47 protein-coding genes (1 of these 47 running past the window's edge) are annotated in these 57,671 nt (G+C 71.7%); 19 read left to right on the top strand and 28 right to left on the bottom strand.

All coding sequences use genetic code 11. The annotated features are described in order from the left end of the window. From EES43_RS00230 to EES43_RS00220, 4 genes are all read left to right on the top strand, one after another. A protein-coding gene (locus EES43_RS00230) for a LamG domain-containing protein (protein WP_241192299.1) crosses the window boundary here: on the top strand, positions 1 to 985 show its 3' portion. It extends 6,404 nt beyond the left edge of the window; only the last 985 of its 7,389 coding nucleotides appear in the window; the start codon falls outside the window, past its left edge; it ends in the stop codon at positions 983 to 985. 387 nt (positions 986 to 1,372) lie between these two features. Then, the gene (locus EES43_RS30420) at positions 1,373 to 1,537 is read left to right on the top strand and encodes a hypothetical protein (RefSeq protein WP_164493081.1); all 165 of its coding nucleotides are present in this window, start codon (positions 1,373 to 1,375) and stop codon (positions 1,535 to 1,537) included. 70 nt (positions 1,538 to 1,607) lie between these two features. Beyond that, complete coding sequence (locus EES43_RS00225) at positions 1,608 to 2,828, top strand: SPFH domain-containing protein (RefSeq protein ID WP_124266736.1); 1,221 nt, start codon at positions 1,608 to 1,610, stop codon at positions 2,826 to 2,828. Positions 2,829 to 2,885: 57 nt separating this feature from the next. Beyond that, positions 2,886 to 3,335 (top strand): hypothetical protein, encoded by a 450-nt coding sequence (locus EES43_RS00220; protein ID WP_124266735.1) that lies wholly within the window; start codon positions 2,886 to 2,888, stop codon positions 3,333 to 3,335. Between the two features lie 153 nt (positions 3,336 to 3,488). Here the strand turns inward: EES43_RS00220 and EES43_RS00215 are convergent, their stop codons facing one another. After that, positions 3,489 to 3,998: an ATP-binding protein gene (locus tag EES43_RS00215; protein ID WP_124266734.1), complete on the bottom strand. Its 510-nt coding sequence runs from the start codon at positions 3,996 to 3,998 to the stop codon at positions 3,489 to 3,491. 175 nt (positions 3,999 to 4,173) lie between these two features. On the opposite strand from EES43_RS00215, the gene EES43_RS00210 reads away from it, so the two are divergent. Together EES43_RS00210 and EES43_RS00205 are read left to right on the top strand one after the other, a co-directional pair. Further along, positions 4,174 to 4,407, top strand: coding sequence for a DUF397 domain-containing protein (locus EES43_RS00210; protein WP_124266733.1), 234 nt, complete (start codon positions 4,174 to 4,176; stop codon positions 4,405 to 4,407). 91 nt (positions 4,408 to 4,498) lie between these two features. Then, positions 4,499 to 5,431, top strand: a complete 933-nt coding sequence (locus tag EES43_RS00205) for a helix-turn-helix domain-containing protein (RefSeq protein ID WP_124266732.1) — start codon at positions 4,499 to 4,501, stop codon at positions 5,429 to 5,431. A gap of 16 nt (positions 5,432 to 5,447) precedes the next feature. Here the strand turns inward: EES43_RS00205 and EES43_RS00200 are convergent, their stop codons facing one another. From EES43_RS00200 to EES43_RS00185, 4 genes are all read right to left on the bottom strand, one after another. Continuing rightward, complete coding sequence (locus EES43_RS00200; RefSeq protein ID WP_124266731.1) at positions 5,448 to 6,269, bottom strand: SAM-dependent methyltransferase; 822 nt, start codon at positions 6,267 to 6,269, stop codon at positions 5,448 to 5,450. 158 nt (positions 6,270 to 6,427) lie between these two features. Beyond that, positions 6,428 to 6,916 (bottom strand): hypothetical protein, encoded by a 489-nt coding sequence (locus EES43_RS30415; protein WP_164493080.1) that lies wholly within the window; start codon positions 6,914 to 6,916, stop codon positions 6,428 to 6,430. Between the two features lie 16 nt (positions 6,917 to 6,932). Next, positions 6,933 to 7,991 (bottom strand): helix-turn-helix domain-containing protein, encoded by a 1,059-nt coding sequence (locus tag EES43_RS30410; protein ID WP_164493079.1) that lies wholly within the window; start codon positions 7,989 to 7,991, stop codon positions 6,933 to 6,935. Positions 7,992 to 8,838: 847 nt separating this feature from the next. Then, positions 8,839 to 10,767 (bottom strand): HtaA domain-containing protein, encoded by a 1,929-nt coding sequence (locus tag EES43_RS00185; protein WP_124266729.1) that lies wholly within the window; start codon positions 10,765 to 10,767, stop codon positions 8,839 to 8,841. Between the two features lie 269 nt (positions 10,768 to 11,036). On the opposite strand from EES43_RS00185, the gene EES43_RS00180 reads away from it, so the two are divergent. Together EES43_RS00180 and EES43_RS00175 are read left to right on the top strand one after the other, a co-directional pair. Continuing rightward, a complete protein-coding gene (locus EES43_RS00180; RefSeq protein ID WP_206429969.1) occupies positions 11,037 to 12,257 on the top strand; it encodes an alpha/beta hydrolase family protein in 1,221 nt (406 codons plus the stop codon). Positions 12,258 to 12,346: 89 nt separating this feature from the next. Then, positions 12,347 to 12,934, top strand: a complete 588-nt coding sequence (locus EES43_RS00175) for a hypothetical protein (protein WP_124266728.1) — start codon at positions 12,347 to 12,349, stop codon at positions 12,932 to 12,934. A 105-nt stretch (positions 12,935 to 13,039) separates the two neighbouring features. On the opposite strand, the gene EES43_RS00170 is transcribed toward EES43_RS00175, so the two are convergent. From EES43_RS00170 to EES43_RS00155, 4 genes are all read right to left on the bottom strand, one after another. Next, entirely contained in the window at positions 13,040 to 14,260 is a 1,221-nt protein-coding gene (locus EES43_RS00170) for a S8 family peptidase (protein ID WP_124266727.1), read from the bottom strand. A gap of 117 nt (positions 14,261 to 14,377) precedes the next feature. Next, positions 14,378 to 15,133: a dienelactone hydrolase family protein gene (locus tag EES43_RS00165; protein ID WP_124266726.1), complete on the bottom strand. Its 756-nt coding sequence runs from the start codon at positions 15,131 to 15,133 to the stop codon at positions 14,378 to 14,380. Between the two features lie 148 nt (positions 15,134 to 15,281). Beyond that, positions 15,282 to 15,815 (bottom strand): hypothetical protein, encoded by a 534-nt coding sequence (locus EES43_RS00160; RefSeq protein WP_124266725.1) that lies wholly within the window; start codon positions 15,813 to 15,815, stop codon positions 15,282 to 15,284. Between the two features lie 189 nt (positions 15,816 to 16,004). Next, on the bottom strand, positions 16,005 to 16,559 hold the full coding sequence (locus EES43_RS00155) for a PadR family transcriptional regulator (RefSeq protein ID WP_124266724.1): 555 nt from the start codon (positions 16,557 to 16,559) through the stop codon (positions 16,005 to 16,007). Between the two features lie 91 nt (positions 16,560 to 16,650). On the opposite strand from EES43_RS00155, the gene EES43_RS00150 reads away from it, so the two are divergent. Next, a complete protein-coding gene (locus EES43_RS00150) occupies positions 16,651 to 18,054 on the top strand; it encodes a carotenoid oxygenase family protein (RefSeq protein ID WP_124266723.1) in 1,404 nt (467 codons plus the stop codon). 65 nt (positions 18,055 to 18,119) lie between these two features. Here EES43_RS00150 and EES43_RS00145 read toward each other — a convergent pair whose 3' ends face one another. The 7 genes from EES43_RS00145 to EES43_RS00115 form a co-directional block, all read right to left on the bottom strand. After that, positions 18,120 to 19,385 carry an MFS transporter gene (locus EES43_RS00145; protein WP_124266722.1) on the bottom strand — a complete coding sequence of 422 codons (1,266 nt, stop codon included), beginning with the start codon at positions 19,383 to 19,385 and terminating at the stop codon, positions 18,120 to 18,122. Between the two features lie 675 nt (positions 19,386 to 20,060). Next, a complete protein-coding gene (locus EES43_RS00140) occupies positions 20,061 to 20,693 on the bottom strand; it encodes an MBL fold metallo-hydrolase (protein ID WP_124266721.1) in 633 nt (210 codons plus the stop codon). Then, entirely contained in the window at positions 20,690 to 21,775 is a 1,086-nt protein-coding gene (locus EES43_RS00135; RefSeq protein ID WP_124266720.1) for an S-(hydroxymethyl)mycothiol dehydrogenase, read from the bottom strand. Before EES43_RS00135 ends, EES43_RS00140 begins: the two co-directional genes overlap by 4 nt. A gap of 141 nt (positions 21,776 to 21,916) precedes the next feature. Next, positions 21,917 to 23,074 (bottom strand): acyl-CoA dehydrogenase family protein, encoded by a 1,158-nt coding sequence (locus tag EES43_RS00130; RefSeq protein WP_124266719.1) that lies wholly within the window; start codon positions 23,072 to 23,074, stop codon positions 21,917 to 21,919. 79 nt (positions 23,075 to 23,153) lie between these two features. Next, on the bottom strand, positions 23,154 to 24,746 hold the full coding sequence (locus tag EES43_RS00125; protein ID WP_124266718.1) for a 5-guanidino-2-oxopentanoate decarboxylase: 1,593 nt from the start codon (positions 24,744 to 24,746) through the stop codon (positions 23,154 to 23,156). Then, the gene (locus EES43_RS00120) at positions 24,743 to 25,549 is read right to left on the bottom strand and encodes an SDR family oxidoreductase (protein ID WP_124266717.1); all 807 of its coding nucleotides are present in this window, start codon (positions 25,547 to 25,549) and stop codon (positions 24,743 to 24,745) included. Before EES43_RS00120 ends, EES43_RS00125 begins: the two co-directional genes overlap by 4 nt. Then, complete coding sequence (locus tag EES43_RS00115) at positions 25,546 to 27,639, bottom strand: acetate--CoA ligase family protein (protein ID WP_124266716.1); 2,094 nt, start codon at positions 27,637 to 27,639, stop codon at positions 25,546 to 25,548. Before EES43_RS00115 ends, EES43_RS00120 begins: the two co-directional genes overlap by 4 nt. A gap of 360 nt (positions 27,640 to 27,999) precedes the next feature. Between EES43_RS00115 and EES43_RS00110 the strand changes: the two genes are divergently transcribed. The 6 genes from EES43_RS00110 to EES43_RS00085 all read left to right on the top strand — a co-directional run bounded on the left by EES43_RS00110 (position 28,000) and on the right by EES43_RS00085 (position 34,444). Further along, on the top strand, positions 28,000 to 28,614 hold the full coding sequence (locus tag EES43_RS00110; protein ID WP_241192298.1) for a TetR/AcrR family transcriptional regulator: 615 nt from the start codon (positions 28,000 to 28,002) through the stop codon (positions 28,612 to 28,614). Positions 28,615 to 28,884: 270 nt separating this feature from the next. Next, the gene (gene solA, locus EES43_RS00105) at positions 28,885 to 30,066 is read left to right on the top strand and encodes an N-methyl-L-tryptophan oxidase (protein ID WP_124266715.1); all 1,182 of its coding nucleotides are present in this window, start codon (positions 28,885 to 28,887) and stop codon (positions 30,064 to 30,066) included. A gap of 121 nt (positions 30,067 to 30,187) precedes the next feature. After that, a complete protein-coding gene (locus tag EES43_RS00100) occupies positions 30,188 to 31,444 on the top strand; it encodes a Glu/Leu/Phe/Val dehydrogenase dimerization domain-containing protein (protein ID WP_124266714.1) in 1,257 nt (418 codons plus the stop codon). Further along, entirely contained in the window at positions 31,428 to 32,555 is a 1,128-nt protein-coding gene (locus EES43_RS00095; protein ID WP_124266713.1) for an FAD-dependent oxidoreductase, read from the top strand. Before EES43_RS00100 ends, EES43_RS00095 begins: the two co-directional genes overlap by 17 nt. A gap of 77 nt (positions 32,556 to 32,632) precedes the next feature. Next, positions 32,633 to 33,271 (top strand): TetR/AcrR family transcriptional regulator, encoded by a 639-nt coding sequence (locus tag EES43_RS00090; protein ID WP_241192297.1) that lies wholly within the window; start codon positions 32,633 to 32,635, stop codon positions 33,269 to 33,271. 186 nt (positions 33,272 to 33,457) lie between these two features. After that, complete coding sequence (locus EES43_RS00085) at positions 33,458 to 34,444, top strand: DMT family transporter (protein WP_124266712.1); 987 nt, start codon at positions 33,458 to 33,460, stop codon at positions 34,442 to 34,444. Positions 34,445 to 34,566: 122 nt separating this feature from the next. Here the strand turns inward: EES43_RS00085 and EES43_RS00080 are convergent, their stop codons facing one another. The 8 genes from EES43_RS00080 to EES43_RS00045 form a co-directional block, all read right to left on the bottom strand. Next, positions 34,567 to 35,802, bottom strand: coding sequence for a metal-dependent hydrolase family protein (locus tag EES43_RS00080; protein ID WP_124266711.1), 1,236 nt, complete (start codon positions 35,800 to 35,802; stop codon positions 34,567 to 34,569). Positions 35,803 to 35,986: 184 nt separating this feature from the next. After that, positions 35,987 to 37,561 carry a phytoene desaturase family protein gene (locus tag EES43_RS00075; protein ID WP_124266710.1) on the bottom strand — a complete coding sequence of 525 codons (1,575 nt, stop codon included), beginning with the start codon at positions 37,559 to 37,561 and terminating at the stop codon, positions 35,987 to 35,989. 301 nt (positions 37,562 to 37,862) lie between these two features. Further along, positions 37,863 to 38,711 carry an ABC transporter ATP-binding protein gene (locus EES43_RS00070; protein ID WP_124266709.1) on the bottom strand — a complete coding sequence of 283 codons (849 nt, stop codon included), beginning with the start codon at positions 38,709 to 38,711 and terminating at the stop codon, positions 37,863 to 37,865. Next, positions 38,708 to 39,706, bottom strand: a complete 999-nt coding sequence (locus tag EES43_RS00065; RefSeq protein ID WP_124266708.1) for an ABC transporter ATP-binding protein — start codon at positions 39,704 to 39,706, stop codon at positions 38,708 to 38,710. The genes EES43_RS00070 and EES43_RS00065 overlap by 4 nt, the downstream gene beginning before the upstream one ends. Then, a complete protein-coding gene (locus tag EES43_RS00060) occupies positions 39,703 to 40,623 on the bottom strand; it encodes an ABC transporter permease (protein ID WP_241192296.1) in 921 nt (306 codons plus the stop codon). Before EES43_RS00060 ends, EES43_RS00065 begins: the two co-directional genes overlap by 4 nt. Then, positions 40,608 to 41,534 (bottom strand): ABC transporter permease, encoded by a 927-nt coding sequence (locus EES43_RS00055; RefSeq protein ID WP_124266707.1) that lies wholly within the window; start codon positions 41,532 to 41,534, stop codon positions 40,608 to 40,610. The genes EES43_RS00060 and EES43_RS00055 overlap by 16 nt, the downstream gene beginning before the upstream one ends. Then, on the bottom strand, positions 41,531 to 43,210 hold the full coding sequence (locus EES43_RS00050) for an ABC transporter substrate-binding protein (RefSeq protein ID WP_164493078.1): 1,680 nt from the start codon (positions 43,208 to 43,210) through the stop codon (positions 41,531 to 41,533). The genes EES43_RS00055 and EES43_RS00050 overlap by 4 nt, the downstream gene beginning before the upstream one ends. Positions 43,211 to 43,407: 197 nt before the next feature. Continuing rightward, positions 43,408 to 44,919 carry an aldehyde dehydrogenase family protein gene (locus EES43_RS00045; protein ID WP_124266705.1) on the bottom strand — a complete coding sequence of 504 codons (1,512 nt, stop codon included), beginning with the start codon at positions 44,917 to 44,919 and terminating at the stop codon, positions 43,408 to 43,410. A 340-nt stretch (positions 44,920 to 45,259) separates the two neighbouring features. On the opposite strand from EES43_RS00045, the gene EES43_RS31805 reads away from it, so the two are divergent. Both EES43_RS31805 and EES43_RS00035 read left to right on the top strand, forming a co-directional pair. After that, a complete protein-coding gene (locus EES43_RS31805; protein ID WP_206429968.1) occupies positions 45,260 to 45,682 on the top strand; it encodes a P-loop NTPase family protein in 423 nt (140 codons plus the stop codon). Positions 45,683 to 45,861: 179 nt separating this feature from the next. Continuing rightward, entirely contained in the window at positions 45,862 to 46,698 is an 837-nt protein-coding gene (locus tag EES43_RS00035; protein WP_124266704.1) for a transporter substrate-binding domain-containing protein, read from the top strand. Positions 46,699 to 46,770: 72 nt separating this feature from the next. Here EES43_RS00035 and EES43_RS00030 read toward each other — a convergent pair whose 3' ends face one another. Beyond that, entirely contained in the window at positions 46,771 to 48,234 is a 1,464-nt protein-coding gene (locus tag EES43_RS00030; protein WP_124266703.1) for an FAD-dependent monooxygenase, read from the bottom strand. 64 nt (positions 48,235 to 48,298) lie between these two features. Between EES43_RS00030 and EES43_RS00025 the strand changes: the two genes are divergently transcribed. After that, a complete protein-coding gene (locus tag EES43_RS00025; protein WP_124266702.1) occupies positions 48,299 to 48,928 on the top strand; it encodes a TetR family transcriptional regulator in 630 nt (209 codons plus the stop codon). 298 nt (positions 48,929 to 49,226) lie between these two features. Here EES43_RS00025 and EES43_RS00020 read toward each other — a convergent pair whose 3' ends face one another. Then, a complete protein-coding gene (locus EES43_RS00020; protein ID WP_124266701.1) occupies positions 49,227 to 52,523 on the bottom strand; it encodes a family 78 glycoside hydrolase catalytic domain in 3,297 nt (1,098 codons plus the stop codon). Between the two features lie 1,997 nt (positions 52,524 to 54,520). Continuing rightward, positions 54,521 to 55,024 (bottom strand): DUF4232 domain-containing protein, encoded by a 504-nt coding sequence (locus EES43_RS00015; protein ID WP_124266700.1) that lies wholly within the window; start codon positions 55,022 to 55,024, stop codon positions 54,521 to 54,523. 996 nt (positions 55,025 to 56,020) lie between these two features. Between EES43_RS00015 and EES43_RS00010 the strand changes: the two genes are divergently transcribed. Beyond that, positions 56,021 to 56,410, top strand: a complete 390-nt coding sequence (locus EES43_RS00010) for a hypothetical protein (protein ID WP_124266699.1) — start codon at positions 56,021 to 56,023, stop codon at positions 56,408 to 56,410. Positions 56,411 to 56,429: 19 nt separating this feature from the next. On the opposite strand, the gene EES43_RS00005 is transcribed toward EES43_RS00010, so the two are convergent. Then, positions 56,430 to 57,548 (bottom strand): IS630 family transposase, encoded by a 1,119-nt coding sequence (locus EES43_RS00005; protein WP_124266698.1) that lies wholly within the window; start codon positions 57,546 to 57,548, stop codon positions 56,430 to 56,432. Between the last annotated feature and the right edge of the window lie 123 nt (positions 57,549 to 57,671).

The raw sequence follows: 57,671 nt of genomic DNA, 5'->3' as shown, positions 1-57,671 counted from the left end.
AGCGTACGCGCTCAAGCGCCGTATCCTGCGCGAACACCAGGAACTGGAGAGCTTCTACACCAACGTCTCCACCAGCACCGGCGACAGCGACCCCACCGCGGACCGCGCCAAGCGCCTCCTGGAGTCCTTCTCCGGCCCCCTGCCCCCGGCCCCGGACAAGAACCCGCCTGACCAGGCCACCAGTGCCTTCGCCAACCGCAACATCGCCAACACCTACGTCTGGACCGCCGACGGCGGCTTCTTCGCCGAGACCACCGGCACCGTCGACGTCGTCACCCAGACCACCGGCGGCTCCTACAGCCTCTCCGGCTCCGTCACCCTGGGCCTGGAGATCGGCTTCGGAGTCGCCGGAGTCGGCGCCGGCTTCCAACTCGACGCCTCCGTCGGCGGCGGCATGACCACCACCCGCCACCGCTCCAAGGAGTCCACCCGCACCCACAGTCTCGACGTCGAGTGCCACCCCAACCGCGACCTCCAGCAGTACGACCCTGTCGGCAAACCCCAGTACGACGCCAAGGGCAAACCCCTCCTCGCCCCCGGCAAGGTCGACGCCTACCGCTTCATGACCTTCTACCTCGGCCAGGACACCACCCACTTCGACGACTTCTACAACAAGGTCGCCGACCCCACCTGGCTCGCCAACAGCAACGACGCCGCCGCAGCCGCCCTCCGGCAGGCCCGCCAGAGCGACGCCAAACCCCCCTGCTGGCGCATCCTCCACCGCGTCACCTACATCTCGCGCATCCTCCCCGCCATCCCCACCAACGCCACACCCCCACTCGACAAGGCCCTCCACGACATCGACATCCCCAGCAACTACGAACTCATCCGCCGCCTCGACCCCTACACATCGACCGCCACCAGCTCACTCGCCGAACTCACCAACGCCACCCGAGGCGCCCTCACCACCCACCTCCCCCAGCTGCTCCCTCACACCACCGTGATCGCCCAGTTCCTCGCCGACTACTACGGCATCACCGAGTGACCACGGTGGTGTGACGCGGTGCCGCCCGGCAGGTCTCCGGCAGGGAGCGGAGACCGATCCCCGGGCGGCACCGCACCGCGAACGGCGGTGTGGACGCGGCAGCGCCCCGATCAGCGGCCCGCCGGGCCGCCGAGAGGCGCGTACTCCACCAGTGATGAGCCGCAGCCCAGGACGCGGAGTACGGTGGAACGTGAAGGAGGCGGTCGAAAGCATTCATGCTCGTCTGCCCCTCCTGCCCGCTCCCTGAGAAAGCTCGGGCCCAGATCACCTGAGGCATTCGATCGGCGGAGACGGGCGGGTGCCTTTGCGTCCTCGCCGGCGAGAGGGATCACGTGTGCAATGGACAATTCCGCGCAGAGTCCTGTCGGTGCCATCGGAAAGGTGACTGTGGCGATTCCGCGAGACGGGGCCGGCGAGGTTCTGGTGGCCGTCCGGGGTGGATCGGAGGCTTACGCCGCCTGGTCGGCGACGCCGGTGGACGAGCAGGTCCGGGTCGTGGTGACCGATACGCTCTCGGCCCGCTCCGTGATCGTCGAACCGCTGCCCGACTGAGGCGTCCCCGACCGAGAGGTCCCCGCTCTTCTCCTCTTCTTTGTTCCACGAAGGCGCAAGGTGGTCGTTCATGTTGTTCTGGCACGTTCCCGCCCCGAATGAGGCGATGCTCATCTCCGGCTCCAAGAGACAGGAGCAGGACACGCAGTTCCGCATCGTCACCGGGCACGGGAGTTTCGTTCTTCCGGTGAAACAGAAGGCCCGCATGCTGTCACTCGCCCTCCAGGAGGCGGAGATAGCCGAGGAGTGCGTCACGCAGCAGGGAATCCGCCTCACCGTCCGCGCCGTGTGCGTCTTCAAGGTGGGCGACGACGCGGTGTCCATCGCCAACGCGGCCCGCCGCTTCCTGTCGGAGCAGGACCGGATGGAGGAGCTGGTCGGCCGCATCTTCGCCGGTCACCTCCGTTCCATCGTCGGCGGACTCACCGTGGAGCAGATCATCCGCGAACGCAGCCGCGTCGCCCAGGAAGTGATGGCCGGCAGTCACGGCGAGATGGAGAAGCTCGGCATCGTCGTGGACGCCCTGCAGATCCAGGAGATCGAGGACGCCACCGGCTACATCAGCAACCTCGCCGCCCCTCACGCGGCTGCCGTGGCCAGTCAGGCGCGCATAGCGCAGGCCAAGGCCGACCAGGAGGCGACCGAGCGCGAGCAGCAGGCCGCGGCGCTCCGGGCGGAGTACGAACGCGACACGGCGATCAAGCGGGCCGGCTTCACGGCCGAGACCGAGCAGTCCAACGCGCGGGCCGCCCAGGCGGGTCCGCTCGCCCTGGCCAGGGCCTCCCAGGAGGTCATCGAGGAGCAGACGGCGCTGGCCGAACGCCAGGCCGGTCTCGCGGCCCAGCACCTGGAGGCTGACGTACGGCGTCCGGCCGACGCCGAGGCGTACCGGCAGCGGACCCTCGCCGAGGCGGGCCGGGACCGCGCCAAGTTCGAGGCCGACGGAACCGCCTATACGGAGCGGACGCTCGCGCAGGCCCAGGCCGACGCCAACACCGCCCGCGCCGGCTCGCTCCGCGACGGGAACCAGGAGCTCATCGCGGCGAACATGGTGGTGGAGAAGCTGCCGGCGCTGGCCGAGGCGGCGGCCCGGGGCATGTCCGGGGCCAGACTCACGGTGCTCAACGGAACGGACGGGGTCAACGAGGTCGCGGCGGGCGTGGTGGGCCAGGGACTGGCCATCCTCAACTCCCTCCACCAGTCGGTGCCGCCGAAGAGCAACGGCGTCCAGCGGTCCGTGCCGCCGAAGACGGACGGCCGCCCGCTGCGCGCCGCCCCCGAGAACAAGTGACGCCCACCAGCGGCGAAGGCACGAGAACGAGGGCACGAGAAGGAGAGGCGACGGGGCATGGACGCGGAACGGGCCGGTCGCGTGGTGGAGGCCCTGCGCGCCCGTAATGTGATGGCCCATGTCGTGGAGGCCGGGGTCTACGAGTTCGGCGTCCGTGTCGTCCTCGACGTGGGCATGGAGGCTCTGTGGGACGTCGACGGAGCGGCCGGACTGGACGCGGAGATCGTCAAGGAAGGCGTGCTCGTCGGCTTCGTCCCCCATGTGCCCGGCTCGGAGAGCTTCACCGAGAGCCAGCTCGTGGACGCCATCGCGACGACCCGCTACTCCACGGAGGGCCTCCACCCGCCGCAGTCCACGTCGCCGCCCCCGGCCGACACTTCCCCGCAGGCACAGAGCCCGCCCCCCGGCGACCGCCCCACCGGCACCCCGGCCTCCTCCCGCGACCCGGCGGCGCCCGTGGCGTGGTTCCAGCGCCGGGCCCACTGGACACGGCGAGGGCGAAGCTGACCGCGTCCGCGCGCCGGTGACGGCGTCGCGGCGGCGCGCGGACGGGTGCGTCCTGCGCGAGCGGACGAGAGGCTTTGCGCATCTGTGGAGCGGAGACACGGATGGAGCCCGGTCTCGCTGCCTCGCCGCCGCTTTCCGTCGGGCGGGCCCTCGTCAGCGTGTGGGGAGGGGCAGGGGGAGGCGGGCCCAGACGGCCTTGCCGGTGGTCCCGGCGGGCCCCCACCCCCAGCTCTCGCTGAGGGCTTCGACGATGGGAAGCCCGCGATGGTCCTCGGCCAGGATGGCGGGCGGTGTCAGGCGGGGTCTGCGCTGGCCCGGGTCGTAGACGACGCACAGCAGGCTGCGCGGGCGCCGGGTGAGGGCGAGCCACACGGTCGGAGGTGTTCCGTCGGGCGAGGGGGTGCGGCGGCGGCCGTGGCGCACGGCGTTGGCGACGAGTTCCGACGCGATCTGTACGGCGTCCTCACGCACCGGGTGGAGTTCCCAGCGGCGTACCGCGTCGGCGGTGAACCTCCGGGCGTCCTTCAGGCACAGGGCGGTCGGGCCGATCCGGTGAGCGGCGAACGGGGGCGTTCCGGGTGGCAGCCGGTCGGCCGGTCCCTGCGGTCCGGCGTGCGGGCCGCGGCGGTGCCGAGGGCCCGGCTCTTGCGGCGGATGGTTCATAGGCGTTCCCCGTCAGGCGTGTGCGGTGACTCACCGCATCCTGTCCCGCTACCTGCCGCCTTCATGCTCGTTCCTGAAAGTACGGCTGAAATTTCAGCGGCCTCGGTCGTACGGATGTTCCTCTCAGTGGTCGTGGAATGCGTACGCCGGGGAGTCGACATGATCTGGAGTGGTGATGAAGATGCAGCTCAACGGTATGAGCGCGGCGGCGATTCCCGGTGCGGCCTGGCACAAGAGCGCGCGGAGCAACGCGGCTGGGAACTGTGTGGAAGTCGCCCGTCTGGAGGATGGAGAAATCGCCGTACGCAACTCCCGGTTCCCCGAGGGCCCCGCGCTGATCTACACCGCGGCGGAGATGGCGGCGTTCCTCCGGGGCGTGAAGGACGGTGATTTCGACTTCGCCCTGTAGGTTTTCGCGAGGTCCTGGCCAGTACATGATTTCCCGGTGCCCCCACTGACATACTGACCACCTGATCGGGGAGCCCAGGGGAGGTATCGGCATGACTGGCCAGCACACGGAGGACCTCTCCATACGAGGTTTCGCACCCAGACCTCACCTCGGGGCGGCGGCGCATCGCAGGGCTCTCGGGGAGCACCTGCGGCGCTGCCGCACCGGCAGCGGGCTCACCGGCAAGGAAGCGGCCCGGAACATCGGCACGTCCGCTCCGACGGTGAGCCGGCTGGAGAAGGGCGAGCGGACCGAGAACACCGGCGGTCACGCCACCGCCCTGCTGCGCCTGTGCGGCGTCACCGACCGCCGGGAACTGGCCCACGTGCTGTCGATCGCGGAACAGGGCGAGCGGCCGGACGCCTGGGAGAGCTACGGGAACGCCATCGTCCGCTGGGTGCAGCCGCTGCTCGCCCTGGAGCCGGCCGCCCAGCGGATCATGTCCTACGAACCGCAGCTCGTGCCCGGCTGGCTGCAGACGGCCGAATACGCCGAGCTCGTGGTGCGGGCCGGGTTCCCGGATCTGGATCAGCGGGAGATCGGAGCGCGGGCACGGGCGCGCGTGAACCGGCTCGGGATGTTCTGCCGGGAGCAGGATCCGCCGGCCCTCGTCGCGATCATGGACGAGGACGTGCTGCGTCGCCCGGTGGGGAGCCCGGGGGTGATGTACCGCCAGATCGAGCACCTGATCGGCCTGCTCAAGGGGGAACTGCGCCATCGCATCAACCTGCACATCGCCCCGCTGTCGATGGGGATGACCGGTGCGGTGGGGCACCCGATCGTGCATCTGCGGTTCGCCGACGCCCTGCTGTCGGATTTCGTGTACCTCGAACAGAGCGAGGGCGCGCGGTGCGTCGAGGGGGAGGGGGAGGCCGAGCGCTATCTCTCGCGGATCATGAGCCTGTCCGGCATGGCCAACCCGGCCGACCTCACGCTGACGCAGTTGGAGGACCGGCTCCAGGAGCTGGCCACCGGCCGGGGCTGACCCTCCGCCGTACGCCTCAGGGAACGAACCCCGCGCCGCCGAACTCCTCCCACTCGAAGCTGAGCTGCGGCGGCGCGGCGGGTTCGGCTTCGGGCCGCCACCGCGAGACCTCCACGAGCCCCGGCTCCAGGGGCCGCAGACCGTTGTCCCGGAAGTACCCCTCGACGTCCGCGCGGGTACGGACCCGGCCCCAGTGCCCCTGGGTCTCGCGGTCCATGAACGCGGAGACGTCCTCGCGGACCGCCGGGCTCTCGCTGACCAGTTGGCAGATGACCATGACGCTGCCGGCGGCGAGCCGGTCCCTGACCCTGCGGATCAGCTCCACGGGTTCGTCGGCGTCGGGAATGCAGTGCAGGACCGATACGAACAGCGCGGCGACCGGCTCACCGAAGTCGATGAGACGTTCCACCTGCTCACTGCCGAAGATCCGCTCGGTGTCGCGCATATCGGCCTGGAGCACCGCGGTACGGTCGTCGGTCTCCAGCAGAGCCCCGCCGACACTCCGCACGATCGGATCGGTGTCGACGTACACGACGCGCGAGGAGGCGTCCACCCGCTGCGCGATCTGATGCACGTTGTCCTGCGTCGGAAGGCCGGATCCGTGGTCGATGAACTGGCGGATGCCGTGGTCCTCGGCCAGCACGCGCACGATCCGCTGGAGAAAGGCCCGGTTGTTCAGCGCGAGTGCCTTCATGCTCGGCACCTGGCGTAAGAGGTGGTCGCACGCGGCCCGGTCGGCTGAGAAGTTGTCCTTGCCGTCCAGCAGGTGATCGTACATGCGTGCGACGCTCGGAGTCTGGACGTCGACCCCGTAAGGAAGCCGGCTCTCGGCTGTCATCGCGTCCCCCGGAGATGTTCGCGGCCGGCCCGGTCGGCCTGCCAGGGAGGACAGCGTAATGAAATTTCAGAACGCGTACGAGACCACGATCGGCTGACGGGCGGCGCACGGCGAGAAGTCGTCAGGGCCTCGGTGATGTCCGCTCTCCGGGCGCCCGCTCAGACCATGACGCCGCGAGCGCGACGTATATGACAGGAGCAGGCGCCCGGCAGGGGGTCGGCGGCGTCCCGCAGGGCGACCAGGAACTCACCGTGGCTCAGGCCCATGAGTTCGGCGGCCCGGGTGGACTCCATCCGCAGATGGCAGCGCAGCACGTGGGCGTCGGCGGCGCACGGCCGGCCGGCCGGACACCGGGGAGGCGATCCGTTCGCCGCGTCGACGCACGACGACAACAGGCGCCACGCGACCGCCGCGGGGTGGGAGCAGCCCAGCGCGCTCGACCAGTGCACCGCGAGTGCGGTGAGCGTGTCGTCGACGACCTGCTCGGCCGGTCCGTGCGATCCCAGCCGGGCCGTGGCGTAGGCGAGGTAGGCGTCCCGGTACAGGTCGCGGAAGGCGCGGAAGGCGATCACGGCGGTCCGGCCGCCGCGATCGCCGCGCACCGCGCCGGGCCGCCGCGGAACCAGAGGCTGGTGGGATGTCGTCATCTCGGCCGTCCCGCGCTCAGGTCGTCGGTTCGATGGTCAGGTCGGCGGCGTCCGTCATCAGCACGCTGTAGTGGATCCCCTCCCACAACGGCTTGAAGTCGGCGGCCTGGCCGCCCAGGGCCGTGACCAGAGCGCCCAACTGCTCCCACTCCGGAACCGCGTCCCCCCGGAGCACCTGTGCGACCAGCTCCGGGGCCACCCGCCCGTGGCTGCGCCGGTGGACCTGCTGGGGGGTGGGGCGTCCGGCGGCCAGATGCAGACCGCGCAGGGCCGCGCCGAGGGCGGCGATGTGCTCCGTCACGCTCTGCCGGGGCGGCCGGGTGATGCCGTGGGCGGCCTCGCACAGCAGCCTCAGCTCGCGCGGCTCCTGGCCCAGGATGCTGCACAGGTGGCAGACGAGATCCCACGACGGGAGGCGTTCGCCCGACAGGATCCTGGAGATGAACGACCGGGACAGCATGGTGCGGTCGGCCAGAGTGCGGATGCTGAGACCGCTCTCCCGCTGGAGGCGCGAGAGGGCTGCCGCCAGTCGCTGGCGCGCCGTGGCCGGCCCCTCGCCCTCGGGCGCCGGCTCGCGGTTCTCGTTCTGCTGGAGCGAGGAGACGGCCCGGGGAGAGGGAAGGGGCACGGCTCGCTGCGTCAGGGCCCGGTGGTCCAGGAGGCGGCGCACCCGGTCCGCGCTCCACTTCGCCCTGGCCGTCTCGGCGGTCACGTTCACGGCCCGGGCGACGTCGTCCCATTTGGCTCCCCTGGCACGGTTCGCCCCGACCTCGGCCGCCAGGAAGCAGTCCAGTTCCTGGTGCACCGCGCGGGCGCGCCGCACCAGCTCCGCGAGGTCCTCACCGGCGTAGGAGGCCTCCAGCAGGGCTCCGGCGAGGCGGTGGACCTCCAGCGCGATCTCCTGCCCCTGCGAGCGCTGCTCCGCACCGGTGGCGGTGCGCTCCCGGTCGCGCCGCTTCTGAGCCTGGCGGCGGTGGCCCTCGTCGCAGTAGGTGCGCCGCCTTCCGGGGCCGCTGGACCGGGGCAGTGGCGTCCCGCAGAAACCACACGCTCGATCCGCACGTTCTTCTGCCACCTGTTCTCCTCCGCGCTGCTCGTGCCGGTGTCGTCGTACCGCCCGGGAGGCGGCTGCGAGGACTCGAATACGCCCGCTTCCGAGGGGGATCTTTCGGGGTGCGGGCGGCTGGACGCCCGCCGGTGCCCGGACGGTCGTCGGCGGGGGCCGGGCTGTGGGGGCGGGGCTGCGGGCGATCGGGCTCCCAGCGGGACGAACGCCGCGACCCGGCCCGCCCGTGCGGGCCGGCCGTCGAGCTACCGGGTCGCGGCCGGCCGGTTGGGCCGTGCCGACGGGACGCGGGTGAAGGACCGTCGGAGCGTACGTCCGGCGAATTCCGGCGTGCCAACGCGGGCACGGGACGGTGCGAAACCGGTCGTCGTGAAGCTAGCGTCGGTTCCCGGCCGAGGCGCCACGGTGCCGGGGGTCGCCGAGTGATGGGGCATGAGCTTCCTTCGCGGGATCTCGTACGGGACGGCAGACGGAAGGAAGGCTTGGTTCTTGGGTTCTCCGACCGGCCAGGCGCCCCCTCGAACGCGACACTAGCCCGGTCGTGCGCGTCCACGCCACGAACTCGTGCCGTAATCCGATATGCCTGCCCGGCACGGCCTATCGGGTCGCTTCGGTGTTCGATCCAGGTAGGCGTGCGCTAATCGCGCCTGAGGTGTTGGTCATGCCAGCGCGGCGAATCGGACAATGCAGCTCGCGAATTGATCGAGAACGGTCGGAGTGTGGACCTTTGTTGGGTGGTGCACCCTCCTGGAATTTCGTCAGAGTTTCCCAGGGACAACCGGACGGCCGGCCACCGTGAGCGCGCGGGGCGCTCGCCGGTGACCGGCCGTCGGGACAGGTGGCGGGACCGCCTGGGTCAGCGCACGTCGACCCGGTCGCCGGAGCCGGTGACGCCCAGACGGGAGGAGGTGGCCTTGAACTCGGCCTTCCAGGTGCCGTCCTTCTTGGCGGCGAAGCCCTTGGAGAACACACCGCGGCTGTTCGTGCGGACGGTGGCGAGCTTGCTCCAGGTGCGGGAGCCGTCGGCCTTGAACAGGATGTTCACGGACTGGCCGGCGGTGTTCTTCCAGACGCCGTCCAGGCTGCGCAGAGTGCCCTTCACCGTGATGGTGCGGCCCTTGCGGACCGGCTCGGGGCCCGCGTTGAAGCCGGAGACGGCGCTGCGCAGCCTGACGTCCACGTAGTCGCTGGACCCGGTGGCGGCGGCGAGGTCGGCGGTCCCGGCGTAACGGGCGCGCCAGTGGCTGTCCTTGGCGGCGGTGACCGACGCCGAGAAGACGCCCGTGCTGCCGGTGGCGACCGTGGCGACCCGGCTCCAGGTGCGCCCGCCCGCGGCCATGCTCTCGATGACGACGGACGTCCGCGCCTGCGGGCGCCAGACGTCGTCCGTCGCGCCGACGGCCTGGAGCGTGCCGGTGACCTTGAGAGTGCTGCCCTTGCCGACCGGCTCGGGCGAGGCGTTGAAGGAGACGACGCGGGTGGGCACGGCGGACACGGTCAGCGTCGCGGGCGAGGTGGCCGTCTCGCCCGCGCCGTTGACGAACACGGCGCGGTAGCGGCCGGTGTTCAGCGCGCCCGTCGCCTTCACCGAGAGGGTGGTGGAGGTGGCCCCGGGCACGGTGCTCCACGTCGTTCCCCGGTCGGCGCTGCGCTCCCAGCGGACGGAGTCGGCGCCGAGGGCGGCGGCGGTGAAGGCGGCGGTGGCGCCCGAGCGGACGGTGCGCGACACGGGCTGGGCGGTCACCGCCGCGGCGCCGAAGCTCAGCGGCTGGGCGACGTCCTGGGCCCGCGAGGCCATCCAGGTGCGGTCGCCGCCGTCGTGCGAGTTGAAGCTGGTGAGGAAGCAGGCGGTGGTGCGGCAGTCCACGAGCGGGGCGCCGGAGGGAGTGAACGTCTCGGTCAGCTTCAGGGTCGCGGTGAACGTGCCGTCGGCGCCGACCTGGCGGACGTACGCCGCGTTGCCGAAGACGCTGGGGTAGGTGGTGCCGGGCAGGGCGATCGACTGGGCCAGGTACACCCCGCGACCGGGCTGGTAGCCCTTGCCGGTAACGGTGACCTGGGTCTCGGCGCCCAGTCCGGCGACCTGGCTGACCGTCAGGGTCGGGACGCTCACCGTGCCGCCGACCGCCAGGGGCTCCAGCGCCGTGCCCACCGGGTACATGGCCTGGCCCTGGAAGGAGAAGACCTTCGAGCCCTCGTCGGTGAGGGCGGCCGTGATGCCGCTCCAGTCGAGGGCGCCGCCGTCCAGCGCGCCCGCGGACGCCGTGAGCGAGGCGAACGGCACGCCTTCCGTGGTGACCGGCGCCTGCCCGCTGACGAGGTCGGTGGTCACGTCCATGTGGAGGGTGCCCCGGCCGTCCTTGAGGACGACCCGGGGGTTGGCGAGGGTGATGGCGGTGATGCCGTGGTCGGGCACGGAGTAGGTGACCGACCCGCCGAAGCGGACGTCGGCGGCGCGCCCCGCGGGGTCCACCGAACCGTGCTTGACGGGGTAACCGATCAGACCGGCCGCGTCCTTCGTCGCGCCGCCGTTCACGTTCACCGAGCCGCCCATGGCCGTGACGTAGCGGACCCAGGACGCCTTGAAGGCCCAGCCGGCCTGACCCGTCACCAGGATCGGGGCGGCGGCGGACGAACTGCCGCCGCCCCGTGCGAGGTCGGCGGCGGGCGCGGCGACGAAGGCTTCCGGGGCGGCGGACGCGGTGGGCGCGAGCACACCGACGCCTGCCGTGACGGCGGTCAGAGCGGCTATGGCGGCCAGCGGGCCGCGGCGGGGCATGGACATGCGCTGCATGTCTCCTTCGGGAAGGGGCACGGCACACCGAGGTGCGGAACCGTGCCCTGGTTTCAGGTGAAAGGAAGGGGGGATACCGGCTTCTCGGAGTGGGGGACCCGAAGACGACGTCATCATATTAGGTGAGGCTTACCTAATGTGCCACCGAATGGCGGCGACCGCTCGTACGCGCTTCATGCCCGCCCTCTGACCCATACGGAGCTAAAATGGTCTCATTCGGGCATTCGGTGCACCATCTGTGGGGCGATCGAGGTGACGATGTGGGCGCTGGGATCGAGCGGACCGGGCGTGGCTGGCTTTTCGAGGACGCCGACTTCGACTACGAGTCACGGATCGTTCTCGGCGCGGCGGCCTGCGGAACCGGAGACGTCGGAATCGTGCTGGCGACGTTGGACCGCATCGCCGACGGTGACGCGCAGAGCTGGTTCGACGCATGGGTCCGGACGGCGACCGTCCTCACCGAGCGGGGGGACGCCGCGCTGAAGGCCGGGCGTACGGCGACCGCGCGGTGGGCGCTGCTGGCGGCGGCGGAGTACTACGGCAAGGCGTTGGTCTTCATCGACGGCATGGCCGACCGATCCGTCCTCCTGCCGACGTTCCGCGAACACCGGGCCTGCTGGGAAAAGGTCGTGGACGCCTCGGAGGGGTGTTACGTCCGCGTACCGGTGCCGTGCGAGGGACAGAGCATGCCCGGCTATCTGCTGCGCCCGGACGCCAGTGGGGCATCGCGGCCGACCCTGGTGTTCACGAACGGGAGCGACGGCTCCCTGCCGGGCCTGCTCGGCTACGGAGCGGGTGAGGCCGTGGCGCGAGGGTGGAACGCCTATGTGTTCGACGGCCCCGGACAGCAGTCGATGCTCTTCGAACACGGCGTGCCCTTCCGCCACGACTGGGAAGCGGTCCTCACACCGGTGCTGGACACCCTCGTCGCGCGCCCCGACGTGGACGAGCGGGCGCTGACCGGATACGGCATCAGCCAGGGCGGCTACTGGATCACCAGGGCGCTCGCCTTCGAGCACCGGCTGCGGGCGGCGGTCGCCGACCCGGGCGTCGTCGACGTCTCCGCTCCCTGGACGGCGGCCCTGCCCGCACAGGCCCTGTCGCTCCTGCGGGACGGCCGCGGAGACGAGTTCAACGCCGTGATGAGCGCCCACGCGGACCCGGCGCAGGCGCGCACCCTCGCCTTCCGCGCCAAGCCCTACCGGGCGCGGGACCTGTTCGAGCTCTTCACCGAGGTGCGGAGATTCCAGGTCCGCGACGTCGTGAACGACATCGTCACTCCTGTACTCGTCCTGGATCCGGCCGACGAGCAGTTCTTCCCCGGCCAGTCGCGCGAGCTCTACGACCTCCTGCCGGGCGACAAGGCGATCGCCCCCTTCACCCAGGACCAGGGCGCCAACTTCCACTGCCAGCCCACCGGTCGGCGGCTGACCCACACCCTCATGCTCGACTACCTTGCCGACCGCCTCGCGCCTCCGTGACGCGTGCCCGGCCGGCCCGTGTCCGCGCGCCTCGTGTGCCGAGGGAGGCGGACGGCCTGTTCCGCACCCGACTCCCGAGGAACACCGCCATGAAGTCGTACGCACTCATCCTCAGCTTCCTCCCGCTGGTCGCCTTCTCCGTGCTGGCCCGCTGGCTGCCGGACGGCAGTATCGGCGTCGCCGCTCTGGTCGCCGCCTGCCTCGCGCTGATCGCTCTGCTGGTCGCCCGGCCCGCGCTTCCACCGAAGATCATCAACGTCGTGTCGCTGGTGCTCTTCGCCGTGTTCGCCGCTCTCGGGTTCTCGCTCGGCAGGCAGGACGACTCCTGGATGGCCACCTGGGGCGGGGCGGGCGTGGGCATCGTCCTCGGGCTGGTGATCCTCGCCCTGGTCCCGGTCCTTCCGTTCACCGAGCAGTTCGCCCGCGAGGAAGTGCCCCGATCGGACTGGCACTCCCCGACCTTCAAGAAGATCAACCGGGTGCTGAGCACCGCCTGGGGGCTCGCGATCGTGGCGCTGGGGCTCTCGCGCGTGGTGGCCGCCGCCCTGGACCAGTCCCACGCCGCCGAAGTCATCTTCGGGCTGGTCATTCCGATCGTGATCATCGTTCGGATGATCAAGTTCTCCGCCTCCTACCCGGACAGCGTCACCCGTGGGCAGAGCACCACACGGTCCTGATCCCCTTGCCTCCGCGGCGGTTCAGCCGCGCGGGGGCTTCCTCACGGACGGCCGCCGGGCCCGCTCCGTCAGGCGGAGCGGGCCGGGGCCGGATGTCGGAACGGGCTACGGGGTGAGCTTCAGGAGGCGGTCCGGCGAGCCGGGTCCCGGGTTGGTGACGACGCCGGGGGTCGCCCCGTAGGTCAGGGCGTCGGCGATCTGGGCCGGGGTCGCGGTGGGCTTGTTGGAGAGGTGGACGGCTGCGGCTCCGGCCACGTGGGGGGCGGCCATGGAGGTGCCCGAGGCGATCGCGGTGGCGGTGTCGCTGGTGTTCCAGCCGGCTGTGATCGAGGCTCCGGGGGCGAAGAGGTCGACTTCGGGTCCGTAGTTGGACCAGTCGGCCTTGGCGTCCGTATTGGTGGTGGCGCCGACGGTGATGGCCTCCTGGACCCGGGCGGGCGAGTAGTAGTAGGCGTCGTCGCTGTTGTTGCCCGCGGCGACCGCGTACGTCACGCCGTTGCCGATGGAGTTGCGTACGGCGGTGTCCAGCGCGTTGGAAGCGCTGCCGCCGAGGGACAGGTTGGCCACCGACGGACCGGAGCGGTTCTTGGTCGTCCAGTCGACGCCCGCGATGACGCCGGAGATGGTGCCACCGCCCTGGTTGTCCAGCACGCGCACGGAGACGACGTTCGCCTTCTTGGCAACGCCGTAGGTGGAGCCCGCGATGGTGGTGGCTACATGCGTGCCGTGGCCGTTGCCGTCGTCCGCGATGGCGTCACCGTCGATGGCGTCGAATCCGTGCGCGGCGCGACCGCTGATCTCCTGGTGCGTGGTCCGGACGCCGGTGTCGATGACGTAGACGGTGACTCCGCTGCCCGCGCCGGCGGGATAGGTGTACGTGGTGTCCAGCGGAAGCGCGGTCTGGTCGATGCGGTCCAGGCCCCACGGCGCGTCGGGCTGGGTCACGTTCGACAGGCTGACCCGCTGGTCCTGTTCGACAGCGGCGACCGCCGGGTCGGCGGCCACCCGCTCGGCCTCGGCGGCGGAGAGATTTGCGCTGTATCCGTTCAGCGCGGTGTCGAAGGTCCGCTCCACCGTGCCGCCGTACTTTTCGATCAGATCCTCACCCGTGGCCGAGGAAGCCTTGAACCCCGCGCCCCGCTCCAGGGTCACGATGTAACTGCCCGGAATCGGGGTGGAACTGTTCGTGGCGACGCTGCCGCCCTCACCGCCCTCTCCGGACGCCGCCTGAGCGGGGGCGGCGGCGAGGCCGCCCGCGCAGGCCGCGGCCAGAGCCCCGGTTATCGCGGCGGTGCGCATCTTCCTGTTCGTCGGTCGCATGCTCATGGGAGATCCTTGGGGGAGGAGGAGACGGGAGGTGGTGTTCCGCTGTTTTGCGTCTCCATCGTCCAGCCGCGTCCGGCCGGGGGACCCCCGGATAACTCCCTAGCCTGGCTCACGGCCTCAGCCGTGGGCCAGGGCCCGGCCGAGGAGCGGCAGCAGCCGGTCCCAGTGGTGCTGACGTGCGGAAGGGCTGAACGCGGCGGCGTCGGACATGGTGAAGCCGTGAACGGAGCCGGCGTAGACCTCACAGGTGTAGGGCACGCCCGCGGCTCGCAGGGCGTCGTCGACCTCGCCCATGGCCTCGGGGGACAGATCGTTCTCGGCGAGGCCGAGGTGGACCCGGGCGGTGAGCGCGGGCATGACCCGGTGCGGACTGTCGGACGCCTCGGTGACCAGACCGGCGGGGTGGAACCCGGCGACGGCGGCCACCGGGCCCAGGTGGGCGGCTGCGACGCGGACGGCCAGGGCCGCGCCCAGGCAGTAGCCGATCACGGCCACCGGCGCGGGGCCGACCTCGGGCCGGGCCGTGAGGAATCCCAGGTAGGCGTCGGCATCGCGCCGGACACGCTCGGCGGTGGCGTCGGCCGTGGACAAGGGCATCAGCCGGGCGACGATCTCCGGACGGGCCTCTTCCGAGATGTGATCGGGAAGATCGATCAGCGGGGCCGGGCCGTGCCGGTAGAAGAGGTGGGGCACGAGTACGTAGTACCCGGACTCGGCCAGTTCGCAGGCGATGTCCCGGATCGCGGGCCGGAGGCCGAAGATGTCGGTGTACAGCAGCACTCCCGGGTGCTGCCGGGCATCGTCGGGAAACGCGGCGAACGCGTCCGCCCGGCCGTCCGCCGTGGGAATCTGCAAGGTGGTGGTGGTCGGCATCGCGGTCTTCCCTCTCAGGACGGTGGGGCCCGTCGACGCGGGCCCGAGCCGTCGCTGTCACGGAGTCGCCGGGCGGGAACGGCAGCGGGCGGAAACGGCAGGCGGGGCGGCCGGTGAACGCCGGCCGCCCTCTGCGCCGACAGGGCCTCTACAGAGAGGTGAACAACTCGTCCTGGGCGAACGGTCCGTTCTGGTCGCTGGGGGAGTCCAGCACACCTGTGACGATGACCGCTCCGGCGGCGAACGGTGTGGAGTTTCCGCTGGTGACGTCGATCTCGGCGACGTGCGTGTTGCCGTCGCAGGTGGGGGTGGCCTGACCGCTGCCGAAACCGGCGAACGACTGGTTCACGATGGCGACGAGCTCTGTGTCGGCCGGGAGGCCGGAGGGGCAGGAGTAGGAGATGTCGACGCTGACGGTGACGCCGCTCAGGGTCGCGCTCGTGACCAGGAGCGTCGAGGTTCCCGGAGTACCGGTGTCGGGGGGCGTCGTCGGGCTGGTGGTCGTGATGATCGGGCCGGTCTTGATGGCATTCGCCGTCGCGGACGATCCCGCGCCGTTGGCGATGGCGATGGCGGTGGCGCCGGAATCGCCGCCGTGCTGCGTGGCCGTGGCGGGCGTGGCGGTGGCGGCGAAACCGGCGGCGGTCACTGCCAAGGCGACGAGCGAGGTGCGGATGCGCACGAGGTTTCCTTTCCGAGGAGCGGACCGGCTCCTGAACGCCCGCCCGCACACGCATGGGTACCGCAGCGACCACTTCGAGCCCAAGCGTGTCGCCGCGTGTGCCCCTCTCCCGCGTCACACGTTGGTCCGAATGACCTCTTCGGGCCGAGTAGTTGCGGTGGGGCGCGTCGTACCGCCCGGCGGAGGCGGTCAGGGTGCCGCAGGCTTTTCGACCTCGCGCCAGAAGTCGATGAGCGTCTGCTGGGACTTCAGGCCGAGTTCGAGGACCGCCCGCCGCGGTGAACCGGGCCGCAGCGCGGCGGCGATCGTGGCGTACAGGCTCAGCCGCTCGGTATGGGCCTTGATCTGCTCTTCGGCGAGCCGCACGACGGCGGCGTCCGCGTCCGCGTCGTGCCCGGGCTCCGCCTCGTCCCCGCTCAGGGGCTGGAAGTAGAGCCGCAGCGCGCCCTCGTCACGTACCTCGGACACCGTCCCCGTCGGGGTCGCCAGCCACCCCCGGAGCTCGGCCCGGCCCCTCGGCGTGATCGCGAGCGTCCGCCGCCGTCGGCCGTTCTCCTCCCTCCGCTCGGCGATCAGACCGCGCCGCACCAGGCGCCCGGCCTCGGCGTAGAGCTGGGAGCGGGGAAACGCCCAGAAGTGCCCGACGCCCTCTTGGACGAGTTGGTCCAGCCGGTACGGGTTGGCCTCGCCGTGCTCCTCCAGCAGGCCGAGTACCACATAGGAGTTGACGGACAGTGGTGACACGACGGCCTCCCGGTTCGGATGTTCCGGATCTCAATATTTCATACGGCACCGTTCGCTATGTACGTTCGCGAGTGTCGAAAGGAGCACCGGAATGACCGGCACGGCAGGAGAGAATTTTTACCTCCGCGGCAATTTCGCCCCGGTCGAAGAGGAGGTGAGCGCTGCGGATCTGCCCGTCACCGGGGTGCTGCCGCGCGAACTCAACGGCCGTTACCTGCGCATCGGCCCCAATCTGCGAACCCCCGTCGACACCGCCACTTACCATTGGTTCACCGGGCCGGGAATGGTGCACGGAATCCGGCTGCGGGACGGCAGGGCCGAGTGGTACCGCAGCCGCTTCGTCCAGGGCGGCGACGGCGCCCCCGTCGACGGCGGTCCGCCGAAGAGCAACGCCGACGGTGCGCCGAACACCAACGTCTTCTGCCATGGCGGGCGCATCCTGGCGGTCGACGAGGGCGGCCGGGCCCCCATCCAGCTCACCCCCGACCTCGGGGGCATGGCGGTGTGGGACTGCGACGGCGCACTCGGGCGCGGCTTCGCCCCGCACCCGAAGACGGACCCGGAGACCGGCGACCTCCACGCCGTCACGTACCACATGGAGTCCGCGACCGTCCGTCATCTCGTCCTGGATCGCGAGGGCACCGCCACCCACACCACCGACATAGCCGTCGACGACGTGCCACTGATGCACGACATGGCGCTGACCCGCACCCGTGTCATCGTTTTCGACCTCCCCGTCACCCCGGCCGCCGGTCTGCGCCGGGCCCGGTCGGGCAACGCGCCCACGAACCTGCCCATGATGTGGGACGAGCAGCATCCCTCCCGGATCGGCCTCCTGCCGATCGGGGCCGCCGGCGACCGGATTCAGTGGATCGACGTGCCGCGCTGCTTCGTCTTCCATGTGCTCAACGCGTACGACGACCCCGACGGCAGCGTCACCCTGGACGTCGTCCGGTACGACGCGGTCTTCCGGACCGACATGAACGGACCCGGGGACACCGTGCCGAAACTCGTCCGCTGGACCGTGAACCCGGCCACCGGCACCACCGACGAGCAGACGATCTGCTCCTACGGCGTCGAGTTCCCGCGCATCGACGCCTCGCTGACCGGCCGCCGCCACCGCTACGGATGGTTCGCCGGGGTCGGTGAGCACGGCGTCGCGATCACCGACGACGTGGAGCGCCGCTACACCCGTGACGGCTTCGAGACCGGCCCCCTCGTCAAGGTCGACACCGTCACCGGCCGCAGCGAGATCAGCCACTACGGCCCCGGCCGGGTCACCATGGAGCCGGAATTCGTACCCCGGCCCGGAGCGCAGGAGGAGGACGACGGCTGGATCATGTCCGTCGTCCATGACGGCAACACCGACAGGGCCGAACTCGTCATCCTGGACGCCGCCGACATCACCGCCGCCCCCATCGCCCGCGTCCACCTGCCGAACCGCGTTCCGTTCGGCTTCCACGGCAACTGGGTGGACGACCGTGACATCGCCTGACGGCGACGTCGGTCCTCCGCGTAGGACGGCCTGTCCTTCCGGACGGGATCGGAGCTGATCGGCGTTCAGGAGCGCCTGCTTCCGCGCGGGCGACGGTGTCGCCCGCGCGGGCGGGCGCGTCCGCCGCAGGCGAGGGACGGACGGGCGGTTAGCAGCACGGTGAGAGCGAAGGCCGCGCCCAGAGCGGGCAGCGAAGCGCTCGCGAGGGGATGGCCCGCGAGGCGTCCGGAGAGCGCGGTGCCGGCGGCCTGCCCGACACCGATCGACAGGATCAGCCACGCGTACGCCTCGCTGGTCCGGCCCCGGGGCGCGAGATCGTCGGTGGTCGCGTAGGCGCAGCCGACGACGACCGTGAGGAACGCGCCGGGAACCGCCACCGCGACGGTCAGCGACGGGGGTTCGTGAAGGGCGAGGAGCGGCGTCCACCCGGCCAGGAACGCGGCTCCCGCGGCGAGGAGTTGGCCGACGGCCGTGCCGCACCAGGTCCGACGCCCGTAGACGAGTCCGCCGATGAGACTGCCGGTCGCGAAGGCGGCGGGGACGATCCCGGACAGCAGGTCCTGTCCGTGGCGCTCCGCCAGGGTGACCGCCCAGACGTTCAGCGCGCCGATCGAGAACCCGGTACCGGTGAGGGAGAGGAGCAGCAGCACCAGACCGGGGCTCCTCAGCTGCCGCCGCATCGGTCCGGCGGCCCTCGCCGACTGCGCGAGATGCCAGCGGCGGGAAGGCGGCGCGCAGGCGACGACCGCGGTGCCGGCCATGCCGAGCGCGGCGGCGGCGGCCAGGGCCAGCGAGGCACTGTGCACGGAGGTGAGTACGGCCACGAGGAGCGGGCCGACGATGTACACGAGGCCCTGGCTGCCCGTGTCGAGGGCGAGTGCGGCGTGCCGCAGCGGAGAGGGCGGCAGCAGGCTCGGCCACAGGGCGCGGAGTCCTGCCTCCAGAGGCGGCGCGGTCAGGCCGGCGGCGGCGACGATCGCCGTGGCGAGCGCCGGTCTGCTCTGGGGGTCGGCGGCCGGCAGGGTCAGGAGGAGGAAGGAGTTGAGGAGGGCCGCGGGTAAGTGCACGGCGGTCTGCCCGTAGCCGTCCATCAGGCGGCCCTTGACCGGCTGCGAGAGCGCGGAGGCCAGTGAGTACAGCGCGCTGAGCGGTCCGCCGAAGGCGATGCCTCCTCCGGCCGCCGAGGTCCACAGCAGGATGGCCACGGGCGCCATGCCGTTGGGAAGGCGGCCGGTGAGGGTGCCGCCGAGCAGGCGTGCGACGTACGGGCTGCTCAACACGGCGGCGTACGAGGCGCGCGGGGCCGGGGCCGGGGGTGCGGTCAGGGACAACGGGGGCTTTCTCTCGGAACGACGAAGCGGAGGAGCGGCGGGGTCCGTGGAGACGCGTACGTGGCCGCGTGTCACGCGGGCCGCCGCGCCGGGCCCGACAGGGGACAGCCCTCAGGCGCGCGTGGGCGGGCGGGTCGTCGCCGGTCTGCGCTTCGGGGGAGCCGTCCTCGACCCCGGACGGCGGCGTGTCGCGCGGGCCGCTTCAGGAATTCCCGCGCCGGTGGATGACGCCACTGTGCATCTCCTCTTCCCGCTTCGCATGCGCGCGATTCCTGATGCCGGAAAGGGAATGACCGGCTGTCCGGATCGCGTGTTCGCCGGAGTGGTGGTCTCTCGGACGCGGCCGGCGACCAATTGCCGCCGGCCGCCTCGGAACCGCTGCTCAGCGGGCGGCCTCGACGTTTCGTCAGCCGTGCCGTGTCGCGAGGGTGTGCGTCATTGTGCCGTCGCCGCCCGACGCGATCAACACAGAGAGGCACCGGCGGGAGAGTTGTTGTGAATAGCGAAACACGGCGGTCAATTTATGGGCTTCTGCGTGATTTATTGACAGCGGATTCTTTGTGAAAGCAGCGGGCGGACCGATCCGGCGCTCGGGCGTCCGGGAGAACGCCGAAAAGGTCGGGACAGCCCTTGGGCCGTCGCCCGTACTCGTCCGCAGCCGCTTCCCGGTGCGGCTCAGTGGCCGCGCGCGATCCACTCCGCCAGGTGCGGGGCCTCGTCGCCGATCGTGCTGGTGTCGCCGTGGCCCGGGCGGACCACGGTCCGCGGCGGCAGCGTGAGCAGCCGGTCCCCGATCGACCCGACGATCGTCGGGAAGTCGGAGAACGACCGCCCGGTCGCCCCGGGGCCGCCCCGGAAGAGGGTGTCCCCGGTGAAGACCGTCTCCAGCTCCGGGGCGTGCAGGCACACGGCGCCGGGCGCGTGACCGGGTGTGTGCAGCACGGTCAGCTCCGTACCGGCGACCCGCAGGACCTGCCCGTCGGACAACTCCCCGTCCGGCCGCAGGTCCGGATGCGTCCGCTGCCACAGCACCCGGTCGTCCGGGTGCAGCAGGACCGGCGCTCCGGTCAGCCCGGCCAGCGCGGGCGCGGCGTTGACGTGGTCGTCGTGGGCGTGGGTGCACACGATGGCGACCACCGCGCGCCCGCCCACGGCTCCGGCGATCGCGTCGGCGTCGTGGGCCGCGTCGATGACGACGACCTCACGGTCGTCGCCCACGATCCACACGTTGTTGTCGACCTCCCAGGTGCCGCCGTCCAGCGAGAACGTCCCCGACGTGACCAGACGGTCGACGCGTACGCCGGTCACAGCAGCACCACCGAACGGAGCACGTCGCCCTCGTGCATCCGGGCGAAGGCATCCTCGACGCCCTCCAGCCCGATGGTCTCGGTGACGAAGGCGTCCAGGTCCAGCCGCCCCTGCCGGTACAGGTCGATCAGCATCGGGAAGTCCCGGGACGGCAGGCAGTCCCCGTACCAGGAGGACTTCAGCGCACCGCCGCGTCCGAACACGTCCAGGAGCGGCAGGTCCACGCGCATCTCGGGCGTCGGCACCCCGACGAGCACCACGGTGCCCGCCAGGTCACGGGCGTAGAAGGCCTGCTCGTACGTCTCCGGGCGGCCGACCGCGTCGATGACGACGTCCGCGCCGTGGCCCCCGGTCAGCGACCGGATCGCCTCCACGGCGTCCTGCGTGCGGGAGTTGACCGTGTGGGTGGCGCCGAGGCCGCGCGCGGCCTCCAGCTTCCGGTCGTCGATGTCCACGGCGATGACGCGTCCGGCGCCGGCCAGCGCCGCGCCCGCGACGGCCGCCGTGCCGACGCCGCCGCAGCCGATCACGGCCACGGAGTCGCCGCGGGTGACCGCGCCGGTGTTGATGGCCGCCCCGATGCCCGCCATCACGCCGCAGCCGAGCAGACCGGCCGCGGCGGGGGAGGCGGCCGGATCGACCTTCGTGCACTGGCCGGCCGCGACCAGGGTCTTCTCGGCGAACGCGCCGATGCCCAGGGCCGGGGACAGCTCGGTGCCGTCCGCCAGGGTCATGCGCTGCTTCGCGTTGTGGGTGTCGAAGCAGTACCAGGGACGGCCGCGGCGGCAGGCCCGGCACCGGCCGCAGACGGCGCGCCAGTTGAGCACCACGAAGTCACCGGGCGCGACCTCCGTCACGCCCTCGCCCACGGACTCGACCGTACCGGCCGCCTCGTGCCCCAGGAGGAAGGGGAAGTCGTCGCCGATCCCGCCCTCGCGGTAGTGCAGGTCGGTGTGGCAGACGCCGCACGACCGGATCTTCACCACGGCCTCGCCGGGACCGGGGTCGGGTACCACGATCGTCTCCAGCCGGACGGGCTCGCCCTTCGCCCGGGCGACCACTCCTCGTACTTCCTGTGCCATGCGCACGGCCCTTCTCGTCGTTCGTTCTCTCGTGGTTCGGGTGTCGCCGTCGAGGACTCCTCGTCCGGCCGGTCCCGGGTCCCGGAGCGCACGTCGCACGCTCCGGGGCCCGGCGTTCCGCCGCCGGACGCGTCCCGTTCGTCAGGGGAGGTGGCGCGAGATGACCAGCCGCATGATGTCGGAGGTGCCCTCCTCGATCTCCTCCAGCTTGGCGTCCCGCATCCACTGCTCCACCGGGTACTCGCGCGAGTAGCCCCAGCCGCCGAGGGTCTGCACGGCCGCCCAGGTGCAGAACATCGCGGTCGACGAGGCAGTCAGCTTCGCCATGGCGGCCAGACCGGTCACGTCCGCCCCGGCGTCCACCGCCCGGGCCGCCCGCAGCACCAGCATCCGCGCGCCCTCGATCCGGTTCGCCATGTCGGCCAGCCGGAACGCGACGGCCTGGTGCTCGATGATCGGCTTGCCGAACTGGACCCGGGTCCGTGCGTAGTCCCTGGCGTACTCGTACGCGGCCCGCGCCGCACCCACCGAGGCCGCGCCCAGGACGATGCGGGAGATGTCGAAGGTGCGCATCAGGCCGTGGAAGCCCTGGCCCTCCTCGCCGAGCCGGTTGGCCTCCGGCACGAACGCGCCGGAGAAGTACAGCTCCCGGCAGACGATCGCCCGCTGGCCCATCTTCCGCATCGGCTCACCGACGCTGAGCCCCTCGGTGTCCGCGTCCACGAGCAGGGCGGTGACGCCCTTGGAGCGCTGGGTGGGGTCGGTCTTGGCGAAGACGACGTAGAAGCGGGCCGCTCCGGCGTTGGAGATCCACGCCTTCTGGCCGTCCAGGACGTACCCGCCCTCGACGCGCCGGGCGGTGGTCCGGATGGACGCCGCGTCGGATCCCGCGTCGGGCTCGGTGGTGGCGAGCGCCGTCATCGGCGCGTCCGGGCCGGTGAGCGGCGTCAGCCAGCGCCGCTTCTGCTCCTCGGTGCCCAGCTCCAGAACCGGGTCCGCGAAGAACCCGTTGGAACACATGAGGTTGCCGATGCCGGGGTCGCCGAAGCACAGCTCCTCCTGGACGAGGCACTGGGTGAACACGTCGGTGAAGCCGCCGCCGCCGATCTCGGCGGGCAGCATGAAGTCGGTGATCCCGATCTTGGCGGCCTTGCGCCAGATGTCGACGGGGGTGACGACGTCGGCCTCGTCGACCTCGCGGCCCCGCGGGCGGATCTCGTTGCGGGCGAAGTCGCGGCACAGTCGCACGACGTCGCGCTGTTCCTCGGTGAGGGGCCACGGTTCGTCGATGGCGTTCATGGTTTCCTCCGGTGGCGGGTTGGGGCGGGGCCGTGGACCGGCGGCCGGGGCGGCGCGGGGCCGGCCGGACCGCCGTGGTTCATCGGGCGTGTTCCTCGGGCAGGTGGATGAGGGTGGGCCGGTCGGCGGCGAGCGCCTCCTCCAGGGACCGGGCCAACCGGTCGGATCCGTCGACCCGTACGCCGTGGCAGCCCATGGCCCGCGCGATGGCGGGGAAGTCCGGGCCCGGCAGGTCGACGGCGTGGACGGGGTCCTCACGGGCGGCCATCTCGTCGCGGATCTCCCCGTAGCCGCCGTTGTCCGAGACGACGACGGGCAGCGGGAGGCGCAACTGGGCCGCCGAGGCGAGTTCCTGGACGGTGAACATGATCCCGCCGTCTCCGTGCAGGGCGACCACGGGCGCGTCGGGGCGGGCCAGCTTGGCGCCGATCGCGGCCGGCAGCCCGTAGCCGAGGGTTCCCAGGCCGGTCGGGTAGAGGAACGACCGGGGGTGGTGGGCGGGCAGGTTGGACAGCGCGCCGTAGTAGCAGGCCATGGCGGAGTCCCCGACGAGGAAGCCGTCCTGGCCGAGCGCCTGGGCCAGGGCCGATACGAGACCGAGGTAGGCGGCCCCCTCGGTACGCGCCTGCGCCGCGAACGCGGACCGGGCCGCGGCGGCGCGGTCGTGGCCCGACGCGGGCGGCGCGGGCCGGAGCCGGTCCCCGATCGCCCGCAGGGCGAGAGCCGCGTCGGCGACGACGGCGACGTCGGGCCGGGCGTTGGTGATGACGGCCTGGGCGTCCACGTCGATCCGCACCAGGGGCCCGCCGGGGGTGAGCGGACCGATCCACAGGTCGGCGGGTGAGAGCTCGGTGCCGACGGCGAGCACCGCGTCGCTCTCGCGTACGAGGTCGCGCACCGCCTCGTGGTGCACCCCGGCGCCGATGGCGAGCGGGTGCCCGTCCGCGAGGACGCCCTTGCCGTTCGCGGTCGTGACGACGGGAGCGCCGAGCCGCTCGGCCACGGCGAGGAGTTCGGCGGAGGCCCCGCTGCAACCGCCGCCCGCGATGATCACGGGCCGGCGCGCATCGCCGAGCACCCGCGCGGCGGCCTCGGCCTGCTCCGCGCCCGGGGCGGCGGGCGGCACCGGGACCGGCTCGACGAGGTGGAGCGGCCCCCGCTCGTCGAGCAGGTCGAGCGGGATCTCCAGGTGCACCGGCCGCGGCCGTCCGGTCGCCATCGCGGCGTACGCCTGGGCGACGGCCAGCGGGATCTCCTCGACGCTGGTGACGCGATGGCTGTAGGCCACGACGGCGTCCAGCGCGGCGCGCTGGTCCTTGACCTCGTGCAGGTAGCCGTTGCCGCGGCCGGGGTGGCGCACCGGCAGGCCGGGCGAGACGAGCAGCACGGGCACCGAGTCGGAGTACGCCTGGGCCGCCGCCGTCGCGGCGTTGAGCAGAGCCGGCCCGGTGGTGGTCAGGCAGACGCCGGGCCGTCCGCCGGCGCGGGCCCAGCCGTCCGCGGCGAACGCGCCGCCCTGCTCGTGGCGGGGCGAGACGTGCCGGATGCCGTGCCCGGCGAGCGCGGCGTAGATCGGCAGGTTGTGGGTTCCGGGGATGCCGAAGACCGTGTCCGCGCCGTGCACCTCCAGGGCGGCGACCAGCGCCTCGCCACCCGTGACGTCGGCGCTCACGCGCTGTCCTGCTCGGTGGTGTACACGGACTTGCCGAGCCACTGGCCGCCGTCGACGACCAGGACGTCGCCGGTGACGTAGGCGGACCGGTCGCTCAGCAGGAACGCCGCGGACTCGGCCACCTCCTCCGGGGTGGTGAACCGGGCCGCCGGAACGCTGCCGAGCACGCGTTCGCGGGCGGCCGGGGTCGGCCACAGCGCCGCGGCTGCGCCCTCGGTCTCGGTCGGGCCCGGGGCGATGCAGTTGAGGCGGACGCCGCGGGCGGCCCACTCCACCGCGAGGGTCCGCGTCATGGCGAGGACGCCGGCCTTGGCCGCGGCGCTGTGGACGGTGCCCGGATGCCCGTGCCAGGCGTAGCTGGCGATGACGTTGAGGACGACCCCGCCGCTCTGCGGCAGCATGTGCCGGGCGGCGGCCCGGGTGCAGTGGAAGGTTCCGTTGAGGACGATGTCGATGACCGCCTTCCAGCCGTTCGGGGACATCTCCTCGCCCGGCAGGACGAAGTTGCCCGCGGCGTTGTTCACCAGCGCGTCGAGCCGGCCGTGCCGCGCGGCCACCTCGTCCACGGCGGCGTCCACGGCGGCGGCGTCGCGTACGTCGCACGACACCGTGTCGGCCCGTCCGCCGGCGGCCTCGATGAGTTCGACCGTCTCCAGCAGCGCGTCCTCGCGCCGCCCGAGGACGGTCACCCGGCCGCCCCCGGCCGCCCAACGCCGGGCTACGGCCCGGCCGATGCCCGATCCGCCGCCGGTGACCAGGGCCACCCGTCCGCTGAATTCGTCGGCCTGTACGTGGTGTGTCATGACTCTCCCTTGGTGTCGGGGGCGTGGTCGTCCCGGTGCGTGACGAGCAGCGCGTCGACGGCGATCGCGCCGTCGGCACCGGCCCGCAGGGGGTTGATCTCCAGTTCGGTGTCGTCTCCGGCGAGCCGGGCGACCAGGCGGGACACCGCGACCACGGCCCGGGCCAGCGACCCGGTGTCCACCGGCGGCCGTCCGCGCCACCCGGCCAGGAGCGGCGCGCAGCGCAGCGAGCGGAGCATCGCGTGCGCCTGCTCCAGGTCCACCGGCGCGCACTCGGTGACCGAGTCGCGGTGCAGTTCGGCCTCGGTGCCGCCGGCGCCCACGGTGACCATGGGCCCCAGGCGGGCGTCGCGCCGTCCGCCGAGGATGAGTTCGACCACGTCGGGCCGTACGTCCTGCTCCTCCAGGACGTAGGCTCCGTCGCCCAGCCTCGCGTGCATCTCGGTGAAGGCCGAGGCCGCGCTCGGCCCGTCCGGCAGCCCGACGCGCACGCCGCCCGCCTCGCTCTTGTGCTCCAGCCAGCCGGCCTTGAGCACGTAGGGCGGGCGCAGGAGTTCCGCGGCGTCGGCGACCTGTCCGGCGTCGGCGACCTGACGCGCTCCGGGGAACGCGATGCCCGCGTCGCTCAGCAGGCCGCGGGCCGGCCAGTATCCCGACCCGGCCGGGACCGCCGCCGCTCCGGCCGGGGGCGCGAGCGACCGGCCGGGGCTGGACCGCAGGGCCACCGCGCCGGCGAGCGCGTCGGTGGCGGCGTCGATGGTGGCGAACACGGGGACCCCGGCCTCCCGCAGGACGCGGGTCGCCGCGCCCTCGGCGCCCATGGAGTGCAGAAGCAGCGGGCGGCCCATCTCCCTTGCGGCCTCGGCCAGTTCGGCCGCGACGCGCTGCTCGGCCTCGGCGAGCGCCGGGCTGTCGAGCCCGTACCGCCCGAAGTAGCCGGACAGCACGACGCTGTCGACCTCGCCGGACCGCAGCAGGCGTACGGCCGTCTCGCGGTAGGTGCCGAGATCCCGTTCGCCCGCGCCCGCGAGGTCGACCGGGTTGGCGGTGGCGGCCCCGTCGGGCAGGAGGGCCGCGAGGTCGGCGGCCAGCGGCGCGCTCAGTTCCGGCACCCGGATGCCGCGGCGGCCGGCGCGGTCGGCCGCGAGCGCGCCCTGTCCGCCGCTGTCGCTGACGATCCCGAGCCTGGGCCCGTCGGGGAGGGCGCCGGCCAGCAGGCAGGCGGCGACGTCGACCAAGGCGGCCGGGGTGTCGACCCGCAGCGCTCCGGCGGCGCGGCAGGCGGCGTCGACGAGTTCCATGGGCGAGGTCAGCGCGCTGGTGTGGGAGCGTGCGGCACGGGCCCCGGCCTCGCTGCTGCCGACCGCGAGGAGGACGACGGGCTTGCCGGCGGCGCGCAGCGCCCTGATCGCGTCGAAGATCCGCCGCCCGTCCTGGAAGCTTTCGAGGTAGACGCCGACCGCGCGGGTCGTGTCGTGGTCGACGAGGTCCTCCAGCAGCTCGGCGGTGGTGACGTCGAGCTGGCTGCCCACCGAGACGAAGCGGGATATGCCGAGGCCGGCCCGCTGGGCGAGCAGCGCGATCTCGCTTCCCACCTGGCCGCTCTGGGAGACCACGGCGAGGTGGCCGGCAGGGAAGTCGCCCCAGGTGATCTGGAGGGCGGACTCGGCGTCGAACAGCCCGAGGCTGCTCGGGCCGATCATCCGCGCGCCGGCGGCGGCGACCCGGGCGGCGAGCCCGGACCCGTCCGGCACTCCGGCGGTGATGCCGAGCAGTCCGCGCACCCCCAGGGCGAGCGCCTGGCCCACCACGCCCGGAACCTCCCGGGCGGGCACGCAGAAGGCGACGAGTTCGGGGACGTCGGGCAGGTCGTCCAGCGAGGCGGCGGCGGGACGGCCGAAGAGTTCGCCGCCGCTGCGGGTGACCAGGTGGACGGCGCGCCGGTCGCGGCCGGCGAGTGCGCCGCGGGCGAGCCAGTACCCCCACTTGGCCGGGTTGGCGGACGCGCCGACGACGGCCACGGAGGCCGGATCCCGGAAGACGGCGAGGCCGCTGTTCCGGGCTCCGGGGGAGTGCGGGCTTTCAGTCATGGTGCTGACATCTCCTCTGGGCCGAGAGGCGGTGGTGGTGGGGCCCGGCTGCGCGCCGGCGTCCGGCGGGGTGGGACGGGAGGCCGCGGGGCCGGCCGGTGCGACGCGGGGCTTCCGACGCCGGGTGCCATTCCGGCCGACGGTCGCGGTACGGGTGCCCGCTTCCGCCGATCGCCGGTCTCTTACTGACCGGCGGTGCAGTTGCCTGCTCGGTAGCCTGTGGCGGCCGGCCGGGCTTTGTCAATGCCTTGACGACCGATTTTCCTGACTGGCGAATCAGTCAGTGGCGAGGCTCCGGAAACCGCGGGAGGCCACCGCCGCGGCGGCGGTGCGACGGCCGGCGTGACCTACTCTCTGGACGTGACCCGAAACCGCAAGGACCCCGGCCTGCGGCGCGGGGAGATACTTCGCGCCACCGTCGCCCGGATCGAGAAGCACGGCGTCCAGCCCCTGCGCATAGCCGACGTGGCGCGTGACCTCGACGTCAGCCCCGCCCTGGTGATCTACCACTTCCGGACCAAGGAGGCGCTGATCGGCGACGCCTTCACCTGGGCCGTGCAGCGGGACCTGGACCGCCTGGCCCGGCTGACCGCCGGATCCACGACCGCGTTGCGGCGCCTGACGACCGCCCTGCGCTGGTACGGGCCGACCCAGGGCTCCAAGGGCTGGACCCTGTGGATCGAGGGCTGGGCCGCCGCGCTGCGCGACCCCGGCATGCGGACCGTCGGCAGGGAACTCGACCTGCGCTGGAAGGAGGCGCTGGGCGCGATCATCCAGGACGGGGTGAGCGCGGGCGAGTTCGCGGTGGACGATCCGCGCGGGGCCGCCTGGCGGATCACCGCCCTGCTGGACGGCGTCGCCGTGCAGACCGTGGTCCACCGCGACACCCGCGACCGTGAGCAGACCGCGGTGTGGTCCCGGCAGATCGTCGCCCGCGAGCTGGGGGTGGAGCCGTCCGCCCTCGAAGACGCCTGATCAGCCGCCCCCGGTGCGGGCCCGCCGACGTGCCCGTACCGCCGGAAGTCGCGGCGTCGCACGGAGAACAGCCGCCCCCGACGCTTGACAGGCGGGAATCGGCTACTGCATCGTCGTTCAGTATTGATCCCTCGGCCGGTCCGCTCCGCGTGGCCCCGCCGGGTGCCGATCCGGCCACCGAGAGTGGTTCCCGAGCTCATCCGTCGCCGCCCTGCCCCGGCCGAACGCCGGGCACGCGCGAGGGCTGGCTCCGCGTCGAGAGGCCCATACATGAACGTGAACACAGGGACCGAGACGTTCGACGTCGTCGTCGTCGGTCTGGGAGGACTCGGCTCCGCCACCGCGTGGCGGCTCGCCGCCGCCGGACAGCGCGTGCTGGGACTGGAGCAGTTCGAGTTCGGCCACGACCGGGGGGCGTCCCACGACACCTCCCGCATCCTCCGGCACAGCTACCACCGCCCCGACTACGTACGCCTGACCAAGGAGGCGTACGACGACTGGGCCCATCTGGAACAGGAGTCGGGCCGGGCGTTCGTCACGCGGACCGGCGGGATCGACCTCTGCCCCGCGGACTCACCGCTCCCGCTGGACGACTACTGGCGCAGCCTCTCCGCCGAGGGGATCTCCTACGAGCTCCTGGACGCGGACGAGGTACGGAGCCGCTGGGGCCAGATCTCCGTGCCCGACGGCACGACCGCGCTCTACCAGGAGCGCACCTCCATCGTCCCCGCGGCCCGGTCCACCGAGGCCATGCAGCGACTGGCCGTGGCGGCCGGCGCCACCCTGCGGGACAACACCCCGGTCACCGGCCTGCGGCACGGCCTCGACGGGGTCGAGGTCGTCACCGAGCACGGGCGCTACTCCGCCGGCCAGGTCGTCCTGTGCACCGACGCGTGGGCCAACACCCTGCTCAGGCCCCTCGGGTGGGACATCCCCATCACGACGCTGGAGGAGCAGGTCACCTACTTCGAACCGACGGAACCCGCCCGCTTCACGCCGGAGGTCTTCCCCGTCTGGATCTGGCTGGACGACCCCTGCTTCTACGGCTTCCCGTCCTACGGCGAGGCCACGGTGAAGGCCGGACAGGACTGTGGAGGCCCCGAGGTCAGCCCCGAGCGGCGCTCGGGCGCCACCGACGCGGTCATGCTCGACCGACTGTCCCGGTTCATGGGCGAGCGCTTCCCGCACAGCGGGCGGGCCATCCGCTCCAAGCGCTGCCTGTACACCCTCACTCCCGACCGCGACTTCGTCCTCGGCCCGGTGCCCGGCGCGGAGCGTGTCCTGGTGGGCCTCGGCGCGGCCCACGCCTTCAAGTTCGCGCCGACCCTCGGCCGGATGCTGGCAGCCCTCGTCCAGGACCCCTCCCTGGCGCACACCGACGCGTACAGCACGTTCCGGCTCGACCGTCCCGCGCTGACCGACCCCGACCACCCGGTCAACTGGATGACCTGACCGCCGCCCGGCCCCAGCCTTCCCGCCCGCCTCCCACGGCGGCGCGCGGGAGGCGCGGGCCGCCCCTCCCCACTCCCGAGAACGCACCGTCTGCGACGCGTGCCCGCACTGGACGGAAGCCATGACAGCGAACCCGCCGAGCACCGGATCCACCCCACCGCCCCACCTCCAGGTCACCTGGACCGACCCCGTCACCGGACGCGAGGGGTACGTCGTCATAGACCGGCTGGTCAGAGGCGTCTCCAGCGGCGGTCTGCGCATGCGCGAGGGGTGCACCCTCGACGAGGTCCGCGGACTGGCCGCCGGAATGAGCCGCAAGGAAGCACTCCACTACGACCCGGCGAACCGCTACATCCCGCTGGGCGGCGCGAAGGGCGGCATCGACTGCAGCCCGCACGACCCGCAGGCCCGGGCGGTCCTCGGCCGCTACCTCGACGCCGTCCGCTCGATCCTCAAGCACCACTGGACCACCGGTGAGGACCTCGGACTGCGCCAGGACACCATCGACGACGTCCTCGCCGAACTGGGGGTGGACAGCTCCATCGAGGCCATCTACCCGCTCCTGGACGACGCCGCCGGGGCCCGCGCACGACTGGCGGACGCGTTCGCCGTCGACGTGGACGGCGTCCTGCTCGCCGACCTGGTCGGCGGGCTCGGCGTCGCGGAGTCGGCCCTCACCGCGCTCGACCACCTCGGCATCGGCCGCACCGCGGCACGCGCCGTCGTCCAGGGGTTCGGGTCGATGGGCGGCGCGACCGCGCGCTACCTCGCCCAGGCGGGCGTGCGCGTCGTCGCCCTGGCCGACGCCCGGGGCGTGGTCCACAACCCGGACGGGCTCGACGTCGAACGGCTGCTGCTCACCCGCGACGGCCTGGGCGGAATCGACCGCTCCCAGCTCCGGCCGGGCGACAGCGAGGCCGACGGGGACACGTGGCTCGACATCGACTGCGAGATCCTGGTCCCGGCGGCCGTCTCGTACTGCATCGGCGCGGCCGAACAGGGACGTGTCACCGCCCGGATCATCGCCGAGGCCGCCAACATGCCGACCCTCCCCGAGGCGGAAGCCGCCCTGCACGCGCGCGGCACGCTCGTCCTGCCGGACTTCGTGGCCAACTCGGCGACCAACGCCTGGTGGTGGTGGACCCTCTTCGGCGACATCGGGGCCGACGCCGACCAGGCGCAGCGCAAGGTCCGCGACGCCATGAGCCGGCTGACCGCCGACATGCTCACGGGCGCCGAGGAGCACGGCGTCACGCCGCGCGAGGCCGCCCTGCGCGTGGTCGACCGCAACATGGACGCCATCGAGACCCGGTTCGGACGGCCGGGCGAGCCCGCCGCCGCGTACGCGAACGGAGGCCGCCATGGCGACCCGCGCTGAACTCGTCGTGATCGGCGGCGGCCTGATGGGCGCCGCCACCGCCTGGGCCGCTTCCCGCCGCGGCCTGTCGGTGCTGCTGCTGGAGCAGTTCCCGCCCGGACACACCCGGGGCAGCTCGCACGGCAGCTCCCGTATCGTGCGGCGCGGCTACGAGGACGCCCTGTACACCCGGCTGACCGGGCGCTCCTTCGAGCTGTGGCGGGAACTGGAGCTGGACTCCGGCGCCTCCCTGCTGCGCATGCTCGGCAGCATCGACTTCGGCACCCGCCCGTACGCCGAATCCGTCGCCGCCCAGCTCGCCGCCGCGGGAGTGGCGCACGAGGTGCTCGGCGCGGACGAAGCCGAACGCCGCTGGCCCGGTATGCGCTTCGAGGGCCCGGTCGTCCACCACGGGCAGGGCGGCACGGTCGACGCCGCCGCGGCGGTCGCCGCGTTCACGGACACCGCGGTCCGCCGGGGGGCGGTCGTCCGCCACGGCAGCGCGGTGGCGTCCCTGGAGGCGGCCGGGGACGGCGCCCGGGTCGAGCTGGCCGACGGCGGCACGGTCCTCGCCGACCGCGTCGTCGTCGCGGCCGGCGGGTGGACCGGCGAACTGCTCGCCGGACACGTCGAGCTGCCGCCGCTGACCGTCACCCAGCAGGACACCTTCCACTTCCCGCGCCTGGACCCGACCGCCGCCGCCTGGCCCAGCGTGCTCCACGAGCAGGGAGCGGGCGTCTACCACCTCGCCGGCGGGCGGGACGGCGGGCCGGCCGACGACCGCAAGATCGGCGAGCACTACACCGGCCGGAGCACGACGGCCGGCGGCCGCGACGGCGTGGTCACCGCCGAATCGCGGGCGCGAGCCGTGGAGTACGTGAAACGGTGGCTCCCCGGATTGGATCCCGTGCCCCGGAGCGAGACCAGCTGCCTGTTCACCTTCACACCGAGCGAGGACTTCCTGCTCGACCGGGTCGGGCCGTTCGTCGTCTGCTCGCCCTGTTCGGGGCACGGTGCGAAATTCGCCCCGCTCATCGGCGAACTCACCGTCGGCCTGGTGACCGGCGACGCCACGGTGCCGGAGCCCTTCCGACTCGCCGCGCACCTCTCGCGCACCTCCGGGACGAACTGACGGGCAGGGCCGGTTCCGGCCGGGCGGACCCCAGGCTTCCTGACACACGAGTCAGGAAGCCGGGTAAGCTGTCCCCCGTGGCACGCAAAACGGTGGTCCTGCGGCGCGAGGAGATCCTCGACGCGACGGTGGAGCAGATCAAGCAGCGAGGCATCGCGACGACGCGTGTCGCGGACGTGGCGGCAGCGCTCGGCGTGAGCAGCGGCCTGCTCCACTACCACTTCGCGACGAAGGAACTGCTCGTCGAGGAGGCCTTCTCCCACGCGGCACAGCGGGAGATGGAATCCCTGCGGGCCGCCTTGGCCCGCAAGTCGCCCGCAATGACCCGGATGAAGGCGCTGCTGCGCCTGTACGCACCGATGGGTCAGGCCGTGGGCTGGCGGCTGTGGATCGACGGCTGGTCGGCCGGCATGAGGGACACCGGGCTCCACGACGTCATGCGAACCATGGACGAGCAGTGGAAGGCGTCCATCGCCCAGCTGGTCCAAGAGGGAATGGACAGCGGCGAGTTCCGCTGTGCGGACCCGCGCGAGGCGGCGTGGCGGATCACGCTGTTCCTGGACGGCCTCGCCGTGCAGCTCGTCGCCCGGCGCGGCGCCCTGGAGAAGGCGGAGGCCACGCGGTGGGTCCGCGAGCACGTCGCCGCGCTGCTCGGCGTCCAGCCGGCGGACCTGGCGCCGCGCCGCGCCGCCGTGCAGCCGTCCTCCGGGTCCTGAGGCGCGCCGAACGCGCTCTTCCGTCCGCGCGGGCCCGTCCGCGCCGGCGGCACGTCCTGCCCTCCGCCTTCGACGGTGAGGCTCGACCTCTTCCACGTATTGACTGACGAATCAGTCAAAAATTAGGCTGCGGGAGCCGTGCGCCACCGCCCGGCCGGCCGCCGTACCCAGCAGAGGGGGGATCCCATGACCGCCACCCGGCAGACGGAGCAGCGGCTCGGCAGCCGCGGGGGACCGGGGCAGCGCATCGCCATCATCGCGCTGACCTGCGCCACCGCCGTCTGGGGCTGGAGTTACATCACCACGGTCTGGCTGCTCCCCGAGATGGGCACGCCGAGCCTGGTCGCCGTCCGCTTCGTGCTGGCCGGCCTCATCATGGTGGCGATACGGCCCCGCGCGATCCTCTCGCTCGGCCGCCGCCACACGCTCGCCGGACTGGGCCTCGCCTTCTTCCTGGGCTCCGGCACCCTCCTCCAGGTCCAGGGCCAGCACTACATTCCCGCGTCCCAGTCCGGGTTCCTGGTCTCGCTGTTCGTGGTCCTGACCCCGCTGGTGGCTCGCGTCCTGTTCCGGACGAAGGTGACGAAGGGGGTCTGGGCCGGCGTGCTCGTCGCGACCGGCGGTCTGGCCGTGATCTCGTTCAACGGCGTCGCGCTGGGCCTCGGCAGCTGGCTGACGCTGGCCGCCGCCCTCTCGTACTCGATCCAGGTCGCGTTCCTGTCGGAGTACTCCGCGCCCGACAAGGTCTACGGTCTGGCCACCCTGCAGATCCTCGGCACCGGTGTGATCGCCTCCTGCTGGGCCGTGCCCAGCGGCATCGATCTGCCGGACACCCCGGCCGGATGGGGCTGGCTCGCCTACTCCACGCTGATGGCGACGCTCGGCATGTACGCGGTGCAGACCTGGGCGCAGTCCCGCGTCAGCGCCGCCGGAGCGGCGGTCGTGCTGGCCTGCGAACCGCTGTTCGTGGCGGTGTTCAGCCTGCTCGTCGGGGCCTCGCTGACCGGCCGGACGGTCATCGGCGGGATGCTGATCCTGGTGGCGATGTTCCTCGTCGTCTCCGCCGACCGCTCGGTCCCGCCGCCGCTGGCCGACCCGCTCGCACTCCCGGAGCCGCTCACGGCCCCCGCCGGCGAGGACGGCCCGGACGTGCCCGGGCCACGGCACCCGTAAGGGTTGTCCCGGGACGGCCTTCACCCCGTACGGTCACCTCGTTCCGTCTCCTCGTCCCGGCCCGGGACACGACGAAGGCCGGTCCGGCGCGGAGTGTCCCGCGCCGGACCGGCCCGTACAGGTCAGCGCCCCGCCGTCAGCTCGTTCCTGACGATCTGTCCGCCCTTCATGACGAAGCGGACGTCCGTGAACGCCGCCATGTCCCCGGACGTGCCGGGCACGGCGATCAGGTCGGCGTACTTCCCCGGCGCGATGGACCCGATGCGGTCCTCCCAGCCCATGCACTCGGCGCTGGTGAGCGTCGCCGCGCGCAGCGCCTCCATCGGCGACATCCCGTACGCGCACATGGTGACGAGCTGGCGGGCCTGCATACCGTGCGGGAACCCGCCGGCGTCGGTGCCGAACCCGATCTTCACCCCGGCACGCACCGCCTTGGCGAACGCCTCGCGCTGGGCGCCGGTGGCCTCGTCGTTCTTGGCCTGCGACTCCTCGTCGAACCCCGCGCCCTCAGCGTTCTCCACGAGCCAGTCGCTCCACCAGATGTCGGCGGAGAGGTACGTGCCGTGGCGGACCATCAGCTCGATGCCCTCGTCGTCGAGGTAGCAGCCGTGCTCGATGGAGCGCGCACCGGCCCGGACCGCCATCTTGATGCCCTCGGTCCCGTGCGCGTGGACGGCGACGTAGGCACCGTAGTACGACGCCTCCTCCACCGCGGCCCGCATCTGCGCCTCCGTGAGCTCCGGGGCGCCGGGGACGGTGCCTTTGGTCAGGACCGCCCCGGTGCCGATCAGTTTGATCACGTCGGCCCCGCCGTGCAGGATCTCCCGGACCCGTTCGCGCGTGTCGTCGACCCCGCGCACCCGGCCGAACCGGAACTCCTCGGGCAGCCGCACGTCGTGGGCGAGCCCCGTGATCATTCCACCGCCGGTCGAGACCGTGACGTACGCTCCGGCCACCGCCATGCGCGGGCCGAGCACCGTGCCGTTGTCGATCGCGTCCCGCAGGGCCGTGTCGACGAAGGCCCGGTAGCTGCCGACGTCCCGGACCGTGGTGAAGCCGGCCATCAGGGTCGCGCGGGCATGGCCGATCGACTCGAACGCCTGCTGCGCGGCGCTCTGCTTGATCTCCTGCGTGGGGTCGCCGCACGCGGCGACACCGACCAGGTGCGTGTGCAGATCGACCAGACCGGGGCTCAGCGTCGCCTCGCCCAGATCGACGACCTCCACGCCCTCGGGGACCGGCGCCGCGGCGGGCAGCACCGCGCTGATCCGCTCCCCCTCCACCAGCACGGTGCGATCTCTCAGCACCTCACCCGCTTCGACATCGAACAGCCGGGCGCATCGCAGCGCGAGGGTCATCGTTCCTCCTCGACAGATCGGTCGCACGGCCGGACGGTCCCGGCCGTGCGGTGATGCTCCGTTCCCGGGAGCGGCGGCCGAAGACGCCGCACGCTCCCGGGAACCGGGGAGGAAGCCGCCCGGACGCCGACCGTGCCGCGCCCGAACGGCTTCCTCATACCACCGCCACCGGGCGGCCGGCCGTTCACTCCTCCAGTACGGCCATGGCCGCGTTGTGACCCGGGATGCCGCTCACGCCGCCGCCCCGTACCGCGCCCGCCCCGCACAGCAGGACGTTCTTGTGCGCGGTCTCCACGCCCCAGCGGCCCGTGGTCCTGGACTCGTCGACGAACGGGAGGGCCAGCGACCGGTGGAAGATGTTCCCCCGGGGCAGGCGCAGCTCCTGCTCCAGGTCCAGCGGGGTCTTGGCCTCGATGCACGGCCTGCCGTCGCCGTCGACCGCCAGGCAGTCGGCGATCGGCTCGTCCAGGACCGCGTCGAGCTGGGCGAGCGCTCCCTTCAGCAGAGCCTCGCGCTTCGCGTCGTTGTCGCCCTCGAACAGCTTCGCGGGCGTGTGCAGGGCGAACATCGTCAGCGTCTGGTAGCCGCGCTCGACCAGGTCCGGGGAGAGGATGGTCGGGTCGGTGAGGGAGTGGCAGTAGATCTCCGACGGCGGCGCGGACGGCAGCGAGCCCGCCGCGGCCTCGCGGTAGGCCGTCTCCAACTGCCCGTAGCCCTCGGAGATGTGGAAGGTGCCGGAGAACGCCTCGCGCGGGTCGACCGAGGTGTCGCGCAGCCGCGGCAGGCGGCGCAGCAGCATGTTGACCTTGAGCTGGGCCCCTTCGGCCTGTTCGTCGGCCGCCCCGTCGCCGACGAGCTCGGCCAGGGCCTCCGGGGAGGCGTTCACCAGGACCTTGCGGGCCGCGACCGCGGCCTCGCCGGCCTCGGTGCGGTAGGTCACCACCGAGTGCGGGTCGTCCGGCTCGATGCGCAGGACCTCGTGGCCGGTGACGATCTCCGCCCCGGCGGCCCGCGCCGCTCCCGCCAGCGCGTCGGTGAAGGCGCCCATGCCGCCGATCGGCACGTCCCAGTCGCCGGTGCCGCCGCCGATGACGTGGTAGAGGAAGCAGATGTTCTGCGCGAGCGACGTGTCGTGCGCGCTGGTGAACGTTCCGATGAGGGCGTCCGTCAGCACGACGCCGCGCACCAGGTCGTCCCGGAAGCGCTCCTCGATCGACACGCCCAGCGGCTGCTCGAAGAGCATGTTCCAGGCGGCGTCGTCCCCGATCCGGTCACGCAGCGCGGCACGGGTGGGCAGGGGCTCGGTGAGGGTGGGGAAGATGCTGCGGGCGACCTCCCCGGTCGTGCCGTAGAACTTCTCCCACGCCGCGTAGTCGGCGTCGGATCCGGTCAGGGCGCGGAAGGAGGCGCGGGTGCGCTCCCTGCCTCCGCCGACGAACAGCCCGGTGGCCCGGCCGTCGCGGTCCGTGGGCGTGTAGGAGGAGACCGAGCGCTTCCGTACGGCGAAGGTGAGGCCCAGGTCGTCGACGATCTTCGACGGCAGGAGCGAGACGAGGTACGAGTAGCGGGACAGGCGCGCGTCCACGCCCTCGAACGCCCGGGTCGAGACGGCCGCGCCGCCCGTGACGTCGAGACGTTCGAGGACGAGCACCGAGCGCCCGGCGCGAGCGAGATAGGTGGCGGCGACGAGCCCGTTGTGACCACCACCGACGATGACGACGTCGTAGACGTCCCTGGAGACTTCCGCTTGTGCTGGCATGACTCTTGGTAACACGCGCCTTTCGTGGACCGCAAGAGATTCGTCGAATTCTCGCGAGAGTTGGATGAAGTTACTGACTCAAGAGGCAGGATGAGAGATGTTTAGAGAGGCGCGAAGGCGACGCATAACACCAGGTGGACAGCTGTTCAACAGGTCGACCGGTTGGTGTGATAGTGGTTCGCAGAGCAAAGGCGATCGGTAGATATTGATTGACTCGACAGTCAGTAAAACCATGCGCCGCCACCCTGGCCGGCCGCACAGACCCCTTACGGAACGTGGCCGGACCAGGTGCGGCGCGGGCTCACCCCGAGGGCTGCTCGGTGCTCTCCGCCTCCGCCGGGGCACCGGAGGCCAGCGGCACCCCGATGCGCCGCAGCCGGGGCGAGATGGCCGGCACCGCGCCCAGCAGCCGCCGGGTGTACTCGTGCTGCGGCCGGGTCGTGACCTCCTCCGCGCTGCCCCGCTCCACGAGCGTGCCGCGCAGCAGCACGTCGACCTCGTCGCTGATGCGGCGGACGACGTCGAGATCGTGCGTGATGAACAAGTACGACAGCCCGCGCCGCCGTTGCAGGTCCAGCAGCAGGTTCAGGATCTGCGCCTGGACGGACACGTCGAGCGCGGAGGTCGGCTCGTCGCAGATGACGAGCTCGGGATCGGTGGCCAGCGCCCGGGCGATGCAGACGCGCTGCCGCTGGCCGCCGGAGAAGCGGTGCGGGTAGGCGTCGGCATCGACCCCCTCCATGCCCACGGAGTCCAGCAGTTCGCGCACCCGCCGGGCCCCGTCGGCCCGGTACAGCCCGTGGGCGCGCAGCGGCTCCGCGACGACCTCGCCGATCGTCAGCCGGGGATCGATCGACTCGTAGGGGTCCTGGAAGATCGTGCCGACACTGCGGCGGAAGGCGTGCCGCGCCCGGCGGCCCCGGACCGTTTCCCCGCGGAAGCGCACACTGCCGCTGTCCGCCCGCTCCAGGCCGACGATGACGCGCGCCAGGGTGGACTTGCCCGAGCCCGATTCCCCCACGACGCTGACCGTGCGGCCCGCCTCGATGCGCAGGTCCACCGCGTCGAGCGCGGTGTACCGGCCGTAGCGCTTGGTGATGCCCGTGGCCTCCAGCAGCGGCGCGCCCGCCGCGGGTGCGGTCTCCGTCATCGCAGGCCCTCCAGCCGGTGACAGGCGGCGACGTGGTCCTCGGCCAGCCGGCGCGGCTCCGGAAGGTCGGTGCCGCAGCGGACGTCGGCCAGCGGGCAGCGCGTGTGGAACGGGCATCCCGGGGGAGTGCCGCCGACCGGCGGACTGCCCGAGATCGTGGTGAAGGGCTCCTTGGGCCCGGCGTCGCGCCCGCTGCGGAAGCACTGCAGCAGCGCCTCCGTGTACGGGTGGCGGGCCCCCTCGAAGAGGGTCAGCACATCGGTGTGCTCGACCAGCCGGCCGCCGTAGAGGACGGCGACGTGGTCGGCGATCTCCGCCACGACCGACATGTCGTGCGTGATCCACAGGACCGTGAGCCCGTACTCCTGCTGGAGCCGGCTGACCAGACCGACGATCTCGGCCTGGACGGTCACGTCCAGCGCGGTGGTCGGCTCGTCGGCGATCAGGAGCTGAGGATGGAAGGCCAGGGCCATCGCGATGATCACGCGCTGCCGCATCCCGCCGGACAGGGCGTGGGGGTAGAGGCGCGCCACCCGTTCGGGATCCGGGATGCCGACGTCCGCCAGCGCCCGGCGGGCCAGCAGATCGGCCTCGACCCGCCCGACTCCGTCGCGGACCCGGTGGACCTCCGCTATCTGCCGGCCCACCCGCATCACCGGGTTGAGGGCGGCGGACGCGTCCTGGGCCAGATAGGCGGCCGTACGGCCCCGCGCCTCCCGCAGGGCCTTCCCGCCCAGGGAGGTCAGCTCGACGTCCCCGACCCGGACGCAGCCGCCGGTGATCCGGGCGCCCGCCGGGAGGATCCGGCCGGCGGCCAGCGCCAGCGTGGACTTGCCGGATCCGGACTCGCCGACGAGGGCGGTGGTGGTGCCGGCGGGCACCTGGAGCGAGACGTCCCGCAGGGCGGTGAAGTCTCCGTAGGCGACGCTGAGGCCGTCGATCGTGACCTCGCTGCCGAGACTGCGGACGGCGGTTGCCTCCGGGGTGGCGATCATGACGTCTCCGATGCGGCACGGGGGTCGATGGCGGTCCTGACGAGGTCCACCAGCAGGTTGGCCGTCACGACGAGAGTCGCGGCGACGATCACCGTGCCGGTGAGCAGCGGGCGGTCGAGGGCGGCGAACGCCTCGGTCTGCATCTGGCCGATCCCGGGCCAGCCGAAGATCGTCTCGACGAAGACGACGCCGGAGAGGAAGACCGCCACGTCCATGCCGAGGAGGGTCGTCACCGGCGAGGCGGTGTTGCGCAGCACGTGCCGGACGACGATGCGCCGCCGGCTGAGGCCCTTGGCGACCGCGGTGCGCACGTACGCGGAGGACAGGGCCTCACGGGTGCTGTCGCGGACGACGTTGGCGTAGTAGGGGGCTCCCAGGATCCCGAGCGTCAGCGCCGGGAGCACGATCTGCGCCGCCCCGGTGCCGCCGTCGATCGGGAAGATCGGGATCTGGTAGCCGAAGAGCAGGAGCAGGAGGAAGCCCAGGGAGAACACCGGCATCGACAGCAGACCGACGTTGACGGTCGCCAGCAGCCAGCTGCGCCGGGGCCGCAGCGCTTCCCACAGCCCCCACAGACCGCCGAGGACGAGTTCGACGACGAGCGCGGCGGCGGCGAGGACGGCGGTGGCGGGAAGCCGTTCGAGGATCAGCGACAGGACCGGGCGGTCGTTCGTGTAGGAGGTGCCCAGGTCGCCCGTCGCCACCGAACCCAGGTAGTGGCCGAGCTGCGACCAGAGCGGGTCGTCGAGGCGGAGCCGGTCGCGGATCTCCGCCAGGACCTCCGGGCCCGCCTTCGGTCCGGCGATGCTGCGGGCCGGGTCGCCGGGGACGACGTACTGGAGGATGAAGGTGAGCAGGACCACCGCGATGACGGTGAACAGGCCCAGCAGGATGCGTATGCCTATGCGTCGAGCCATGAGCGTCGCTCCGAGAGAGGGTTGCGTCGATTGAGCCCTTCGGCGATCAGAACGAACGTCAGGACGGTCGCGATGACGAGGACCAGGGGGACGAACAGGGTGTGCGGGGCGTAGGTCATGCTGTCGGAGCCGTCGGCGAGCATGTTGCCGAGCTCCGGGGTCGGCGGCTGGATGCCCGCACCGAGGTACGAGAGCCCGGCCCCGACGACCACGACCGCCGCCCCGTTGAGCGCCGCGACGTTCAGCAGGACGGTGGACAGGTGCGGCAGTACGTGGCGGCGCAGCGCGGTGTGGCGGCTCACGCCGTGGGCGAGGGCCGCCTCGACGTACCCGCGGTTGCGCAGCCGGACCGTCTCCCCGTGGACAAGCCGCGCGGTCCACGCCCAGTACAGGGCGGTGACGACGATGATGATGCCGGTGGTGCCTCGGCCCACGATGCTCGCCAGCGCCAGGCCGGACAGCACGGTGGGAATGGACAGGAACACGTCGACCAGGCGCATCAGGCACTGCTCGATCCAGCCCCGGTAGAAACCGGCCACCAGCCCCACCGCGGCGCCCAGGCCGACGGAGGTCAGGTTGGCCACCAGCGCGATGAGGAGAGTGGCCCGCAGCCCGTGGAGCGAGCGCGCGAGCATGTCGCGGCCGATGGCGTCGGTGCCCAGCGGATGGCCGGGCGCTCCGACGCCGCTGGGCAGGCCGTCGGCGGTGAGGCTGTCGGTGTGGATCGTGTACGGGGACCCGGCCAGCGGGGCGAGCAGGGCCAGCAGGCACAGCACACCGAGCAGGACCAGCCCGGCGAGCCACAGCCGGCTGCCCTTCGCCGCGGCGGAGCGGGCCGCGGCCCCACCGCGCCCCGGCGCGTGCGCCCCGGTGGGCGCGGGCTTCTGCGTGCTGATCGGAAGAGCGCTCATCGCTTCACCCACAGCCGGTCGTAGTAGGTGCCCGTCTCACCGCGCATCTGGTAGTTGCGGACCTCCGGCGCACGTGCGGCGAGGAAGTTCATGCTGCCCAGGAAGACGCCGGCCGCGTCACGGACGAGCTCGTCCTCGATCTCGGCGAGGAGCGAGTTGGCGGCCTCGGTGCTTCGGGCCTTGCGCGCGCTGACGGCGAGGGAGTCCACCCGCGCGTTCGCGTAACCGAGGTAGTTGTAGGAGGCGTCCGAGGTGAAGTTGGAGGACACGAGTTCGAGGGCGCTGTTCAGGGTGATGTAGAGGTGCGACCCGTAGAGGTCGCCCTTGCCGTCGGAGGTGGCCAGCTCGAAGGCGGGCTGGCTCATGGCGTTCAGGCTGAGCTCCACGCCCACCGCCTCGAACTGCTGCTGGAGCACCTGCCCGAGGAGCGGCCAGGGGTCCTGGGTGCCGTGCAGGAACTCCAGTTTCAGCTTCTCCACCCCCGCCTCCCGCAGCAGCGCGCGGGCCCGCTCCGGATCGTAGGCGTAGGGCTTCGCCGTACGGCGGAAGCGGTCGAGCCTCTTCGGGAAGGGCGAGCCCCACGGGTCCGAGAGGCCGAACGTGAGCCGCATGAGCTGCTCCCGGTCGACCGCCCAGTTCAGAGCCCGCCGCACGCGCGGATCGCGCAGCTCCCGGCGCCTGTGGTTGAGCGAGAGCCACTGCGTCCCGCGCACCGGGACGGCCTGGACGAACCGCTCGCGCATGGACGCGTCGGCGGTGAACCGGGCGGCCTGGCTGGCCACCAGCCCCTCACCGAGGACGTCGACCCGCCCGCCGCTGAGCTGGAGCGCCTGGAGGGGATAGCCGATGCCCCACCGGTACTCCAGCCGCTCGATGAGCGGGGTGCCGCGCCAGAAGTACTGGTCGAAGGGCTCGAAGACCGCTCGCCGGCCCTTGCTGTCGTAACGGGTGATCCGCATCGGGCCGCTGCCGACCGGCGTGCGGCCGAACTCGGCGCCCAGGCGGCGGACCTCCTCACGGGGAAGGGCGGCCGTGTAGGGCATGCACAGCAGGGCCGGGAAGAGGACGTCCGGCTCGGTGAGCGTGACGCGCAGGGTGTACGGATCCGGAGCGCTCAGCCCGCGGATCCTCTCCGCCTTCTCCTCGTACACCTCCTCCGCTCCCTCGATCCCGAAGAGATAGCTCGACGCCCAGGAGGCGAGGCCCGGGTCCATGAGGCGCGTCCAGGTGTAGACGTAGTCCTCGGCGACCACCGGGCGGCCGTTGTGGAAGCGCACGTTGCGGCGCAGGGGGATGGTGTACACCCTGCCGTCCTTCGACACCTGCGGCGCTCCCTGGGCGGCGTGCGGAGCGGGGCCGTCGAACTGGCCGGCGTACTGGTAGAGCGGGGCGTAGAGCACCGTCGAGATGGCCTCCCAGCTGTGGAGGTCCCAGCCGATCGCCGGATCGTAGGACTGCGCCTCGTTGGACCAGGCGGTGATCACCCTGCCGCCCCGCCTCGCACCGGCCGGCTCGCCCGGTCCCGGAGCCCAGCGCGGCACGTCCGCCGGGGGGCCCGCGGGGGCGGAGGAGGGGGACCGGTCGCCCAGGCAGCCGGTCAGCAGGGAGGCGGCGCCTCCCGCGGCCCCGGCGGCCAGGACCAGCCGTCGGGTCGGTTCGTGATGTGGTCCGGCCATGGGCGTCCTCTCGTGGGGCCGTCCCGGCGCGGGGTGACCGGACGGCAGGACGGAACCTGGTGTCGGGCGCGTGGGGACGGCGTACGGCGACTTGAGGGAGGGGAGTCCCGCGAGCGGCGGCGCGGGCGCCGCGCACAACGGGTGGCGGTGGGGCGACGGAACCGCGCGGGCCATGTGCCCGTAGCGCGCCGGCGGCGTCACCATTGGATGGTCTTCGTTTCCGTGTACTCGTCGAGACCGTGCACGCCGAGTTCGCGGCCGACCCCCGACTGCTTGTAGCCGCCGGTGGGGGCGAGCACGCTGAACCGGCCGGAGTTCACGGTGACCAGCCCGGCCCGGATCCGGCGGGCGAACCGCTCGGCGCGGAGCCGGTCCGTACACCAGACCGCGCCCGCGAGGCCGTAGATCGAGTCGTTGGCGATCCGGGCGGCCTCCTCCTCGTCCCGGTAGCGCAGGAAGCACACCACCGGTCCGAAGATCTCCTCCCGGGCGACCGCCATGTCGTTGGTGACGTCGGCGAAGACCGTGGGGAGGATCCAGTGGCCCGCGCCCAGGCCGTCCGGCGTCCGCTCCGGCGGGGCCTTTCCGCCGGCGACCAGACGGGCTCCCTCGGCCACTCCCTGCTCGATGTGGGCCAGGACGCCGACGTACTGCCGGGCCGTGGCGACGGGGCCGAGATGCTCGCCCGCCAGCGCGGGGTCGCCCAGCTCCCACCGCCCGGCCTCCTCGGCGGCCAGGGCCACCGCCCGGTCGTACACCGCGTCGGGAACGAGCACGCGGGTGCAGGCGGTGCAGGTCTGCCCCGAGTTGTAGAAGGCGTCGGAGAGCGCCAGGCGCACCGCGTCGTCCAGGTCGCGCACCGTCGTGCCGTCCGGTTCGTCGGCGAGGATCACCCGGGCGGACTTGCCGCCGAGCTCCAGACCCACGCGTTTGACGGTTCCGGCCGCGGACATCGCCACGGACCGGCCCGCCTCGGTCGACCCGGTGAACGACACCGCGTCGACCTCGGGGTGGGAGGTGAGCGCCTCGCCCACCACCTTCCCGGGGCCGGTGACCAGGTTGAACACCCCGCCGGGCGCACCGACCGCCGGACAGGCCTCGGCGAAGACCTCGGCGAGCAGGAAGGCGTTCAGCGGGGCGTCGCAGCTCGGCTTGAGGACGACCGCGCAGCCGGCGGCGAGCGCGGCGGCGACCTTGGCCGCGATGAGATAGAGCGGGTAGTTCCACGGGGTGATGGCGGCGACGACGCCCACCGGCTCGCGGACGATCTGGGAGGCGCCGATACGTTCCTCCCACGCGTGGTCGGCGAGGAGGTCGGCATAGGACTGGAAGACCTCGGCGGCCAGCCGCGTCTGGGTGTGGAGGGCGTTGTCGAGCGGGGCGCCCATCTCCGCACTGATCACCGCGGCGAAGTCCGCCTCGCGTTGCGAGATGCCCTCCGCCACGGCGGCGAGCAGCTCCCGGCGGACGCCTGCGTCCGTCGCCGCCCAGACGGGGAAGGCTTCACGGGCGGCGGCCACGGCCTCGCCCGCGTCCCGCGCCGTACCTCTCGGCACGCGTCCCACGGCCTCGCGCCCGGTGGGATCGGCCACTACGGTGTGCGGTGTGTCGTCTCCGCCGACGGGAGGCCGCCACGCACCGCCGATCCAGAAGTGCCGCCGCTCCGTGTCGAGGCGGCTTCTGATGCTGTGGGTGACCGGATGACCCATGGTCGTGCTCCTCAAAGGCGACTGGGTTCGGTGGGCAGCCGCGCGGCGGGCCTGCAAGGACGGCCTGCGCTTGGCTGGTTCCGAACGGTAGGTCGCTACTGATTTGAGAGTCAATAGAGGCGGCCAAATTACTGACTCTCGAATCAGCACTTGAGACGCCGCACGGACGCCGCACGGACGCCGCACGGACGCCGCACCGACGCCGCACCGAGGTCGCACCGGCCGCGGCGGCCACGGGGGCCGATCACGGTCCGCGCAGCGGCGCTCCTCCCGGCCCGCGCCCGCCATCGGTCACGGAACGCCGAAGCCCGACGGGGCCAACTCCCGGTCCGGGGCCGAGGTGCTGCAAGCATGGGGCATCGATGCGCACGCCCCGGAGAAGTACTTCGGGACAGCCACAGCGGCCGGTGTGATGATCGCTGTGAATGCGACGAATGATGCTGTTCGTGACTATCAGGGCCTGCTGGTGAGAATGGAGCAGAACCTGGCAGAGCACGCTTCTCACCTGCACCGTCGGGCGAAGAACACGATGGTGACGGAATCGGACGATCTCCTGATCGCCGACGGCGGTCCGGATGACGACACGTTCAACATCGCCGCCGCCGCTCCTTTCACCACCAGGACCGCACCCTCGCGGGCGGAGGAAGTGCTGGGCGCCCTGGGCGGGACGGGCTTTCGCACGGCGGTCGTCCAGGCGTCCGCGGAAGGGAGGCGACCAACCGGGATCAAGGCGAGTGCCACACCACGCCCCCTATGCCGCTGACTGCCGGCTCCACCGTTCCGCCCCCACTCGGCGGACGGCCCCCGCCACCTTCTCGAACGGTGGTTCACCTGGGCGAAGTCCCTAGCCGATCGACCCGCGCCGACTGCTAGCTTCGAGAGCGAAGTCCCCTTGGCTCCTCTCCATCACCTCGATCCCCGTAAGCGAGGGAGCGCCGCACCATGTTCCGGTCCTGTCGCACACCCCGTCGTACGGCCGCGATCGCGGCGCTCGTCACCGCCGCGACCCTGACGGCCGCCGGCCCGGTCGGCGCGGTCCCGGCCAAGACGCTGAAGGTGTGCACGACCGGTGACTACAAGCCGCTGACCTACCGCGACCCCGCGACCGGGAACTACAGCGGGATCGACGTCGACATGGCGCGCGACCTGGCCGGCCACCTGAAGGAGCGGCTGGTGTTCGTGCCGACGTCGTGGCCGACGCTCATGCGGGATGTCGGCACTCCCGGCACGTGCGACATCGCCATGGGCGGGATCTCCGTCACACCGCAGCGACAGGAGCAGGCCGACTTCACCCAGCCGTATCTCGCGGACGGCAAGACACCCATCACCACCTCCCGGGCCGCCCATCGCTTCCAGACCGTGGAGCAGATCAACGACAAGGGCGTGCGGGTCATCGTCAATCCCGGCGGCACCAATGCCGAGTTCGTCAGGCAGCACCTCCCGAACGCGACCGTCATCACGTGGCCGGACAACACGACGATCTTCGAGCAGATCCTCCAGGGCCGCGCCGATGTCATGATCACCGACGCCATCGAGGCGAAGTACCAGGCGACCCGGCACCCGGGGCTCGTCGCGGTCCACCCCGACAAGCCGTTCACGACGGCGGATATGGCCTACATGCTCCCCAAGAACAGCAGGCTGACCGGTGGTGCGGTCGAGAGGTGGCTCGGGGACGCCCTCACAGACGGCACCTTCCAACGGGCGTACGACCGTTGGATCAGCACCCAGGACGCCCCCCCGAGCCGCGGCGCTGAGCACGAGCTGAGCGCGAGGCCCTGACCCGGCCGGCACCCCCGCCGCCTCGGACGGAGCCTGAGCGCGCGGCGGACCGAGCCGGGCCGTTCGGGAGGGTCAGCCGAACCAGCGGGCGAGAGCGGTCTCCAGCGGGCTGTCATCGGTGTCCGCCCAGGCTACATAGCCGTCGGGCCTGATCAGCAGGGCTCCGGCCCCGTCGACGTCCTCGTCGGTCTTCGCCACCACGTGGTCGACGCGGTCGGACCGGTCACCGGCCGAGCGCCGCCTGCCGTCGAGGGAGAGCAGCAGGCCGCGGCCGGAGTGCATCAGCCGGCTCACCCGCGTCGGGCCCTCGTCGGTGGTCAGGTCCACGTCGATCAGCCGGGGGCCGACGCCGGCGTACCGGACGTCCAGGCCCGACATCATGCCCGAGACGTAGTGGTTGGTGTCCGGCAGTCGCAGCAGGTCCGTCACCAGTTCGCGGACCGCGTCCACCTCCTCGTCCCGGCCCGGATTCATGATCACCGCCTGGGCGCGGGTGTGGCGCAGCACGCGCGCGGCGACGGGGTGCCGCTCCTCGTGGTAGCTGTCCAGCAGACCGGCGGGCGCCCAGCCGTGAATCGTGCCGGCGAGCTTCCAGCCCAGGTTGATCGCGTCCTGGACGCCCAGGTTGACGCCCTGGCCTCCGATCGGCATGTGGATGTGCGCGGCGTCCCCGGCGAAGAAGACCCGGCCCTCGCGGTAACGCTCGACCTGCCGTACGGCGTCGCTGAACCGGGAGGCCGCGCGCAGCTCGCCCAGTTCCGTCCCGGGGCCGTACACGGCGTGCAGCGCCTCGCGGACCTCATCGGCCGAGACGGGCGCCTCGCGGTCCGGTCCGTCCCCGGTCAGCTTGCCGAACAGCAGCCGGTACAGGTCCGGGCCGATGGGGTGCAGGATGGTGAGGAAGCCGTTCGCGGACCGGGGGTACTGGCTGAAGTGCCCGTGACCGGTGGGGACTTCGGCGGACCTGGTGGCGAGGGTGAGATCGGCGGCCACGGCGGACATCCTCCCCGCCCGGCCGGAGAAGGGGACGCCGAGCAGGGTGCGGACCGTGCTGTGCGCGCCGTCGCACGCCACGAGGTGACTGCCGCGGATCGTTCCGGCGGCACCGTCGTCCGCGGTCCACTCGACCGAGACGCCGTCCTCGTCCTGCGCGACCGATGTCACTTGGCGGCCGCGGAGCACGGGCACGCCCCGCTCGGCGAGGAGCTGTTCGAGGCGCTCCTCCAGCCGGGCCTGCGGCAGCCTGACCGGATACGGGTGCCGGGTGCGCCAGGACCGGCAGTCCAGCTCGACCGGCAGGGTGGCGAAGTGACCGCCGGTCTCCTCCCGCACCGGCGCGTCGACGAGCAGCGGGTCCAGCAGTCCTCGCAGGTCGAGCACTTCGGCGGTACGCGGCTGGAGTCCGCCCGCCCGGGACTGGACGCTGCGCGTCCGCTGCCTCTCCAGGACCACGGCCGGTACTCCGGCCAGAGTCAGCTCGTGCGCCAGCATCAGTCCGGTCGGGCCGGCTCCCACCACGATGATCTCGGTCCGCATGACGACCTCCTGGGTATATCGAGTGCAAATCTGCACTCAGTCTACCTCAAGGTAGACTGAGTGCATGAACCAGCGCATGGGCCTGCGGGAACGCAAGAAGGAACGCACCCGGGAGACGATCTCCGAGACGGCGATCCGTCTCTTCCTCGACAGGGGCTTCGACCAGGTCTCGATCACCGAGATCGCGGAGGCGGCGGAGATCTCCCGGCGGACCCTCTTCGCGTACTTCCCGACGAAGGAGGACCTCGTACTGCACCGGATCGCCGACCACGAGAGCGAGGGAGCCAGGACCGTGCGCGCCCGGCCCGCAGGTCAGCCGCCGCTGGACGCTCTGCGGGAGGCGACACTGCGCGCGCTCGCGGAGCGCGATCCGAACACCGGGCTGAACGACGACCCCGAGGTCGTGGCGTTCCTCCGGATGGTCAGCGACACCGAAAGCCTGACGGCGAGACTGACCCGGTACGGCGTGCGCGGGGTCGACGCGCTCGCGGAGGCGCTCGGGCAGGCGGGTGCGGATCCGCTCACCGCCCGCCTGGCCGCCGCACAGGTGGTCGTCGTGCAACGGGAGCTCGCCCTCATGAACAACGCCTGCCTGGCGGACGGCGAGTCCGCGGACGACCGGTACCCGGAGGCCGTCCGGGCAGCGCATCGGGCGTTCGACCTCCTGCGGGACGGCCTGGGCGCGCACAGCTGAAGCGATGCGGAGCGGCGGTGCGCGGCGGCGGCGCCCACGGGTAGACGGTCGGGAAGCGCGGTTCGGCAGTAGTCGCAGTGGTTGTCGCCCGATCCGATCATCGCCGTACACGTCCGCGCTGCCCGGGGCACAGATGCTCAGCCACGCCCGAACCCCTCGAAGGTGGCCCGGGCGACAGGGCCCGGGCCGCCTTCTGCCCCGCTACGGCCGAAGGGAAGGCGGAATCAGGCCGATTGCCGCCGCAGGACGCCCAGGACATCGGTGCCGCCGCTCAGCCGCTCGTGCAACCGCCCACCACTCAGACCTGTGAAGTGAACTCCCAGTGCCCCTGGGCCACCCTGTACACCACGAACCCGTTGTCCAGCCGGATCCTCCTGGCCTCGTCGTGGGCGGTCACCTCGGCCTTGTCTGCGACGGGCACGTGGACCTCCGCCGTGGAGCCGACCGGGACCTTCACCCGTAGCCGGAGCCTGCCCCCGTCAGCGTTCCAGGCCACCGACACATCGCCGCGAACCGTACGCAGCGACGTACGGACCCAGCTGACCCCGACCCGGGCGTCGGGCTTCACCGTGAAGGTCCGGTATCCGTCGCTTCCCGGGCGCAGCCCGGCCACGTTCTCGTAGAGCCACTGGACGACGGTGCCCTTGAAGTAGTGGTTGTGCGAGCGGTTCTGCGGCACCCGCCAGTACTCCCACATGGTGTCGGCCCCGTTCTCGAACCAGTGGCCCCAGCTGGGGTAGGCGCGCTGAGTTGCGACCTTGTGCGCGAGATCGGCGTGGCCGTGGGCGGTGAGCTGGGGGAGCAGGACGCTGGTGCCGAGGACGCCGGTGTTCAGGGTGTTCGGCGAGCGCGTGGTCGGATCCCCCTGCGGCGGTGGGGTGGTGATGTTCTGGACGAGTGAGGCGACGACTCCGGGAACGGCCGCGCTCGGCACCAGACCGAACGCCAGAGGGATGACATTGCTGGTCTGCCGGTAGTTCCTGTCGCGACCGGTCCGGTAGAAGCCGGCCGAGCCCAGGAAGGTCCGGTTGAGTTCCGTCCTGATCTCCTCGGCCGCCGCGCGCAGGCGCTCCCCCTCGGCCGTCTCGCCGACCACGCCGGACAGGTCGGCGACGGCCAGCAGCGAGCGGTGCAGGTAGGCGCTGGCCGTAAGCGTCGCGTCCTCGGGGGGTTCGATGTGACCGGGCGAAAGGTAGTCACCGATCACCGAGCTGACCAGCCCGTTCTTCCTGCGCCCCAGTTCCCAGTCCAGGTACCGGACGACCGGGTCCCAGTGCTCGGCCACCAGGCGTTCGTCACCGTACGTCTGATGCATCTGCTGCAGCAGCAGCGGGTAGACCGTGGTCCATTCAGGGGCCGGGTTGTACTCGTTGTAGCCCCACCCCGGGCTCGGCACGATGCTGGGGATGCGGCCGGAGGGCTCCTGGCTGTCCTTGATGTCGTTCAGCCACTTGGTGAAGAACCGGTCCAGTCCGAAAGCGTACAGCATCGAGGGGATGGCGACGTTCGCGTCCCCCGTCCAGCCGTTCTTCTCGTACTTCGGGGTGTCGGTCGGAATGCCGTGCAGGTTGTTGGCGAGCGTGCGCCGCATGGCCTTGTCCAACTGCTCGTAGAGTTCTTCCGAGCAGGCGAAGTCACTGGCCTCGTCGACAGCGCTGTGCACCAGGCGCCCCACCACCTGTCCCGGCTTCGGCGCCTCGGAAAGCCCTGAGACCTCCACATAGCGGAAGCCCTTGTAGCTGAACCTGGGCTCCCATACCTCCGGCTGTCCGGTACCGGCGCAGACGTACTCGTCCCTCTGGAAGCGTCCCGGTGTGAAGCCGCTCTCGTCGATGACTCTGCCCCGGTCGTCCAGCTTCTCGCTGTGGACGAGCGCCACCTCGGTGCCGGCCGCGGCGGTCACCGTGAGCCGGCACCAGCCTGCCATGGTGCGGCCCATGTCCACCAGGTAGACACCGTCACCCACGTCCGTCACCCCGGTGGGCTGCACCGTCTCCACGATCTCGATCGGCTCCAGTGCCTGCGGGCGCAGAGTCCCCTTGGGGGACTCCTGCCGCGGGGCGGGCCACCAGTCCCGGTCGTCGAACCCGGGTCGGGTCCAGCCGGCGGGTGCCGATCGGGCGTCGTAGGTCTCGCCCGCGTACAGGGAGTTGGACCGGGTGGGACCGGCCGTCAACCGCCACGAGTCGTCGGTGGCGACGGTCGTCGTCGTGCCGTCGGTGTGACGGATCTCCAGTTGGGCGAGCAGACGGGGCTCTCCGTGCCAGGGCGCGTTGCCCCAACCCCATGCGTTGGGCGTCCTGATCCCGTAGAACCCGCGGCCCAGGGTCACACCGATCGCGTTCTCTCCGCGTTCGACGGCGTCCGTGACGTCATGGACGGCGTACAGCACCGTCTCCGCGTAGTTGGTGATCGCCGGATCGAGGACTTGCCGGCCGACGCGCCTGCCGTTGATCTCCGCTTCGTAATAGGCGACACCGCTGATGTAGAGGCGGGCCTGAGCCACACGCTTGGCCACCGTGAAGTCACGCCGCAACAGCGGCGCGGGCCCCTCCTGGGTCGGAGGGAAACCCGCCCCGCGTCCCCACGGGCCGTCTCCGTAGACGGCGAGGGCGTTGGCCCCGTCCCAGGCGCTGTCGTCGAACTCCGTTCGCGTCCAGCCCTCCTCCTCGCGCGAGGAGACCCGCCACCTCGCGTCCGAGACGAATGCGGAGACCTGCGAACCCGAACCGTCCTCGACGACCAGGCGGACCAGAAGACCGGCGGGATTGTTCCCCCGGTTCGTGGCGACGGCCGCGAACCGGAAGCTGCCGCCCGCCCGCAACTGCTGAGAGACGTCGACGACCTGCCCCTCACGCCAACCGTCCGCGCGCTCAGGCGCGTGGAGCAGCCGTTCACCGTTCATGTACAGGGTGAAGTCGTCGTCAGCGGTCGCCATCAGCGTGGCCTTGGCGACTCGGGCGCCGGCGGGCAGCGTGAACGCGCCACGGAACCAGCGCGGGCCCGGAGGGGCGGCGTTCGCCGTCGCATCGGCCGACCAGATCCAGGACGCGCCGTCGAACTTCGGCACCGGAACCGTGAAGCCGATCCAGTGGCCCTTCCAGCCGTCGTCCGGCAGGGTCGTCTCCCACCAGCGCACGGGACTCCACGACGAAGGACGGCCCCGCTCGTCCCAGACTTGGACCTGCCAGTAGTACCGGGTACGCGGCTGAAGCTCCGGGCCGTCGTAGGCGACGTGGATACTGCGGTCCGAGGCGACCCGGCCGGAGTCCCACGCCAGTCGGCGACCCTTGCGGAGATCGGAGGCGGAGCGGGCCGTACGGATCCGGTAGGCGGTCTGCGCCGCTCCACGCCGCCCGTCGGCCGACAGCTCCCAGGAAAGCCGAGGCTTGTCGACCTCGGTTCCCAGCAGGTTCTCGGCGTACTCGACGCGGGTGCGTTCAACGCGTAGTTCGCCTCGGTGGCCGCCCGGATCCCGACCGTGGTCGAGTGCGGCTGCCGGCGCGGCGCCGAGCGTCGCCTGGCCCACGGCAGTGGCGGCGGCGGTGATCGCTGTGGTGCGGAGAAGCTCTCTTCGGTTCCAGTCTTCGATCATCGTGTTCCTTCGAGGCAGCGGAGAGCACGGAGTGGCCGTGAGGCACGGAATGGGCAGGGGGGAACGCCTCGACCGGGATTTTGAATCGTTTCATGTCGAGGTGTGACGCTGATGGTAGGCCGCCCGTGTGACAGACATCAACAGCTGTGCGCGTTCATCTGGACTGCCGAAGACCGCACTTTCACCGCGCCGTCGGGCGGACGGGAGCGGGTTGGGCGGTGCGGCGAAGGAGGCTGGGACCGCATTCCTCGGCTGGAGCCTCGGTGAGCCGCCGACGCCTGACCGAACTGCTCTCCTCGGCTTCCCTGGCTTGCCCGGCTTTTGGCGCAGCCGAGCACGGGGTACGCCGTCTCCTACGGCGTCGGCTGTCCAAGGGGAGGGCTGAGAGGGTCTTCGCGGAAACGGTCGGGTCACAGAAGCGGTGGACAAGTACCGGCCAGTCCGGCTGGGAACGCCGGAGCGCGAGCCCTTCGGTCCTTCGGCGACGGTGTTCCGAGAGCCCGCACGACCGGGGAGCCGATCCCGACCGGCCGACGCGCGCTCACCGGCATTCGGGCTGCCGTCAGAGGACTGCCGACTGCGGCCCGCCGGGTGAAGCGTCCTTGCTAAGAGTCGGCTTTCAGCCCAGTCGTCGGTTCCGGTCCGGAATTGGCGTCCTTCGTGGCTGGCTCTGGTAGCAGGACATCGTCGTCCGGAGCCTGCCATACGCCCGCCGTGCCCGGCCGGCTCGATGAACAGGCTGAGCGGCCCTTCCCGGGGTGGCGGGTGATCCTGAGTCAGATCCTCGCGGAACTGCGCCCCTGCCCGCCGGAAGGCGAGAGGAGGACCTGCTGAAGGGCAAGGCCATGAGGTTCGGGCTCAGGGTGGCGGCCCTGCCGCCACGCACACTGTGCGCCTGCGCGGCAGGTGCTGGTGGGGGACGGGAGTGCAGTGGGAACAGCCGCGGTCGGCGGTCACCTTGCTCGTGTTCGGGGTGGCGGGCGAATCGCAACCTGCGGGCCAGGTCCGTCAGCCGTCGGCTGGGTGAGTGGACACCGCCGACGGTGAGCACGAGCCTGTACCGCTGACGAAGCGATGGCCGGTTCGGCGCGGGCCTCCGCTGGACCGGCCATGGCGTTCCCGCTTGTCCGCCAGCCGGTCAATGCCCCCACCATCGGGCACCTGTGCGGCAGGAGCCGTTCTGCCAGCTGGAAGCCAGGGGATAACGCTTCCCGGCCAGCCCTGACAGACCGGATGGGATCGATGGCGGGATAACACTGATGACAGGCTTCCCGACGGACTTGCCGCTCATGGCGTGCTCGCTGGCCGCCTTTGCCATGTGCTCCGGTGTGACCGGCAGTTCATCGGACGCTCCCTCGAAACCGTGTCCCGCCAAGCCCATTCTCGCCGAGTACACCCGCGGCGCAGGCCCGCCACCTGCCGACGAGGCTGATCAAGGGCGCGCCCTGTGGACCGTGCGATACGACGGCCTACATCCAGGGGCCAACGACCCAAGGGCGGCTGGTTCGGAAGCCATCCGAACGGTGAAGAACGCGAAGCGTTCGTGGAACGGTCACGGCGACCGTTCCACGAACAGGAACAAAGGCCGTTGAAGCCTCAGCGCCTGACCCGCTCGCGGCCCTGCGTCTGTTGTACGGCGTAACGCCTTGGTGCCCACAGTGGCCACATAGGAACAGATGGGCGCGCGACGGGGCACCCCGGTTGGTCGCCCGGACCACCCTCCGACCTTCGCGGCGCACTTCGTCGCACGGCTGGCGCAGACGGGACGGCGGCCACCTCACGTACGAGCCGCACTCATTGATCGCGGGAGAGATCTCATCTTCACGCCTGCAACCGGACGACACTGGGCGACACCCGCCCAGTGGCACAGGTAGCCGACCGGAACTTCGAACCGGGCCACCAAGCCCCCGGCACGCGGATCGTCTGCGGAAGGATGGCCGACGTACCGCAACCGTGGTCCCGCTACGAGGTGCCGACCGGGGTACGCGGAGGGGTAGTCAGGCCCCTTGCTGTACCGGACCGATGACGGTGCCGGCGGCGACCCGCAGCTTGCCCTGAGCGAAGGAGGTGCCGGGGATCTCTCCGGCCGGGGCCTGGAGCGTGAAGGACGCCTCGTCCACGGAGACCTGGCGGGCGTCGTTGGGGACCTGGATGTCGAAGTGCACCGGGCTGCCCGGGCCGAAGGTCACGGCGGTGCGCTGGTCGCCGTAGTGGCCGGCGGTGATCTGCGTCTGCGAGCCGCGATCGGAGAACCGTACGTCGGTCGGCGAACCGGCCAACTCGCAGGGGTCGTACCCGCGCGGCGCGGTCAGGGTCACGCGGTAGTGGTGGTGCCCCGCACTTGCGGGCGCCTGGGTGATCTTCGCGGTGTGATTGGCCGGACGGCATGCGGACGGAGCGGCGGCGCTTTCCGCCACCGGGGTAGCCTGCGCAACTGCGGGGGCCGCGCCGACCAGCAGCATGGCGGCGAGGGCAATGGCGGTCTTGCGGTTGGTACGCATGAACACTCCCTGACTTGCTCGATGGCCCGCGCGTGTTCTCCGCAGGAACCATGGTCGGTATAACCGTGCCCCCTCGCGCGCTCGGGGAATGTCCCAGAATCGTCACGGCCCCGAGAGCCATGGACACACCGACGCACAGCGGAACTGGGCGGGCGCGGCCCGGAACGCCCGGGCGTCGCGGGGCCGGAGACGGAGGGGCATCTGCCGGAAGTTGCACGGTCGATGAACCAGCCCGTTCAGGCAGCGCTGCCCCGGGGCCGGGAACTCGCTTCTGCAGTCCGGGTGGGCTGGGTGTAGCGGATCTGGGGCGAGGTCGCCGCACGGGCGATGCGGTCGGTCTTACGGGCTCGGCGAGAGTGCACCCTGTGCCAACTCCAAGAGCTTCGTGAGCGGTGTTCGGACGCGACCTCAGCCACCCTCAGACGGGCGACGGGAGGCTTGCCGGCCAGGAGCCCGCGTGGTTCTCCGGCAGGGGAGGGGCCCTATCGTCCCGTGTCCGACTCCCAAGCTGAATAGCCCACTTGATCTCGGCCTCGACAGTGAGTGGCTTCCCGCGACCCTTGTCGGCGTGGATCAGGCATCCAGGCGTGCTGTTGCGTTCGAAGTCATCCCAGGGCTTGTCCACGGACTCCTGCCCGGACGACCCACAGGGGCGGATCGGCGACTTCACCCGCGCGTACCTCGATGAGATGGAGTGCTGGGCTGGGAATGCCGACCCTTCCACGCTTCAACGAGGGACGGTGCTTCAACGAGGGACGGTCGAAGTGGAGATCGCCGCGCCATCGATACGATGCTCAGTCGACTCCCGCGTCGGCCCGGCTGTTACAAGACAATGACGAGGCCCTGATGCACGCACTTCTCCGCTCTGTCGTCATTCCTAGTGCTGTGACCGCGAAGGTTCACCGGGTCCCGGCGGTCAGGGTGAGCTCCGAGTTGGGATGGTCTGGTCAGCGGTGGAGGGAGCCTGTCGTGCCCCCGCTCTGCGACGATTGCTGAGTGAGCAAGCAAGAGTGGGACACATTGACCAAGTCTGAAGAAGCCTTCATGGTCAATTCCTATGAGATCGACATCCTGCCTGGTGTCTGGGGCGATCTCGACGAAGCCGACCAGTCTCGACCGGTCAACGAGCTGGCGCGAATCTTGCTCGATCTCATCGATCGCGGGTGGATCGAGGTCCGCCGATTCGCGCCGTGGACCTCCCCCGCCGGGGAGAACGGCTTCCAGCCCGGCGAGCTGGTGCCTCGTGATCAGCTTCCGGCGATTCTCGAAGACTCGGCCAACTGGGAGTATCCCGAAGATGGGAACTGGATTGGCGCGTTGACCCTTGTCGAGACCGACGCGGGAAAGAAGATCACTCGTCTTTCTCCCGAGGAGATGGCCGAGTAGGCCGTCATGGCGGGAAGCCTCAGGCCGCGGCCAACGATCGGCCGCCCCAGCGGAGGCCCTTCTCGCTGCGGATGCGGGCTCGTTCGCGGCGTTGGGCGGCCAGGAGGTCGGGGTGGCGGGCGTTGGCATTGCGCCAGCGCAGATGGCCGTGCAGCTCGCGGGTCTGAACGGTGTGGTTGGGGTGGTTCGAGTTGGCCAGGGTGAACTGCCGCAGCGGCCCGAAGTGCGCCTCGATCGGATTGGCCCAGGAGGCGTTCGTCGGGGTGAAGCACAGCTCGACTTTGTTCTTCCACGCCCACCGGCGGATCTTGGCGCCCTTGTGGGCGGAGAGGTTGTCCATGATCACGTAGATCGGGGCGCCGTCGGGGCGAGCGGCGCGGATTGACCTGAGCGCGGCCAGGCTGTTGGTGGTGCCCTTGCGGTGGCGGTTGACACCCCAGAGGGTGTCGTCGCCGATGGAGTAACAACCGTGGAAGTAGGTCACGCCGTGGGTGCGGTGGTAGGTCGCCGGGACCCGGTCGGGCCGATCCTGCTCGGCCCAGCAGGATCCGCCGGTCGGGCGTATGCCGAGCGGCCCGAACTCGTCGAATGCGAAGACGCGGTCAGGGAAATGGTCCATGACGTGCTCGATCCGGTCCAGCTTGGCATCGCGGTCAGGATCGGTGGAGTCCTTCCAGGTCTTGGTGCGCTGGAAGGTGACGCCGCGACGGGCGAGCAGGCACCGTAACGCCTCGCGGCCTATCCGGATCACACGGCCGTGTACGTGGCGCAGGTAGGCGGAGAGTTTGCGGATGGACCAGCGAGTGAAGGGCTGGCCGAGCTTGGTCGGGCGGGTGGTGGCCGTCTGGATGACGAAGCCCTCGTCGTCAGGACTGAGCAGGCGGGGACGACCTCCCGCCCACTGAGGGTCCAGGCAGGCCAGGCCGATCTCGTTGAACCGGTGGATCACATCGCGGACGGTGTCCTCGTCGGCCTGGACCAGCTTCGCGATCACCGGGGCCCGGTTCCCGCCGGCCGAGGCCAACAGCATCATCGCGCGCCGGAACCGCACCGAACTGGTGCTGCCCCGACGCACGATCTGCTGCAGCTTCTGCCCCTCCTGGTCGGTTAACCTGCGCACACGGACAGGCTCGGCCATCGCGCCTCCAGCGGTCCGATTGGACGTCACCGCACACATCCAACCGCCGCGGCCACGAGCCGGGCGAACCTTCCAGGTCGGAGGGCTACTTCTCGCGCAGATTCTCGACTTCGGCGGCCAGCA

The organism is Streptomyces sp. ADI96-02 (assembly GCF_003846185.1).
Lineage (GTDB): Bacteria > Actinomycetota > Actinomycetes > Streptomycetales > Streptomycetaceae > Streptomyces.
This window is presented reverse-complemented; position numbering and strand designations above follow the sequence as displayed.

Coding starts and splice junctions, on each gene's coding strand:
- EES43_RS00020 (WP_124266701.1), bottom strand. CDS start 52,523: ATGATCGAAGACTGGAACCGAAGAGAGCTTCTCCGCACCACAGCGATC.
- EES43_RS00015 (WP_124266700.1), bottom strand. CDS start 55,024: ATGCGTACCAACCGCAAGACCGCCATTGCCCTCGCCGCCATGCTGCTG.
- solA (WP_124266715.1), top strand. CDS start 28,885: ATGAACGTGAACACAGGGACCGAGACGTTCGACGTCGTCGTCGTCGGT.
- EES43_RS00025 (WP_124266702.1), top strand. CDS start 48,299: ATGAACCAGCGCATGGGCCTGCGGGAACGCAAGAAGGAACGCACCCGG.
- EES43_RS00200 (WP_124266731.1), bottom strand. CDS start 6,269: ATGACAGCCGAGAGCCGGCTTCCTTACGGGGTCGACGTCCAGACTCCG.
- EES43_RS00005 (WP_124266698.1), bottom strand. CDS start 57,548: ATGGCCGAGCCTGTCCGTGTGCGCAGGTTAACCGACCAGGAGGGGCAG.
- EES43_RS00055 (WP_124266707.1), bottom strand. CDS start 41,534: ATGAGCGCTCTTCCGATCAGCACGCAGAAGCCCGCGCCCACCGGGGCG.
- EES43_RS00100 (WP_124266714.1), top strand. CDS start 30,188: ATGACAGCGAACCCGCCGAGCACCGGATCCACCCCACCGCCCCACCTC.
- EES43_RS00030 (WP_124266703.1), bottom strand. CDS start 48,234: ATGCGGACCGAGATCATCGTGGTGGGAGCCGGCCCGACCGGACTGATG.
- EES43_RS00080 (WP_124266711.1), bottom strand. CDS start 35,802: ATGACCCTCGCGCTGCGATGCGCCCGGCTGTTCGATGTCGAAGCGGGT.
- EES43_RS00115 (WP_124266716.1), bottom strand. CDS start 27,639: ATGACTGAAAGCCCGCACTCCCCCGGAGCCCGGAACAGCGGCCTCGCC.
- EES43_RS00130 (WP_124266719.1), bottom strand. CDS start 23,074: ATGAACGCCATCGACGAACCGTGGCCCCTCACCGAGGAACAGCGCGAC.
- EES43_RS00205 (WP_124266732.1), top strand. CDS start 4,499: ATGACTGGCCAGCACACGGAGGACCTCTCCATACGAGGTTTCGCACCC.
- EES43_RS00215 (WP_124266734.1), bottom strand. CDS start 3,998: ATGAACCATCCGCCGCAAGAGCCGGGCCCTCGGCACCGCCGCGGCCCG.
- EES43_RS00150 (WP_124266723.1), top strand. CDS start 16,651: ATGACCGGCACGGCAGGAGAGAATTTTTACCTCCGCGGCAATTTCGCC.
- EES43_RS00225 (WP_124266736.1), top strand. CDS start 1,608: ATGTTGTTCTGGCACGTTCCCGCCCCGAATGAGGCGATGCTCATCTCC.
- EES43_RS00210 (WP_124266733.1), top strand. CDS start 4,174: ATGAAGATGCAGCTCAACGGTATGAGCGCGGCGGCGATTCCCGGTGCG.
- EES43_RS00220 (WP_124266735.1), top strand. CDS start 2,886: ATGGACGCGGAACGGGCCGGTCGCGTGGTGGAGGCCCTGCGCGCCCGT.
- EES43_RS00165 (WP_124266726.1), bottom strand. CDS start 15,133: ATGCCGACCACCACCACCTTGCAGATTCCCACGGCGGACGGCCGGGCG.
- EES43_RS00075 (WP_124266710.1), bottom strand. CDS start 37,561: ATGCCAGCACAAGCGGAAGTCTCCAGGGACGTCTACGACGTCGTCATC.
- EES43_RS00120 (WP_124266717.1), bottom strand. CDS start 25,549: ATGACACACCACGTACAGGCCGACGAATTCAGCGGACGGGTGGCCCTG.
- EES43_RS00175 (WP_124266728.1), top strand. CDS start 12,347: ATGAAGTCGTACGCACTCATCCTCAGCTTCCTCCCGCTGGTCGCCTTC.
- EES43_RS00085 (WP_124266712.1), top strand. CDS start 33,458: ATGACCGCCACCCGGCAGACGGAGCAGCGGCTCGGCAGCCGCGGGGGA.
- EES43_RS00065 (WP_124266708.1), bottom strand. CDS start 39,706: ATGATCGCCACCCCGGAGGCAACCGCCGTCCGCAGTCTCGGCAGCGAG.
- EES43_RS30415 (WP_164493080.1), bottom strand. CDS start 6,916: ATGACGACATCCCACCAGCCTCTGGTTCCGCGGCGGCCCGGCGCGGTG.
- EES43_RS00170 (WP_124266727.1), bottom strand. CDS start 14,260: ATGAGCATGCGACCGACGAACAGGAAGATGCGCACCGCCGCGATAACC.
- EES43_RS00050 (WP_164493078.1), bottom strand. CDS start 43,210: ATGGCCGGACCACATCACGAACCGACCCGACGGCTGGTCCTGGCCGCC.
- EES43_RS00045 (WP_124266705.1), bottom strand. CDS start 44,919: ATGGGTCATCCGGTCACCCACAGCATCAGAAGCCGCCTCGACACGGAG.
- EES43_RS00035 (WP_124266704.1), top strand. CDS start 45,862: ATGTTCCGGTCCTGTCGCACACCCCGTCGTACGGCCGCGATCGCGGCG.
- EES43_RS00185 (WP_124266729.1), bottom strand. CDS start 10,767: ATGTCCATGCCCCGCCGCGGCCCGCTGGCCGCCATAGCCGCTCTGACC.
- EES43_RS00135 (WP_124266720.1), bottom strand. CDS start 21,775: ATGGCACAGGAAGTACGAGGAGTGGTCGCCCGGGCGAAGGGCGAGCCC.
- EES43_RS00060 (WP_241192296.1), bottom strand. CDS start 40,623: ATGGCTCGACGCATAGGCATACGCATCCTGCTGGGCCTGTTCACCGTC.
- EES43_RS00070 (WP_124266709.1), bottom strand. CDS start 38,711: ATGACGGAGACCGCACCCGCGGCGGGCGCGCCGCTGCTGGAGGCCACG.
- EES43_RS00095 (WP_124266713.1), top strand. CDS start 31,428: ATGGCGACCCGCGCTGAACTCGTCGTGATCGGCGGCGGCCTGATGGGC.